Here is a 55,978-nt window from a genome sequence, read left to right as displayed (position 1 = left end):
GGTGGCGGCGATGGTGCGGTCGTCGCCCAGGATCGCCAGCGCAAACAACTGTTCCTCGAGGCTGTCGGTGGTGGCGCTGCGGCGTGCCAGCAAGGGCGTGGCGCGGGGGTCGAGCACTACGAAGTCGGCCTCGCAGCCCACCGCAAAGTTGCCGATCGTGCCTTCCAGTTGCAGCGCACGCGCCCCGCCCAGCGTGGCCAGGTAGAACATGCGCTGCGCCGGCAGGTAGGTGCCGCCCATGCGCGCCACCTTGTATAACTCGTTCATCGTCTGCAACATCGAGAAACTGGTGCCGCCGCCGACATCGGTGGCCAGCGACAGCGGCACCCGTGCCGCATCGGCGCGGGCAAAATCGAACAGGCCGCTGCCCAGGAACAGGTTGGAGGTCGGGCACAGCGTGGCCGCCGATTGCGTGGCCGCCATGCGGGCGCGATCGGCATCGTCGAGCCAGATGCAATGCGCATACAGGGCGCGCTGGCGCATCAATCCATAGCCGTCATAGACGTCGAGATAGCTACGCGCATCCGGGTACAGTTCCTTCACCCATTGCACCTCATCGGTATTTTCGGCTACGTGGGTCTGGATATAGACATCCGGATACTGCGCCGCCAGTTCGCCCGCCAGTCTCATCTGTTCCGGCGTCGAGGTGGGCGCGAAGCGCACGGTGATGGCGTAGCTCTGGCGTCCGCGGCCGTGCCAGCGTTCGATCAGGTCCTGGCTTTCGCGCACGCCGGTCTCGGCGGTGTCGCACAGGAAATCCGGCGCATTGCGGTCCATCAGGCACTTGCCAGCCACCATGCGCAGGTTGCGCGCATGGCTGTGTTCGAAGAAGGCATCCACCGATTGCGGGTGGACCGTGCAGTAGACGGCGGCGCTGGTGGTGCCGTTGCGCAGCAGTTCATCCAGGAAGAACCCAGCCACTTCGCCACCGTGCGCGCTGCTCTCGAAGCGGCGCTCGGCCGGGAAGGTGTAGTTGTTCAGCCACGGCAGCAGGCCCGGCGCGGGAGAACCGATGATGTCGGTCTGCGGATAATGCACGTGGGTGTCGATGAAGCCGGGCGCGATGATCTTGCCGCGCAGGTCCTCCACCTTTACCTCGGCAGACAGCGTGGCGACCAGTTGCGGATAGTCTCCAGCGGCACGAATGCGGCCGTCTTCCACCACCAGCAAGCCGTCGCTGTGCCACTGCGTGGCGTGCGGGTCGAAGGCGGGATCGCCGGAAAAATGCAGCAGGCTGGCGCGATAGGCTTGCAGGGAAGCAGTCATGGGGTTTCCTCGATGCGGCACGCGATGCGCTGCTGCCGCTCTGTGTTGCGGGAGTGCTCCCACAGTTGCATCAGTTGCGCCGCCACCGCGATGGCGATACTGGCGGGCTCCTTGCCGTCGATGCCGGCGATACCGATCGGGCAGGTGATGCGGTTCAATTGTGCCGGCGTGACGCCACGCTCCTGCAGGCGATGTTCGAACTGGCGGCGCTTGGTAAGTGAACCGATGAGGCCGAACCAGGCGATGTCATCGCGCCTGAGGATGCGCTCGCTCAATTGCTGGTCGAGCGAGTGGCTGTGCGTCATGACCAGATAGTAGGCGCCGCTGTCGGCCATGTCGACGGCCGCATTGGGAACGTCGGTGGCTTCGATCGTGATGTGCGGCGGCAAGTCGGCGGGAAACATGTCGTCACGCTCGTCGACCCACAGCACGCGGCAGGGCAGGGTGCTCAACAGTCGCACGATGGCCGCACCCACATGGCCGGCGCCGAACAGGACCACTTGCGGCAGCGACTGCTGGCGCGCATGCTCGGCCTCTTCCCAGGCCGCCAGTTGCGGGCCGGATTGGGCGTTGACCAGTTCGAACGAAAGCATCACCACGCCGCCGCAGCATTGTCCCAGGCTGGGGCCGAGGGCGATGCGTTCCATCCGCGTCGGCGATGGTGAGGGTGTGTCGCGCAGCATGGCGCGCGCGATCTGGGCCGCGCGCCATTCGAGATGGCCGCCGCCGATGGTGTCGAATTGCTCCTGGGCCGAATAGACCATGCGCGCGCCGCGCTCGCGCGGGGCCGAGCCCTGCGTGGCGACCACCGAGACCAGTACCGCCGTCTCGGCGCGCGCATGCAGTTGCTGCAGCGCCGCCAGCCAGGTCGTCATGATGCTTGCTCCATGGCGGCGCGCACGGCATCGACCGCATCCAGGATGGCTTCGCTGGTGGCCGGTGCGCGCAGGGGCGGGTTGATGCGATGTTCGCCCACGGCCGAGATGGCGTCGCGGATGGCGAACAATACCGAGAACGGCAGCAGCAGCGGCGGCTCGCCGGTGGCCTTGGAGCGATGGATGGTGTCGGCCACGTTGGCGTTGTCGAACAGGGTCGTGCGCAGATCGGCCGGACAATCCGAGATGGCCGGAATCTTGTAGGTCGAGGGCGCATGCGTCATCAGCTTGCCGTCCCGGTTCCACCACAATTCTTCGGTGGTCAGCCAGCCCATGCCCTGGATGAAGCCGCCTTCGACCTGGCCGATGTCGATGGCCGGGTTCAGGCTGCGACCGGCATCGTAGAGCAGGTCGGCGCGCAGCAGCTTGAATTCGCCGGTCAGTGTGTCGATGACGACCTCCGACACCGCCGCGCCATAGGCAAAGTAGAAGAACGGATGCCCGGTCATGGTCTTGCTGTCCCAATGCACCGTCGGGGTGGCGTAGAAACCATCGGACCAGAGCTGCACCCGCGCCAGGTAGGCCTGCATCACCAGTTCGGAAAAGCCGATCGACTGTTCGCCCGCCGTGACCCGGCCATCGGCAAAGCGCAGCTGTTCGGGCGCCACGCCAAGGCGGGCTGCGGCCACCTGCGCCAGTCGCGCGCGGATCTGCAGCGCTGCGTCTTCGGCGGCACGGCCGTTGAGATCGCTGCCGGTCGAGGCGGCCGTGGCCGAGGTGTTGGCGACCTTGCTGGTATCGGTGGCGCTGCAACGTACCTGTTGCAGCGGGATGCCCAGGGCATGGGCGACCACCTGCGCCACCTTGGTGTTGAGGCCCTGGCCCATTTCGGTGCCGCCGTGGTTCACCAGCACCGAGCCATCGGTATAGACGTGTACCAGCGCACCGGCCTGGTTCAGGTGCGGCACGTTGAATGAAATGCCGAACTTCACCGGCGTCAGCGCCAGGCCTTTCTTCAAGACCTCGCTAGTGGCGTTGAAGGCGGCAATCTCGACACGGCGACGCTGGTAGTCGCTGCTTTCTTCCAACTGGTCGACCAGCGCATGGATCACGTTGTCGCCGACCTTCTGCCCGTAGTGCGTCACGTTGCGCGCCTGGGGGGCGGTGGCGTCGCTGGCATCATAGAAATTGACCCGGCGCACCGCCAGCGCATCGCGTCCCAGCGTGCGGGCGATGTCGTCGATGGCGTATTCGATGGCCAGCGCGCCTTGCGGCCCGCCGAAGCCACGGAAGGCCGTGTTGGACTGGGTATTGGTCTTGCCGCACAGGGCCCGGATGTCGACATCCGACAAATAATAGGCATTGTCGAAGTGGCACACCGCGCGCGTGGCCACCGGTCCCGACAGGTCGGCCGAGAAACCGGCGCGCAGCATCATCACCACCTTGGCGGCCAGGATGCGGCCTTCGTCGTCGTAGCCGATCTCGTAGTCATAGGCGAAGCAATGACGCTTGCCGGTGACCATCATGTCGTCGTCGCGGTCGGCGCGCAGCTTGACCGGGCGTCGCAGGAGCGTGGACGCGACCGCCGCCGCACAGGCCCACAGGGCCGATTGCGATTCCTTGCCGCCGAAGCCGCCACCCATGCGACGGCATTCGACCAGCACGTCGTGCGACGCCAGTTGCAGCACCTGGGCGATATGGTGCTGCATCTCGCTGGGATGCTGGGTCGAGCAATAGACGTGCAGCGCCCGGCCCTCCTTGGGAATGGCGTACGAGATCTGGCCTTCCAGGTAGAACTGTTCCTGGCCGCCCACATCGAGCTGGCCGCGCAGCTTATGCGGCGCCTGCGCGAAGGCGGTGGCGGCGTCGCCGCGTGCCAGCTGCATCGGCGGCAATACATACGATTGCGCGGCATGGGCGGCGCGTGGGGTCAAAATGGCGGGCAGTTCTTCATAATCGACCAGCGCCAGGCGAGCGGCGCGGCGTGCATGATCATGGCTGTCGGCGACCACGATGAAGATCGGCTGGCCGACGTATTCGACCAGGCCATCGGCCAGCACCGCTTCGTCGTGCAGGATGGCCCCGCACTGGTTTTCGCCAGGGATGTCGCGCGCGGTGTATACCGCCACCACGCCCGGCGCGGCGCTGACCTTGGACAGGTCGATTGCCCTGATCCGGGCATGCGCTTTCTGCGACAGGCCGAGCGCGGCATGCAGGGTGCCGTGCAGTTCGGCGATGTCATCGGTATAAGTGGCTTCGCCGGTCACGTGCAGCATGGCCGATTCGTGCGGGTGCGGCTTGCCGACTTGCACCCATCCATCGACGGGCGCGGCGGGGGCCTGCATCAGGGACTGTTGTTTCATCGATTCTCCCATGGCGCTCAACCCCTTGTCGTGACGGCGAAGGCCCGCACGTCCTGCGGCGCCAGCGGCGCCTCGGTGCGGGTTTCCAGCCAGTAGCGGTACAGCAGGTTCTGCGCCGTGCGCAGGCGGTAGCCGGCGCTGGCGCGCATGTCCGACAGCGGCGCGAAGTCTTGCGCCAATGCCGCCATGGCTGCGCGCACCCGGGCCTGGTCCCAGGCCTGGCCAACCAGTTCGGCCTCGGCCCGGCTGGCGCGCCGGGGCGTGGCGGCCATGCCGCCGTAGGCGATGCGCGCCGCTACCACCTGGTCGTCGACGATGGTCAGGGCAAAGGCGGCGCAGACGGCCGAGATGTCCTGGTCGAAGCGCTTGGATAATTTATACGTCCTGAACCGCACATCGGCACGCGGCAGGGGAATCCGGATCGCCTGCACGAACTCGTCGGCCTGCAGCGCCGACTTCTGGTAGTCGAGGTAAAAATCTTCCAGCGGCATGACGCGCTGGCCACCGACGCCGTACAGCACGACCTGCGCGCCCAGGGCGATCAGCCAGGGCATCGAGTCGCCGATGGGCGAACCGTTGGCGACATTGCCGCCCAGCGTACCGGCATTGCGCACCGGCAGCGAGGCAAAGCGCTGCCACAGTTCGGATAACTGTTCGGGGTAGTGGCGATGAGCGGCCGCATAGGCTTGCTCGAGCGTGACGGCGGCGCCGATCTCGAGCCAGCCGTCGTGTTCGCCCACCTCGCGCAATGGCGCGACCTGACCGATATAGATGAGATCGCCCAGGTCGCGCATCTGCTTGGTCACCCACAGGCCGACATCGGTCGAACCCGCCAACAGGCGCGCTTGCGGCAGGGCATGGCGCAACTGCGCCAATTGCTCGAGCGTGCGTGGCGCATGGAAGGTCTGGTTTTCATGGGTGAAGGCCAGCGGCGTGTCGCGCCGCAGCGCAGCCAACGCCTGGCTGACCTGCGCCCGGTCGAAAGCCACCTTGGGCAACTGGCCCATCCGCTGGGCCGCGTCGATGATCGGGCGATACCCGGTGCAACGGCACAGGTTGCCCGACAGCGCGTCATCGATCTCGCGTTGGGTGGGGGCGACGCCGTCGCTTTCGTGGCGCAGGTACAAGCCCCATAGCGACATGACGAAACCGGGCGTGCAAAAGCCGCACTGCGAGCCATGGCATTCGACCATGGCCTGTTGCACCGGATGCAGGCAGCCATCTGGCTGGCGCAGGTCTTCCACCGTGAACAGCGCACGGCCGTCGAGGGTCGGCAAGAACTGGATGCAGGCGTTGACGGTCTTGAGGTCGAGCCGGCCGTCTTCCAGCAGCTCGCCCACCACTACCGTGCATGCACCGCAATCGCCCTCGGCGCAGCCTTCCTTGGTGCCGGTGCAGTGCAAGTCTTCGCGCAGGTGCTGCAGCACCGTGCGGGTGGCTGGCAGGTCCTGCACGTGGTGGGTCTTGCCACGGTAGTGGAAACGGATGGCTTGTGACATGTGGGTGCGGTTAAGTGGGATTGTTAACAAAATTTCCTGCCTTCGACCACATTCAAGAAACATGCCGGGGCCTGCAATCGACAATGTCGATTGTCTGGAGCAACTGGCGTGTCGGGATTGTCGGCGCGCCGGCCGCAACAATCCCGACCCTGGCTGTTATTCGCCCAGCCAGACCAGCTTGAACAGGAATACGGCGGCGATGATCCAGATTACACCCGATACATCGCGCGCGCGTCCGGTCAGCAACTTGAGCGCCGCATAACTGATGAACCCCAGCGCCAGTCCATTGGCGATGGAGTAGGTGAACGGCATCACCAGGGCGGTGATGACGGCCGGGATGCATTCGGTGGTGTCGTTCCAGTCGATATCCATCAACTCGCGCACCATCAGGCAGGCCACGAAGAACAATGCCGGCGCGGTGGCATAGGCCGGCACCACGCCCGCCAGGGGCGCGATGAACAGGCACAGCAGGAACAGCACGGCGATCGCCACGGCGGTCAGCCCGGTACGTCCGCCGGCTTGCACGCCCGCTGCGCTTTCGATATAGGCGGTAGTGCTGGAGGTGCCCAGCAGGGCGCCGGCGGCGATGGCGCCGCTGTCGGCCAGCAGCGCTTTGTTGAGGCGATCCATGCGGCCATCCTTCATCAGGCCGGCGCGTTGCGCCACGCCCATCAAGGTGCCGGTGGCATCGAACAGTTCCACCAGGAAGAACACCAGCACCACGTTGAGCAAGCCCATCGACAGCGCGCCCTTGAGGTCGAGCGCCAGGAAGGTGGGCGCCAGCGAAGGCGGGGCGGCGAACACGCCGCTGAAGTGGTTGCCGCCGAAGATGAAGCTCAGCACCGTCACCAGCAGGATGCCGATCAGCAGCGCGCCGCGCACCTTCAGGTGGTCGAGCGCGACGATCACCATGAAGCCGATCACGGCCATGATCGCGGCGGGCTGGTGCAGGTCGCCCAGTGTCACGAAGGTGGCCGGGTTGGCGGCGATGATGCCGGCGCTCTTGAGTGAAATGATGGCCAGGAACAGGCCGATCCCGGCCGGAATCGCCATGCGCAGCGAGCGCGGGATGCTCTTGATGATCACTTCACGGATGCGCAGCACACTCACCAGCAGGAACAGGCAGCCCGAGATGAACACCGCGCCCAGGGCGGCTTCCCAGGGGAAGCCCATGCCCTTGACCACGGCATACGAGAAGTAGGCGTTGAGTCCCATGCCCGGCGCCAGCCCGATAGGGTAGTTGGCGTACAGGCCCATGATCAGCGTGCCCACCGCTGCGGCCAGGCAGGTGGCGACGAACACGGCGTCGCGCGGCATGCCGGCATCGCCCAGGATGGCCGGGTTGACGAAGATGATGTAGGCCATCGTCAGGAAGGTGGTGAGGCCGGCCAGCAGTTCGGTGCGCACCGTGGTGCCGTTGGCGGAAAGCTTGAAGAAGCGGTCCAGGACATGGGTGGCTGGAGGCGTGTGGTTCTGGTTCATGATCGGCGGGGGCAGGGCGACGGGCGCGGGTTTTTCGGTCAGGACGTATTGTGCACCGAAAAAGGGCGATGGTTGGTGTGGCAATGGGCGGCGAGGGCGCAGCGCGTGGCTGCGCCCGTCATGCTCAGGCCTTGGGTTTGAAGCTGCGCAGGAAGTCCAGCAGGATCTGCGCCGACACCTCGGCATCGTCGGCGGTCATGGTTTCCAGCGGATTGTGGCTGATGCCGCCGTTGCCGCAGCGGGTAAACAGCATGCAGACGTCGGTCAGGCGGGCAATCGTCATGGCATCGTGACCGGCGCCGGACGCCAGTTCGAACGGGGCAATGCCGGCACGCCCGGTGGCCGCCGCCAGTTGCTGCATGAGCCACGGCGCGCAGGGCGCGGCCGGGGCCGACACGGTCTCTTCCAGCTTGACCTCGACACCGCGGCGCTCGCAGATTTCAGTGATGCGCGCCAGCACATCGGCCACGGCTGCCTGGCGGATATCGTCGCGCGCGGCGCGGATGTCGAGCGACAGCTGGCAGGCGCCGGGGATCACGTTGGTCGAGCCGCGCGGCACCTGCAACTGGCCCACCGTGCCGACCAGCGAGGCGTGCTGGTCCTGCGCGCAACGCTGTTCGACATACAGGATGATCTCGGCGGCGGCTGTGGCGGCGTCGCGACGCATGTCCATCGGCGTGGTGCCGGCATGGCTGGCCACGCCCTTGAGGTCGACCAGATAACGCGAACTGCCGGCGATGGAGGTGACGATGCCCACCGGCAGGTCGCGGTTCAGCAGCACCGGGCCCTGTTCGATATGCACCTCGACATAGCCCAGCAGGTCGGCCGGATCGCGCGCGATCTGCGGGATCGCGGCGACGTCGTGACCGGCCTGGGTGATCACCTCGCGCATGCTGATGCCGTCGCGGTCCTGCAAGTCGAGCAGGTTCATGTCGAATTGGCCGATGACGGCATTGCTACCGAGAAACGTGCTCTTGAAGCGCACCCCTTCTTCTTCCGAGAAGCCGATCACCTCGAAATGGAACGGCAGGGTCTCGCCGCGCTCCTTCAGATGCTTCACCAGCGCGATCGGGATCAGGATGCCTTCGCGGCCGTCGTACTTGCCGCCGTTGCGCACCGTGTCGTAGTGCGAGCCGGTCATCAGGGTCTTGGCCTGGGGATCGTTCGAGAGGTAGCGGCCGACCACATTGCCCACCGCATCGATCTGCACCTGCATGCCGGCCTCGCGCATCCACTGCGCCAGGCGCTGCGCGGTCTGCCGATGCGGCTCGGTCAGATAAGTACAGGTCAGCGCGCCTTCATCCTCGGACAGTGCGCCGATCTCTTCGGCCCATTGCATGACCAGCGCGCCCAACGCCGGCTGGTGGCTCAGCAGGTCGTTGATGCGCATTTCGGCGATCCGTCCGATCTGTCGCAGCGCTTCACGCAGTTCGTCTTCCGGCTGGTTCTTCAGGCGGCGAGTGAAGGTGGCGATGATCTGGCTGCGCGCCAGGCCCTGTCCGGTCGGTCCCTTGACTGCCAGGATGAACGGAAAGCCGAACCTGGCGTTGTAGTCGGCATTGAGTCGTTGCAGCGTGGCGAATTCGTCGGGCGTGCACATGTTGAGCCCGGCGCGCGCCTGTTCACCGGTCGATTCGGCGGTCAGCTCGCCGGCGATGTCGGCCTTGCCAGCCAGTTCCGGGTGCGCCCGCACCAGACCCAGTTGTTCGTCGCGGGTGGCGCTCACCACCACCTTCTGCAGCGCCAGCTTGAGCGCCGTCAGCGTGGCGAACGGGCGTTGCGCCGCGGCGCGCTGCGGGATCCATGGCGAATGCTCGTAGATGCCATGGAGCGCAGTGGCGAAAGCGGTGGCGTCGGCGGTATTGAGTTGGTCGAGGGTCATGTTCATGGCTAAGGGATTGCTGGCTGAGCGTGGCGGCGGCCGATTGTCGCGCCGGATTGTCGAGGCAGCAGCATCGGCGACGATGGCTTGCAGGCTGACTTTTCTGGCCGCTTTATATAAAGCATAGACTTTAAAACATCTGCAGCGGCTTGGCATCAGCTTATGTCATCAACGGCTGCCGAATTCTTGCGGCGCACCGATCTGGCGGCGGGAAGACCATGCGCCGGTATATCATGACGCCATCTTTTACCGACTCGGATATCAGGGGAAACAATGGGCAAGCTGAGTACGCACGTGCTGGACATCACCAAGGGAAAACCGGGCGCCGGCGTGGCCCTTTCCCTGTATGCCATCGAGCAGGGCCAGCGCCGCCTGGTGCGGCAGGCGGTCACTAACGAAGATGGCCGCTGCGACGAGCCGCTGCTGGCCGGCGACGCCCTGCACGCCGGCAAATACGAACTGGTGTTCGGGGCAGGCGATTATTTTGCCGCCCAGGGTGTGCAGGTGCCGGAACCGCGTTTTGTCGATGAGGTGGTGATCGCCTTCGGGATCGCCGACCCGGCCCAGAACTACCATGTTCCGTTAGTCGTCTCGCCCTGGGCTTACTCGACCTATCGCGGCAGTTGATTTAGCTAGGCTCACTTAGTCTTTCTTCCAGACCTGCCATCCGCTGGCAACGTGGATAGTGGCCGCCCCGGGTTCCCGGTGGGCGGCTACTTGTCGTGTCCATCCTGTTTCCATCCAGTGCTGCCTTCCGTGCGTCATTCCATCTGGCCTGGATCAAGGCAGATGCGAGTCGTCGTCATGGGGCAGAGATGCTTCTTGTCCGATGTGCGAGCAGGCAATATAATGATAATCATTCTCAAAAATTAGACTTAGTTGAGATAAAACAGAGCGCATCCCTTTGCTGCCCGCGTGGCGAAGAGGGCGCCAGTCATCGGGAACCGCCATTGACCGTGTTGCATCGTCCGCATCGCCTCCCTGCCAGTCCCGATGACACCGATTCGCGCCAAACGAAACGGCATTGGTCACGCCAGTGCCGTTTGCCCACTGGATATCATCCGGATAACAATTACTGAAAGGAATACCCTCATGAAGCGTTTGGCGATCGTCTCTGCTCTGCTGTCCACTTTCGTACTGGCCCCGGCTTCGGCGCACCAGATCTGGCTGCAGCAAGATAGCAAGGGCGCCCAATTGTATTTCGGCGAGTTCGGCGAAAACCTGCGCGAAGCATCGCCCGGCCTGCTCGACAAGTTCGTCAATCCGAGCGCCGTGCTGATCACGCCCAACGGCGATCGCACGCTCGACGTGAGCAAGAAGTCCAATGCCTTCAACCTGTCGGCCAAGGCGGCGCGCGGCGAATCGATCGTCGCTGAGGAATCGCATTACCCGGTCTTCGAGAACAAGCACGGCGGCGGCACCCCGGTGCGTACCGCGTGGACCCCGGCGGCACGACTGGTGACCTCCGACGCCGCCCAGGAACCGCGCCTGACGCTGGATCTGCTGCCGACCGGCAAGCCAGGCCAGTTCAAGGTAACTTACAAGAACCAGCCATTGCCCAAGGCCAAGGTCGGCCTGGTGGTGCAGTCCGGCTGGGCCAAGGAAGCGCATTCCGACGAGCAGGGCCTGGTGCAGTTCGACCTGCCGTGGCAAGGCGCCTACGTGGCTGAAGTGCACCATACCGACAAGGTCACCGGCGAGCGCGACGGCAAGGCCTTCGACACCGCCAGCTTCGTGACCACGCTGTCGCTGGTGCAGGCCAAGGGGATCAAGGCCGTGCCAGCAGGTCCTGCGGCCAAGCCTAACAAGTAAAGCGGGACTGTGCGGAAACAATGAAATCGACGACGCAATCCGGCCCGACGGCGTATTACCGCCTGGCCGTCCTTTCGCGCCTGGTAGCCGCTGTTGCTGGCGGCTATGCATTGGCCTCTCTGAGTACGTCGCTGTTGGCAGCCTGGCTGCCGATGGCCCGGGCCGATGCCGTGATGACGGCCACCATGTTCAGCTTCATCGTCTTCACCGTCGTGGTGATCTGGGTATTCGCCGCGCGTGATGCCTGGCGTGCCTGGGCCGCAGTGGCGCTGCCGCTGCTGGTGCTGGGTGGACTGGAGTGGTTGCGGCGGAGCGCGTCATGAGAGAAGGTTTCCGCCAATCGATGGCCTGGCTGCACACCTGGAGTGGTCTCCTGGTGTGCTGGGTGCTGCTGCTGGTGTTTTCAGCCGGCACCGCCAGCTACTTCAAGGAAGAGATCACGCTGTGGATGACCCCCGAGCTGCACGTGAGGTCGGCCGAGCCGGTCTCGCAGCAGGTCGCCCTGCAGCATGCGGTGGCGCATCTGGAGCACAATGCCGCCGATGCGCAGCGCTGGTTCATCACGCTGCCGGCGGACCGCAGCAGCGCCCTGCGGGTGGGTTGGGTGCCGCAACCGCCCAAGGATGGCAAGGGCAATCCACGGGGGCGCTTCAAGAGCGAAATACTCGACCCGGCCACCGGCCAGAAGCAGAGCGATGCCCGCGAGACCCGTGGTGGCGAATTTCTTTATCGCCTGCACTTCGACCTGCACTACATGCCGGTCACCTGGGCACGCTGGATCGTCAGTATCTGTGCCATGTTCATGCTGGTGGCGATCATCAGCGGCATCATCACCCACAAGCGCATCTTCAAGGATTTCTTTACGTTCCGCCCGGGCAAGGGCCAGCGTTCGTGGCTTGATGCGCATAACGCCACGGCTGTGCTGGCGTTGCCCTACCACCTGATGATCACCTATACCGGCCTGATCACGCTGATGTTCATGATCATGCCCTGGGGCATCCAGAGCGCCTACAAGGAGCAGGGCGAGAACGCGTTCTTCGCCGACGTCTTCCCGACCGTCGCCGGTCGTAACGGCGAGGCCGGTGGTCCCGCCAAGCTGGCGCCGCTGGTGCCGATTGCAGAACAGGCCCAGGCGCACTGGAACGGGGCCGGGCTGGCGACCATCGTGGTCAATAACCCGGGTCATGAACATGCATCGGTCGTGATCACGCGCCAGCGCACCCGCACGCTTTCCTATCTGCAACCGGCGATGGTCTTCGACGGCGTCACCGGCGCCCCGACGTCCACGGCCGGCGAAGACCCGAGCGGTACGGCAGTCACGCGCGGCGCGCTGTATGGCTTGCACATGGCGCATTTTGCAGACGCGTGGCTGCGCGTGCTGTTCTTCATCTGCGGTTTGTCGGGTTGCATCATGGTCGCCAGTGGCGCCTTGCTATGGGCCGTCAAGACGCGCCAGAAGCAGGCCAAGGCGCTGGCGCAGGGCGCCGCGCGCAGCTTCGGCCTGCGCCTGGTCGATGCGCTCAACATCGGCGCCATCGCCGGCTTGCCGATTGCATTTGCCGCCTATTTCTGGGCCAACCGGCTGCTGCCGGTGGGCCTGCCGCAGCGTCCGCAGATGGAGATCAACTGCTTCTTTGCGGCCTGGGCGATAGCGGCCGTGCTGGCTCAGCTGCGTCCCAGCATGGGCATGTGGCGCTTCCAGTTGTCGGTGGGCGCAGCGATGCTGATCGGCATTCCGGTGCTCAACGTGTTCACTACCCATTCGCATCTTGGCGTCACGCTGTTCCAGGGCCGTGGACCGTGGTCGGTGGCGGGCTTTGACATCACCGTATTGTTGCTGGGCATTGCGCTGGCGCTGGTGGTGCGGGTATTGCATCGACGCGAAAAGAAACAGGCCAAGGCATCACCGGCGAGCAAGGCGGCGCCGGCCAAATTGAAGGAGGCGGCATGAGCTTGCTGGGATTCGCGCTGGCACTGGTGCTGGCGTATGGGGCGTGGGGCGCATTGGCCATTGCGATGGACCGCCACTATGCCGATATCCATGGTCGCGGTGCCGAGCCCGAACCTGCACTGCGCCGACGCATGCGCGGGCTGGGAACGCTCGGTATCGGTCTGACCTTCGCGGTGACAGTGCGCATGCAGGGCTGGACCATCGGTCCGGTGGCCTGCCTGGGCGTGCTGGCCATTGCCGGTGTGCTTCAGGTGTTGTCGCTGACCTACGTGCCCGCGCGCATGCCGGCGTACGCGCGTTGGTCCGCCTATGCCGCAGCACCATTGGCGGTATTGTGGCTGATCGATTCGGGGGGCTGACGCTGTGGGGGGAGTACAGGGCGTTCTTGAAGCCGTGCTCTGACTATATTCGTCAGTCGCAGGATGTTCAGTCGGAGTGTGTCCGGCTGCCTGCCAATCTCAATGGCCGCGGGCCTTTTCGATGGTTTCGCGTGCGGCTTCCAGCATGGCGACCGGTTCTGCCGCGTTGGAATCGAGATAATGGTTTTCGAGGGTGATCGAGAGATTACTCATCTTCTCGGATAGATCGGCCAGCGCCACGCTCAGTTCGCACATCAGTGCGGAAATGTTTTTTGGTGGTTGCGTCATGTCTGCTTCCTTTCGAGAATTGATGCTCGTTGGGTACTAGCCGATTGGCACGTCAAGCCTTTACGTCTTGCCTGGTTCAGAACGCCTCTCATCAAGGAATGTGTTCCGAGCATACTATGACGAATTGCCGTTCGACGTTCGATGATGTCAAAAGTGCGATAAAAAACACAGCCAGGGGCGAATCAATATTGTTTTGACAATATCGCGTGTCATGGTTCCGGGCAGGACGGGCAATAGATGTCGGGCTGCAATATTGCAGTCGGATTTGCCGCAGGTCCCGGGGGCAGTAGCGACCTTCTTCCCCTCGACCAGCGACCATCCCTTCAAAGATATTTCAATTCAATCGTCGCCGACCCATCCAGCTGCAACTCTTCGCCACGTGGAAAATCCGGCCCACTGTTGAGCACCGCCTGTATGCGCAACGGCGCATTCAATACCTTCTGGGTGGACAAGGTGGCGCCGTCCTGGCTGAAGCCGAAGTAGTGGCCCGTATGCCGCAGATATCCGACATTGCTTCTCCAGCTGAGCCCCTTGTTGGACGACATGATGCTGCTGACCGGCTGGCCATCGGCGGTGGCGCTGGCGTCGAACGAGATGCGATAGCCGCCCAGCTTGTAGCCCGCCGCCATGCCCAGGCCGAAGGTCGAGCCGATGCTGGCAACTGAGTCATCGAACAGCCCGAATACACGCGACATCGCCCGATTGTCGACCACCGCCAGTGCGATGCTGGCGGGTTCGCGGCAATCGACGGTGAGCGTGATATCGCGTATCGGCAGCACGGTGGGATGCATGGGGTTGAGGCTGGCGATGGCGATGACGCCATAGTCCAGCACGCCATCACTGCTGAGGCTGGGCGTGCAGGCGGAGGGCCGCACGGTGCCCTTTACTTTCAATTCGACCGATGGCAGCGCATGTGCCGCCGCACCATGGCAGGCCAGGGCGAGCAGCAGGAAGAATCGGAGCAGGAATGCGGCAGGAATGCGGCAGGAGTGAGGGGCGAATGGGAGTGTCATCGGGACCTATGCCTTGAGTTGTCGCAATGTTGCGTAATGTCGGCATTGTCCTGATTCGGCCCCAGGCCTTGTATTGCAAAATTCTTATAAATTGCTTTTTATCGCCGTGAAAATGTCGAAGCCCGCATCGGCGGGCTTCGACATCGGGCACTTGATCGTAGCGATCAGAAGGTTTCCCAATCGCCGTCATCGGCCGTTGGCAGTCGTGACGGCGACTTCGAAGCCGGGCGCGCTGGCGCCGCCGCGGCCGGTGCTGCCACCTTGGCTGGCGACGGCGCGGAAGACGCCGCAGGCGCTGTCTGGCTGGCAGGGCGCGCCGGGGCCGGACGTTTTGCCGCAGCAGCCTTGATGCTCGGGCGGGCTGCAGTTGGCGTGGCGGCAGGTGCCGCTGTTGCTGCCGTGACGGTTGCCGTCGCCGGACGTCGCTGGTGGCTGGCGTCCAGCTGGAAGCGCGACACCAGGCCTGCCAGTGAGCCGGCCTGGTCCTGCAGCGAGCCGGCCGCCGCGGCGGCCTGCTCGACCAGTGCCGCGTTTTGCTGGGTGGTCTCGTCCATCTGCGTGATGGCGCGGTTGACTTCTTCGATGCCGGTGCTCTGCTCGCTGCTGGCGGCGCTGATCTCGCCCACGATATCGGTTACGCGACGTACGCTGGCGACCACTTCGGTCATGGTCGAGCCGGCTTGTTCGACCAGCTTGCTGCCGGCATCGACCTTGGCCACCGAGTCGTCGATCAGGGCCTTGATTTCCTTGGCGGCGCCGGCCGAGCGCTGCGCCAGCGAACGCACTTCCGAGGCCACCACCGCAAAGCCGCGTCCCTGCTCGCCGGCGCGGGCTGCTTCCACGGCGGCATTCAGGGCCAGGATATTGGTCTGGAAGGCGATGCTGTCGATCACGCTGATGATGTCGACGATCTTGCGCGACGACTCGTTGATCGAGCCCATGGTCTGCACCACTTCGCCGACCACGCTGCCGCCCTGGACCGCCACCTCGGAGGCCGATTCGGCCATCTGGTTGGCCTGGCGCGCGTTATCGGCATTCTGCTTCACGGTCGAGGTCAGTTGCTCCATGGCCGAGGCGGTTTCTTCGAGCGAACCGGCTTGCTGCTCGGTGCGCGACGACAGGTCGAGGTTGCCGCTGGCGATCTCGCCCGAGGCCGTGGCGATGGTGTCGGCCGCACTGCGGATGGCGGCAATCGTCGTCAGCAGCGAATCGCGCATGCTGCGCACCGCAAACAGCAGGCTGGTGCTGTCGCCGGGCCGGGTCTCGATGCTCGGGGTGAGGTCGCCCTGGGCAATCCGGTTGGCCACATCGGCAGCCTTCTGCGGGTCGCCGCCGATGGTGCGCATGATGCCGCGATTGATGGTCACCACCAGCGCCGACAGCGCCAGCGCCACCACCGCGAACAGGGCTCCCAGGCGCCACAGGGTATTCATGAAGCTGGCGTTGATGTCATCCATGTAGACGCCCGTGGTCAGCATCCAATCCCAGGGTTTGTAGCCGATCACGAAGGATGTCTTGGGCACCGGCTCGGACGCGCCCACCTTGGGCCACAGGTAATTGACGAAGCTGCCGGCCGGTTGCGCACCGGCGCGCGAGATCTCGACGAACAGCAGGGTGCCGGCCGGATCCTTGAAATTGGACAGGTCCTTGCCGTCCAGCTCTGGCTTGATCGGATGCATCACGATCACCTGGCCCGAGGTGGATACCGAAAAGTAACCGTCGGTGCCGTAGCGGATGCTCTTGATGGCGGCGATGGCGCGCTTTTGCGCTTCTTCGCGTGGCAGCGCACCGCTGTCGGCCTGCGCTCCGTAAGCCTTGACGATCGATAGCGCCGTCTGGCCGATGTGGGTCAGATCGGCACGACGTTCCTCGATCCGGATGTCGCGCACCATGAAGGCGGAAAAGAGCGAAACCGCCAGCAAGGCGATCAGGCTCAGCACGAGTGGCAACCAAAGTTTTTTATTGAAGGACAACTGGCCCATGGTGGAGTCTCCCTAGATATCGAATGATGCTGTCTGGCGTCTGCGCGCCTGGAAATTCCGGACTTGGGTATTCCGCTTTACTTGATCGACCAGCGTGGCTGCGAAGTTTCCGCACACCGTTTACGGCCCGGTGCAATGCTAACTTTAGCGTGCACCCTGGCCCCTTTAGCATGCGAATAGAAGTGCCTTCACCACCGATTTCATTCGATACCGGCGCCGGCTCAGTACTGCACCAGATACCACAGCCGCCCGATCCATTCGCGCATCGCATAGGTCGATAGCGTCAATGCCGAAGCGCTTGGCAGAAAATCGGTAAAGCGAGTCGGCCCCCGGCTGGTAAACAGCATCGGCGCAGCGGTCGCCTGCAGGTCGGTGGCGCCAAAGGCGCTCATCGAGCGCGGCATGTGGATGGCGTCGGTGACCAGCAGGATGCGTTCGATGCCATCGGCGCGCAGCATCGCGGCCGACAGGGTCGCGTTGTCGTTGGTAGTGTTGGCACGTGGTTCTTGCCAGCGCGCCTCGATGCCGAAGTCGCGCTTGAGCGAGCGCGCCATCAGCGCCGCCTCGCTTTCTTTCCATCCACCCGGGCTGCCGCCGGTGATGAGCACCGGCAGGCCGGTCTGGCGATGCAGGTAGGCCCCGTATTTAAGTCGTTGCAGGCCGATCAGGCTGGGCTGGTCGGTATCGCCATATTCGGTGGCGGCTACCAGACGCCCGGCGCCCAGGATCACGATGGCCTGGGCCGAGCCGACGGCGGCCAGCGGCGGATAACTGTTTTCCAGAGGCCGCACCAGCAGCAATGCCCCGGCGCGGGTGCTGAGCACCACCAGCATGGTCACGCCCAGCACGGTCAACAATTTGCCCAGTCGGGGCAGGCGTCGGCGCAGCAAGAACCCGAGCAGGCACAGCAGCAGGGAGTTGATGGGGGGCAACAGGATGACGCTGGCGATGAGCGAGACGAGAACGGAAGCGGGCATGGGCGAGGGCGGCTGCGAGATTGGAGGGGCGGAAGGAGCGGAAAGGGTGGAAAGGGCGAAGCACCAGAGGCTGCATTGTCATGCAACGCAGCATTTTGATCCACTGCTGCGATGACGAGTTGCCACCTGGTACGGAAAGCAGCAGAATCGTGGAGTTTTCTAGGGATGGCTCGAATTTCGGGGAAAAAATGATTCGTTTAGTGTTGCTGCTGCTGGGGGCGGATTTCATCCGTCGCAACTGGCATGTGCTGGCCACGGCCGGTGTGGTGTGGGGCGCCATTGGCGTGTCACTGATGATCGATGCGCTCGACGGCGTGCTTAATTTTCCTTTGCAGCTGTTCGGCTACCTGCTGCTGGTCGAAAGCCTGGTCACGCTGGTCGTGGCCAACAGCGGCATCGGCGCCCAGAAGACGCTGCGCTACGTCAAGGGCGGGCTGTTCCTGCTGATCTCGATCCTGATCATTTCGCCGCATCACGCCAGCGGCATGGTGCTGGCGATGCTGTTCGGGGCCGCATTCGCCATCGGTGGCGGCTTGCAGATCACCTCGGCGGCGCTGGTGCGCTTTCCACGCTGGCGCATGGCGGTCGCCGGCGGCGGCGTGCAGATACTGCTGGCGATCGTGTTCTTCCAGCCTTATCCCACCCATTACAAGGGGACGGTGCCGTTCTGCCTGGCGCTGGGCCTGATCTTTGGCGGCTGGAACATGATCTGGCTGGCGCTGCGCTCGCGCATGCTGCCGCAACGGGTATCGGTCGACATGCTGGACGAACACAACGAAGGCGACGACCGGCCGTTCGACGCCGGCCTGTATCGGGGCGACGAAGCCAAGCCATCGTTGCGCATGGGAGGCAAGGGCCAGGGCCCGGCAGCGGCCGCGAGCGCGCCGCTTAATGCTGCGGCCGCGGCTAGCGCCGTGCCGCCTTCGCAGCCCGAGATCATCGACGATCAGGCATTGGAGGGCGGGTTGCCGCCGCTCACCGTCCACGTCTGGACGCCGACCGGCAGCGCCAAGGGGCCGGCCCGGCGGCAGCCGGTGGTCGACCGCTATATTGCTGCGGTCGACACCAATGGCGTCATCTCGACCGGCCACGCCGCGCTCGAGATCCAGCCCGATCTCTACATAAGCCTGTATCCGGCGCAGGAAATCGACCGCTCGCCCGACCAGTTCGCGCGCCTGTTGCGCGCCACCGCCGAAAACGATGTCGGCGGACGCTACCTGACCGACTATCGCAGCGAAGCTGCCGCCTGGTGCGAATCGACCGAGAAGATCGTCTTCCGCGATTATCATCGTGCGCATCTGGATCGTTTCTGGGCCGGCTATCGCAAGCGCGAAGTCTATAACCTGACCTATCGCAATTGCTCCAGCACAGTCGCGCGCGGGCTCGAGGCGGCGCTTGAAGGCGTCATCGGCCGACGCGACCGGCACTGGTTCAATGCGGTGCGGATGATGCTCACCCCCGAGATCTGGGTCGCCAGCCAGATTCGCAAGCGCGCCTTGACCATGGCGTGGACGCCGGGCCTGGTGCTCGACTACGCCCGCGCGTTGCGGGCGGTGGTGCATCCGCGGCCCCTGTCATGGAGCGCGTCGCTGCAGCTGGCGATTCGCCAGAGCCGCCGCTTGCGCGAAGTCTGGCGCGCGCGTCGCCGTTATGCCGAGCGGGGCGCCGCGCAAGATAACTGAAGTCAGCGACAGGCGCTCGCGCCAACGGGAAAGGGATCAATGCAACCGCAAGTTCAGCCGCAAGTTCAGCCACCACAGGAAAGCTGGTTCGACGCCGCCGATGGCACCCGCCTGTTCTGCCGCGACTGGCCGGTGGCCGGCGCCAGCGCAGCCGTGCAACTGGTGCATGGACTGGGCGAACATGGCGGGCGTTATGCGGCGCTGGCGGCGCTCTTCAATGCGGCGGGCCTGTCGGTGCGCATTTGCGATCATCGCGGGCACGGCAACTCGGGCGGGCGCCAGGGCAGCCTGATTCGGCCGGATGATCTGCTGCAGGACCTCAAGCTGGTGTTCGACGACTTTGCGCGGCGCCAGCGCTGCACGCCCTTGCTGTTCGGCCACAGCCTGGGTGGCCTGGTCGCGGCGCGCTTCGCCACCGGCGCATTCAGTCCGGTGCGCGCCCTGATGCTGTCGTCACCGGCGCTGGCACTGGACCTGACGCCCGGCCAGCGCCTGCTGCTGAAGGCATCGAGCTGGCTGGCGCCGGGCTATTCGTTGCCCACCGCCTTGCCGGCAGAACGTATTTCGCACGATGCCGCACAGGTCAGCGCCTATCGTCGTGACCCACTCAACCACGGCAAGATCGCGCCGCGCATGCTCAACTTCATGCTCGATGCGATGGCCCAGGTCGAGCGCGATGCAAGTACCTTCACCCGGCCTGTGCTGCTGCAGGTGGCCGGCGACGACGCCTTCGTGGCGACGCGCGGCAGCCGGGCTTTTTACCAAGCCCTGCCGGGCGACAACGGCACCTTGCACTGGTACGACCAGGCCTACCACGAGTTATTCAATGAAGAAGCCGCCATCAGGCGGCAGGTCGAAGACGATTTGCGGCGCTGGCTGGCCCAGTTGCCTGTAGATCGACTTGAAGATAATTGACGGTAAATTACCAGTGTAAAGGCGCCGGATGACGCTTTTGAGCGTCAATCGGAGGGCCGCAACGCCCTCAAGGCTGGCCGCTGGGGGTATTGGCGAAGGCGCAACGGCTGTCGAAACCGACGAAGCCAGGCGCGCAGGCACAGCCTTCGAGCGCCAGCAGCAGCGCGATTGCGGCGACCGAGGAGGTGAGACGCTTCATGCGTGGATCTTTCGTTCGGGTGGCAAACGATCGAGTGTAATCGGTGACGGCTTATTTGCAAGCGGGTGCGCCGCACGCCAAATGGAACCAGCGCGGGAAAAAAAGATAGCAACAGAGATATCAGCCTTGCTGATAAAACAAAAAGCGGCTTGTCCGCATTGCAATGCGACAAAAACCGCTTTCCGAAATACGCCTGATGAGTCGCATCACATTGCCGACCCAGGTTCAACACGGGTACGACAGGTGCTGCCAGCCGGTTATTACTTGGCCGACATCATGTAACGCGCGACCATGGCGCCGATCAACAGGGTGTAAGGCAGGACGTCGACGAGAATGTTCATGATTTGCTCCGCAAGAAAAAGTGATCTGTTGCGTTGCAATATATGCCGTCGCGTGGCGCACAGCCAATTTTGAATCCCAATATCAGTTATCTGTTTCTTGAATAACTGAGTCGAACTGCACGCGGGAAAGTCAATTTTTTTGAAAATCCCTTTAAAAACAAATGCTTGTGCAAGTTATTCTCAATGCAAGAGTGCGAATGTGGTGCGTGGCTGCGTTACGCTCGGCGCATGGCTGTGACCTCTGAACCACATTCATTTCTACTGTTATTGGGCCAGCGAGATCTTCAGGCCGCGCGTATCGGAGCTGATGCGTACCCGGTAGGCGCCGCCGTTCTTGACCTCGACCACGACCTTGTTCTGGTCGGTGGTGGCCGTATTTGTGAGTCCTTGCGCCGGCTTGACGCTGAAGGTGTAGCTGCCGGGCTTGAGCCAGATGGTCAGGTGTTCGCCGCCGATGATCTGCGCCAGCACCACGTCGTTGATCGCCAGTTCCAGCATCTGGCTGTTGAACAGGCCGGCGTCACGCCGGAATTCGATGGCCGACAGACCTGCATCCTGCTGGGTCATGCTCTTGATATAGACGCGCGCCGGGGGGATCTCGCCGGTGGCGGTGCGGGTCACCGGCGAGGCGCATCCGGCCAGGGCAATCACGGCGGCGCAGGCGGCCAGGGTCTTGATCATGTTGTTGTTCCTTCTGTGATGGTGTCGGGTTGGGCTGGGGTGCCGCGAACCGGCAAAGATAACACGGCAAGTAAGACGGGATAGCGCGATATCAACCATCTGCTTGCTGCAGCGCCAGCAGGTGGCGTTCGATTTCGAAGACATGCGCGTCATCGGTGCCCAGCTCGCGCAGCGCCTGCGCCAGCATCAGCAAATAGTCGCTGTTGCGCCCGCTGGGCCCTTCGGCCAGGGCGATCTGGCGCGCAATGGCCTGTTCGCTGGCCGGTCCTGCAAAGGCCGCATTGTCCTCGGCGGCGATATAGATCAGGCCTTCGACCGTTGCGTCGTGATCCAGGTGAATGGTGGTGACCAGTCGCAGGTAGCCATTCTTTTCACGATGGTCGAGGTGCGCGAAGACTTCCGGCGTGACCAAGTAAGCCATGCCGGCGCAGATGGCGTCGGCTTGCGGCGTCAGCGTCACCACCCGTCCCGGGGCCTGCGGCGTGCCGCGATGATCGTGCGACCCCTGCCAGAAACGGCGCGCCCAGCCCGTGATGTAGGCGGCCCGACGCTCGAGATAGGGGAAGTCAGCCTTGAAGATGATCGAGCCATAGCCGAACAGCCAGACGCTGGCGTGGCTGTCGAACTGTTTCATGCTCTGGTTGATGGCGATGGTGTTGACGGACATGAAGCGCTGGCGAAGGGTGAACGGGAAGCTGCTGGAGGGGAATTATAAATCGCGCAACACATGCCCGCCGCCGCCCGGGCCGAACTATCCGCCAGCCGGGCGCAAGTGAAGAACAGGCGGGTAAAAGCGCAATTGCTCCCGCTTTGCGATTGGTCTGACCAGTCAGGTTGGGTGGTAATATCGCCGGAGGTTTTGCCGTCAAGAAACAATAACAAGGCTTGCCAGGAGCAGCCACAGCGAGACCCCGTCAAAAATTATCAAAAAATTCAGGGAAGAGAACATGAACATCATTCGTAACATGGGCATCGGCCGCCGCCTGGCGCTCGGCTTTGGCCTGGTATTGGCTTTATCCATCGTGATCACCTCGATCGGCTACTGGCGCTTGCAGGCCGTGTCCGAGGCCACGCATGAAATGATGCAGCAGCCGCTGACCAAGGAGCGCTTGATCTCCGACTGGTACGCCAACCTGTATGGCGGCATTCGCCGCACGCTGGCCATCGCCAAGAGCGCCGATCCGTCGCTGGCCGAGTATTTCGCGGCCGACGCGGCAGCCTCTTCCAAGAACTCGGCAGAGACCCAGTCCAAGATCGAGCCGCTGATCCATAGCGAGGCCGAAAAAGCCGCCTTCGCGCAGATTGCGGTGGAGCGCCGGGCCTACCTGGCCGGTCGTGACGAGATCAACAAGGTCAAGGCCACCGGCGACCTGGCCGAAGGCAATCGGGTACTGGACGAGGTATTCGTGCCTGCTGCCAATCGTTACCTGGCCTCGATGCAGAAACTGCTGCAACTGCAACGTGACGAGATCGACCACACGGCCGCCGAGATCGATGCCGTGGCCGCGCGCAGCAAGCTGCTGCTGCTGGTGCTCGAAGCCCTGGCGCTGGCTTTCGGCGTGTTCAGTTCGTGGTGGCTGGCCGCCAGCATCATCGGCCCCTTGCGCACCGCCGTGGATGTCTCGCGGCGCGTGGCGCAGGGCGATCTCTCGGCCGAGATCAAGCCTGCCGGGCGCGACGAGACCGGCCAGTTGCTGGATGCGCTGCGCGAGATGAACCTGAGCCTGCGCAACATCGTCAGCCAGGTGCGACACGGCACCGATACCATCGCCACTGCCACCGGCGAGATCGTCACCGGCAACCTCGACCTGTCGGCACGCACCGAGCAACAGGCGGGTTCGCTCGAAGAGACCGCCTCGGCCATGGAAGAGCTGACCTCCACCGTGCGCCAGAATGCCGATAACGCCCGCCAGGCCAACCAGCTGGCGGCATCGGCCTCGACCATCGCCAGCCATGGCGGCGAAGTAGTGGGGCAGGTGGTGCAGACCATGAGCTCGATCCACGATTCGTCGAAGAAGATCGTCGACATCATCAGCGTGATCGACGGCATTGCGTTCCAGACCAATATCCTGGCCTTGAATGCGGCGGTGGAGGCCGCGCGTGCCGGCGAACAGGGACGCGGCTTTGCGGTGGTGGCCTCCGAGGTGCGTTCGCTGGCGCAGCGCTCGGCCTCGGCCGCCAAGGAAATCAAGGGCTTGATCGATGACTCGGTCGACAAGGTGGGGGCTGGCAGCAAGCTGGTCGAACAGGCCGGCCAGACCATGCGCGAGGTGGTCGAGAGCGTGCGGCGCGTGACCGATGTGGTGGCCGAGATCAGTGCCGCCAGCAGCGAGCAGAGCACCGGCATCGAAGAGGTCAACCGCGCCATCACCCAGATGGATGAAAGCACCCAGCAGAATGCGGCGCTGGTCGAGCAGGCGGCCGCTGCCGCCCATTCGATGCAGGACCAGGCGGCCAGCCTGGCCACGCTGGTCAGCGTGTTTCGGCTGCAGGCTGGCCTGCCGCCGGTGCGCGGCCACGACGACGGGCGCACCATCGATATGGCCGCGCCTGCCGCGCGGCTGCGGTACTGAGTATCGAACGCGCCGGGATGGCGCTAGAATGCGCATCAGGTCGATGACGTCGGGCGGCGTCATCCCTTTCAGGGGAACATCATGCGTATCATCTTCATGCTGCTGACGCTGTGCGTCGGCGTGGTGCTGGTCGGTTGCGAAAAAACCGATTTCGAAAAGAAGTCCGCGGCCGATGCCGATGCGCGGCGGATCTTCAATCTCAAGCGCGACGAATCGAAATAGCGCAGCGGTCCGGTCCGCAATCGCAGGCAGACGTAAAAACAGCAGGCTGTGCCTGCTGTTTTTTTTGCGGATCGAGAAGGCCGGGGGCAGTCCGCTCAGTGATGGGCTGCCACCACCGGCGCACGCAAGGCCTCGGCGCATTCGCGCACCAGGGCCGGACCCTGGTAGATCAGCCCGGTATAGAGTTGCACCAGCGAAGCGCCGGCATCGATCTTGGCGCGTGCATCGGCGCCATTGAAGATGCCACCAACCCCGATGATCGGCACCGCATCGCCCAGTTCGGCGCGCAGCCCGGCGATGACCCGGTTCGACAGTTCCAGCACCGGACGCCCCGAGAGACCACCGGCTTCATCGGCGTGCGGCATGCCGGCCACGGCATCGCGGGTGATCGTGGTATTGGTGCCGATGACGCCGTCGATGCCATGACGCAGCAGCGCGTCGGCCACGTTCTTGACCTGTTCGGCATCCATGTCGGGTGCAATCTTCAGCGTCAGCGGTACATAGCGGCCATGGCGATCGGCCAGTCGGCGCTGCGCCGACTTCAGTTGCGACAGCAGGGCGTCGAGTTCGGAGGCGCCCTGCAACTGACGCAGGTTCTTGGTGTTGGGCGACGAGATATTGACCGTCACGTAGCTGGCATAGGGATAGACCTTTTCCAGGCAGTGCACGTAATCCTCGGCAGCGCGCTCGATGGGGGTATCGGCGTTCTTGCCGATGTTGAGGCCCAGCACGCCCTGTTTTTCCTGGTAGAAGCGCGAGGCCTGGACATTGGCCACGAAAGCGTCGACCCCGCCATTGTTGAAGCCCATGCGATTGATCACGGCGCCAGCCTCAGGCAGACGGAACATGCGGGGCAGGGGATTGCCCGGTTGCGCGCGCGGCGTGACCGTGCCGACTTCGATAAAGCCGAAGCCCAGCCCCGCCAGACCGTCGATATAGGCGCCGTCCTTGTCGAGCCCGGCGGCCATGCCCACCGGATTGGGAAACTCGATCCCCATCACCGTGCGCACGTCGCGCGCCGGCCTGGCAATGACATCGGTCAGGTGATAGCGAGCAGCGCAGCGCAGCGCCGGCAAGGTCAGGTGGTGGGCGGTTTCGGGCGCCAGGGAGAACAGCAGCGGACGCGCAAGCGCGTAGAGGAATTTGTCGGACACGATGGGGTGCTGGGCGTTGAAAAGTGCCGCTATTCTAACTGCTGAAGTGGACCTGCCGGCGCCCGGCGTTGCAGATGCAATACAGGTGATTCAGACCTGCAAGGTATTCCAGGCGCCGTGCTGGTAAGCCTCCAGCGGACGGAAGTTGGTCTTGTAGGCCATCTTCGGGCTGGCGCTGATCCAGTAGCCCAGGTAGACATAGGGCATGTCCAGCTGGCGCGCCTGTTCGATCTGCCACAGGATATTGAAGGTGCCCAGGGAAGCGCCCGGCAGGTCCGGATCGAAAAACGTGTAGACCGACGACAGTCCATCGTTGAGCACATCGATGATGCTCACCATGCGCAGCACGCCGTCGGGCTCGCGAAACTCCACCAGGCGGGTGTTGACCTTGCTCTGCAGCAGGAACTGCGCGTACTGGTCGCGGCTGTCCTGGTCCATGCCGCCACCGGCGTGGCGCGCCGATTGATAGCGCAGGTACAGCTCGTAATGCTCGTGGGCATAGGTCAGGTTGGTGACCAGCGCCACCAGCTGCTGATTGCGTTCCCAGGCGCGGCGCTGGCTGCGGTTGCTGGCAAAGTCGGCGACCCGGATCCGTACCGGCGTGCAGGCATTGCAGCCATCGCAATAGGGCCGATAGGTGAAGATGCCGCTGCGGCGAAAGCCGGTCTTGACCAGTTCGGAATAGACGTCGGCGTTGATCAGGTGAGACGGGGTGGCGACCTGCGAGCGAGCCTGCTGGTGGTCGAGGTAGCTGCAGGGATAGGGCGCGGTTGCATAGAATTGCAGGGTCGAGAACGGCAGGTCTTTGAGATGCGTCATGGGCGTCCTGTGCGTGCTTTATGTGCAGCCCGGCAACCGGCGGCCATTACGGCGTTGCCGGATGATGAACCATGGCATTAATTTACACCAATTTCAGAAAGCCTGGCGCCGCGCTCACCGGACATGCGGCGGGATGCCGGTCTCCAGCAGATCCAGCGGTTGCCACTGCGCAATCTGTGGCGCGCCGATGGCGCCGTGCAGATGATCCAGGAAGGCATCGCGCGAAATCGGACGCGCGCCCAGCGAGGCCAGGTGCGAGGTTTCCTGCTGGCAGTCGATCAGTTCGACGCCGTGATGACGCAGGAAGAACACCAGGTGCGCCAGCGCCACCTTGGACGCATCGCTGACGCGGGCGAACATCGATTCGCCATAGAACATGCGGCCGATCGATACGCCATAGGCGCCGCCGACCAGTTCTCCATTGAGCCAGACCTCGGACGAGTGGGCATAGCCGGCGCGGTGCAGGCCGCTGTAGCCGTCGACGATTTCAGGCGAAATCCAGGTGCCTTGCTCATGTCGGCGCGGTCCCGCGCAGCCCAGCATGACTTGCTCGAAAGCAGTATCGAAGGTGACTTGCCAGAGGCGGTCGCCGTGACGGCTGCGTTCGATGCGGCGCAGGGTTTTCTTGAGGCTGTCGGAGACCACGAACTGGTCGGTGCGCAGCACCATGCGAGGATCGGTGCTCCACCACAGGATCGGCTGGCCTTCCGAGAACCAGGGGAAGATTCCCTGGCGATAAGCCTCCAGCAGCCGCGGCGGCGACAGGTCGGCGCCGGCCGCCAGCAATCCCGCCGGGTCCTGCAACGCGCGCGAGACATCGGGGAAGGGGGTGTCGATATTGAGCCAGGCGATCATTCAACGTGCCATGCAAATGCCATCAGATCATGCGCCGCCGGATGTCCTCGGTGTGCAGCGTGAAGCTGCCTTCACCACGACTGATCTTGTGCAGGTCGGCAAAGAAGGCGCGCAGGGTGAACTCTACCGTCGGAAAGGCGATGTCCTGCCACGGAATCTGCTGCTCTGTATAGAGGCCCACTTCCAGGCTTTCGACGCCGGCCTTATAGTCGAGGTCGAGCAGGTCGGCCCGATAGAACAGGTGTACCTGGTGCACATGTGGCACGTTGACGATCGAGAACAGCTCGTGCAGGCGAATGCGGGCGCCGGCTTCTTCCTCGGTCTCGCGCATGGCGGCGTCGCCGGTGGTCTCATCGTTTTCCATGAAGCCGGCCGGCAGCGTCCAGTAACCAAGGCGCGGTTCGATGGCGCGCTTGCACAGCAGTACTTGCACCTGGCCGTCCTGCTCCCAGACCGGGATCGAACCGACCACCATCTTGGGGTTCTGGTAATGGATCGTGCCGCAACTGGTGCAGACGAAGCGTGGCCGGGTGTCATCCGCAGGAATCTGCTGGGCAACCGGCTGACCGCATTCGGAACAGAATTTCATAGAAGAGGATCGTCGTGACTTGGCTGGCTTTTTTATGGGAGTTGCATGTGTCTCGTTGCAGGCCGGTGGCATTCCCTGTCGACGAGGGGACCGGCGCGCGCCATCGCAAATGCGGAGTGAAGTGTATCACTGTCAAAAGATGACAGAGAGTGTTTGCATTCTATTTGGAAGTGCCCTATAATTGCTTTCTTCAGACGCGGGGTGGAGCAGTCTGGCAGCTCGTCGGGCTCATAACCCGAAGGTCGTAGGTTCAAATCCTGCCCCCGCAACCAAATTGTAAAAGCCGTTGAATGCATTGCGTTCAGCGGCTTTTTGCATTGGTCGCGTCGTTCCTGCGCGGCCATCCTTCATCACATTTCAACTGTAACAATCGAAGGTGCGGCTGAAACAGTGCCGACACGTCGCATGCGCATCATTGATCTCAACCCGAATGCATTCAGGCACTCGGCTCACTTGATCGATACGGAGGATGTCATGCGTTTTTCCCTGATGATTGCAGGTCTGTTCTTGTCCCTCAACGCACAAGCCGCATTTGCCGGCGTCATCGGCGATGTCGCCCGCGGCGTGTGGGATGGCTATGTGTTCCTGATTACCAACTGGATCTGAAGGCCGGACCGGTGCGTTGCAGGCATCACCGGGCGTGTCGCTCTTGCCCGAACTTGAGCAGGTTTCCGTCCGGATCGATGACGTATAGCTCATCCATTCCCCAATCGGTTTGCACCACTTCACCCAATGAAGGGATGCGCTGGCTCAGTTCGGCGTGGACCGCCCGGATATCGGCCACCCGCAGATAGCAGGACGTGTTTTCCGCGATATGCCGGTCCGCGCAGGTCCAGAAATGCAGTTCGGTGCCGTCGCGTTGGGCAATGCCATAACCTGCCTCGGCGAAATGATGGACCTCGAAGCCGAGCGCGGTTTGATAGAACGCCAGCGTGCGCGGCAGATCGAGGCTGGCCAGTACCGGAATGGCTTTTCCGAAGAGGGGAGGCGTCATTATTTTCCTTGGTGCGCAAAATGACGCATTGTAAGCAGAACGTCCCTTTTTTCTATCGTTATCGGCCAATTCGAAAGTGATACGATGCCAGCTTCTTCATGGAGGACAGTATGGAAACACCCGAAACGCCCGAAACGCCCCAGACATCGGCGCCAATCGATCCCTGGGTCGCCCGTGCCGACGAGCTCAAGGGCAAGATGGAAGTGCTGCTCGAAGTGCAACTGCACGAGTACGAGGTGATGAACGCCAAGCTGGAAGCCTGGAAACAGGATTCCGAGGCCGGTCACCTGACCGTGGATGACTATGAGCCATGGCAGGCGGCATTGAAGAACCTGGAGCAGGCGCACCGCGAATTCGATGCCCATCTCGCCACGCGGGTGGTCGATACGCCCAGCGAGACCAAGTAATTCCGCATCAGCCAGGCGTAGGTAGCATCAAATGAAGAGGGCCCGCCATGTGCGGGCCCTCTTCATTGGCGCGATCCGGCCGTTCAGGCCTGGCGAGCGCTGCGACGGCCGCGTCCCCAGCGTTCCACGCAATCGAGCAAGGCCTGCATGTATTCGTCCGGCGCATCCGGCTTTTGCAGGTATTCGTTGGCGCCCGCATCGATCAGGTCGTGCATGGCAGGCGGGTATTGGGCGTCGGCAAAGACCACGATCGGGATGCTGCGCGTGGAACGGCCTGCGCGCATGGCGCGGATGAAGTCGAGGCCATTGTTTTCCATCATTGCCGGATCGAGCAGGACCAGGCGCGGCAATTGCCGGTCGGCGCCGGCGCGACGCGCGTGCAGCAGGCGCTCGCGGGCGGCATCGGCATCGTCATACCATTGCAGGATGCAGTGGAAATTGCTCCGCCACAGCGCAAAGCGCGCCAGTTCGACGGCTTCGCCGTGCGATTCAATCATCAGGATGATTGGCGGTTTCATGATCGGTACCCCTGTCCTTCGATGCAATGTGGTGCGAATTCTCGTTCTCACTGGGCGGGATGGCGGCCCATGGTGTATGCGTCTGAGCCAGTTTCACAAAAAAAGGACGCCCCACATATCATGAAATTCCTGATGGGGTGGGCTCGCTGCAACGGTTGGTGGGCGGGCGGTTGCCGACCATCGTCACGAATTTGCACGGCCGTCGAGCGCAGCGCCCGGAAATAGGGTGTAATGTCGCCTGCGCTGCGCGAACGTGACCTGTACGTGAGCGCTCGAGGTTTTTTCAAAGGCAGGCGACATCAGATCGCCGCCTTGCAAGCCGCCAGGGAAATGGGGCTTGGCAAGTTCTTCCAGCCGCCGTCCGGACGGTGGCACGGGGCTTGCTGCTGAGTTGGCGGGCTATGCAGCCTTAGCATATGCCCGCAATTGAACAGGCAGACATCATCATGAACGCACAACTGAATACTGCGTCGTCCGAACCGACGACGCCCACGCTGGACATCCTCAAGACCCTCATCGGTTTCAACACCATCAGCCGCGAATCGAACCTGGGTTTGATCGAATGGGTCCGCGACTACCTGGAGCGCCATGGCGCCACCACCCGCCTGACCTATGACGCCGAGCGGCGCAAGGCCAACCTGTTTGCCACCATCGCCGGCGCCGCCACCACGCCATTCGGCACCGTGTTCTCGGGGCATACCGACGTGGTGCCGGTGAAGGGGCAGAACTGGGACAGCGACCCCTTCGAGGCCCGCGTCGCCGACGGCAAGCTGTTTGGTCGCGGCGCCTGCGACATGAAGGGATTCATCGCCGTATGCCTGGCGCGCCTGCCGGCCATCGACCAGAACCGCTTGCATACGCCGCTGCATTTCTCGTTCTCGTATGACGAAGAGGTGGGCTGCCTGGGGGTGCGCGAACTGCTGGCCGATCTGGCCCAGCACCAGATCAAGCCGACCGGCGTGATCATCGGCGAGCCGACTTCGATGCAGGCCGTTATCGCCCACAAGGGCAAGCGTTCCTATCGCTGTTCGGTGCATGGCCATGCGGCGCATTCGTCGTGTCCGCACCTGGGCATCAACAGCATCGACTATGCCGCCATGATGCAATTGAAGATTCGTGAGATCGCCCAGCGCGTGCGCCAGTCCGAAGCGCAGGACTATGATTTCGACGTGCCTTACTCGTCGATCTGCACCACCCTGTCCAATGGCGGCAATGCGCCCAACATCATTCCCGACAAGGCCGAGTTCGTGTTCGAGCATCGCTTCCTGCCCGGCGTCGATCCGCAGCAGGTGTTCAACGAGGTGAAGGCCTTCGCCGAGAGCGAGATCGAACCGCAGATGAGCATCGACGGCGCGCGTGGTCGCATCGAGTTCGAAACGCTGACCGCTTATCCCGGCATGAGTACGCCGGCCAACGATCCCTTGGTGGCATCGGCCCTGCGCATCCTCGGCAACGAGCGCGCCAAGAAGGTCGGCTTCGGCACCGAAGGCGGCCTGTTCGGCGAAGCCGGCATGCCGGCGGTGATCTGCGGGCCGGGCGACATCGCCCATGCCCACAAGCCCAACGAGTTCGTCACGCTGGAACAACTGGCGCGCTGCGAAAGCTTCTTCGACAATTTCGTGGCGCAATCCAACCTGCAATCGGCCTGATCCAATCTGACGTAAAAAAGGCGCTGGTCCGTGAGGATCCAGCGCCTTTTTCTTTGCCCGGCAGCGTCAGGCGGTCGCGCGCGCGCGTCGATCCAGCGACGCCGAGAACGCCACCGTGACCATGCCCAGCAGGGCGACTGCGGCGCCGATCAGGGGCAGGTCGGTCAGTGGCAGGCCGGCCGCAATGGCCACCCCGCCGACCCAGGCGCCGGTGGCATTGCCCAGGTTGAAAGCGCCCTGGTTGAGGGTCGAGGCCAGGTTGGGGGCGCCGCGCGCGGTGTCCAGCACGCGTACCTGCGCGGCCGGCACCACGGCAAAGGCAAATGCGCCCCACGCAAACATGGTCACCAGGGTCGGCCACTTGTAGTGGCTGGTCCACGAGAACAGGCCCAGCACGATCGCGATGCAGACGAACATGGCGCACATCACGGGCATCAGTTTCCAGTCGGCCAGCTTGCCGCCGACCAGTCCGCCCACGGTAATGCCGGCGCCGAACAGCAGCAGCACCCAGCTTTCCTGCTGGGTGGTGAAACCGGTCACATCCAGCAGGATGTAGGCGATGTAGGTGATCACGGTAAACATGCTGATCGAGGCCAGGGTCGAGGTCAGCAGCGACAGTTGTACCTGGGTCGACAGGATGGAACGGAATTCCTGGAAGATATCGCCGCCCTGCATGACGATCTTGCGTGGCAGCATGGTCCACAGCATGATCGCGGCCACCACCCCGATCACCGTGACCGCGCCGAACGTCGAGCGCCAGCCGGTGGCGTGACCGAACGCGGTACCCAGCGGCACGCCCAGGATGTTGGCCACGGTCAACCCGGTAAACATCAGCGCCACGGCCTGCGCCCGTTTGTTGGGCGCCACCAGTTCGGCCGCCACCACCGAGCCGATACCGAAGAAGGCCGCATGGCAGAACGCCGTCACCACCCGCGCTACCATCAGGAAGGTATAACCGGGGGCGACCGCACACAGGATATTGCCGAGGATGAACAGCGCCATCAGGCCCACCAGCGCCTGCTTGCGCGGCCACTTGGCGGTCACGATGGCCAGGATCGGCGCGCCGGCAGCCACGCCCAGCGCATAGCCCGATACCAGCATGCCGGCCGCCGGCGCCGACACGCCGAGATCGCGCGCGACATCGGGCAGCAGGCCCATGATGACGAATTCAGTAGTGCCGATGCCGAAGGCGGCAACGGCCAGGGCAAACAAGGGCCAGTTCATGCGGGTTCCTGGTGGGGGGCGGGGAAGCGGGGAAAAACGACAGCCGACATGTTACCGGTTAGCTGCAAACGCTGCACGGCGCGTCAGCCATCGGCCCAGCAGGTTCATCAACGCGCCATACGCGGGCAGGAAGAACAGCAGGCTGATGACGATCTTGACGCCGTAGTCGACCAGCGCGATCTCGCCCCAGTGGGTCGCCATGAACGGGTCGCTGCTGCGCCAGAAGGCGATCGAGAAGAACGCCAGGGTATCGCTGGCATTGCCCAGCACCATCGATGCGGCCGGGGCCAGCCACCAGCGGCTGCTCTGTCGCAGTCGATTGAAGACCTGCACATCCAGCACTTGCCCCAGGGCATAGGCCATGAAGCTGGCCGCCGCGATGCGGGCCACGAACAGATTGAAATGCGCCAGCGACGCCAGCCCCTGCCACTGGCCCTGGTAGAACAGGGCCGACACCAGGTAAGAGATGAACAGCGCCGGCACCATCACGGTCATGATGATGCGTCGCGCCAGCGGTGCGCCGAAAAAGCGCACGGTCAGGTCGGTGGCCAGGAAGATGAACGGGAAGCTGAAGGCGCCCCAGGTGGTGTGCAGACCGAAGACGATTACCGGCAACTGCACCAGGTAGTTGCTGGAGGTGATCACCACCAGGTGAAACAGCGAAAGCCAGACCAGCAGCACAGCGTGCCGCCGCAGAACGAGGGTTGTCATATGGACCTTTTTGACGAATGGGGTTAGGGAACCCATGGATGAATTTTCCTGCCGGCGGGACCGCCGGCAGGGGCGCTACTTTACCACAGCGCCGTCAGCGGGATGGCCGCCGGGCGCCGTTCACGGCCAGGTAGACCGCATACACCGAGGTGGTGGCGGTAATGAAAAGACGGTTGCCGCGCGGGCCGCCGAAGACCACGTTGGAGACCACTTCAGGCACCAGGATCTTGCCCAGCAACACGCCATCGGGCGCGTAGCAGTGCACGCCATCGCCAGCGCTGGTCCAGATGTTGCCGCGGTCGTCCAGGCGGAAACCATCGGCCAGGCCGGGATCGATGGTGGCGAAGACCGCACCGCCGCGCAGCTGCCGGCCATCCACCACATCGAACACCCGGATATGGTGCGGGCCGTCGGCACGGTGCGACAGGCCGGTGTCGGCGATATACAGCTGCGATTCGTCCAGCGAGAAAGCCAGGCCGTTGGGTCGTTCCAGCTCGCCGCTGACGATGCTCAACTCGCCCGTGGCGCCATCGATGCGATAGACGTTGCAGGCGCCGATCTCGGTCTCGGCCTGGTGCCCTTCGTAATCGCTGTTGATGCCGTAGTCGGGGTCGGTGAACCAGATCGAGCCATCCGATTTCACCACCACGTCGTTGGGCGAGTTGAGGCGTCGGCCCTGCCAGTGCGAGGCCAGCGTGGTGACGCTGCCGTCATGTTCGGTGCGCACCACCGCCCGGCCGCCATGCAGGCAGCCGACGATGCGACCCTCGCGGTCCAGCGTGTTGCCGTTGTTGAACTGCGCCGGCTGGCGAAACACGCCGCCGCCGGCCCCTTCCGACCAACGCATCAGGCGATTGTTGGGGATATCGCTCCAGATCAGCTCTTCGGTGGCCGGCAGCCACACCGGGCCTTCGGTCCAGCGGCAGCCGGTATGCAGGCGGTCGAGCTGGGCGGTGTCGATCACCATGCGGCGAAAGCGGTCGTCGAGATGCTGGAAGGGCGAGTCGGGCAGGGACATGCAGGCTCCTCTGTTGGAAGGGTGAATGGGGTCAGCGATACTGGCGGCGGCGTGCCGACAGCACGATGACCGCGATGATGATCACGCCGGTCAGGACCGAGCGGCCGCCGGCCGACAGGCCGATCACGTTGAGCAGGGTATTGGTGAAGTACAGGAACAGCGCCGCGCCCCAGATGCCGGCCACGCTGGCGCGACCACCGGTGACGCTGGTGCCGCCGATGACCACCACCGCCACCGACATCAGCAGGTATTCGCTGCCCATGTCGAGCGAGGCGCCGCCCGAAAAGCCTGCGATCAACAACGCACACAGGGCCGCGCAGACCGCGCACAGCACGTAGCACAGGCAGCGGATGCGCTCCACCGAAATGCCGGCCAGCCATGCCGCGCGGGCATTCTGGCCGACCGCCGACAGGTGCCGTCCGAACAGGGTGCGGGCCAGGATCCAGGCCAGCGCCAGCGTCACCACCAGCACTGCCCAGGCCAGCAGCGGCAGGCGCAGCAGCCAGCCGGTAGCGAAGTTGGCCAGCAGTTCGGGCGGCGTGATCTTGAGGCCTTGCCCGCTGTGAATCGCCAGCGACTGCAGGATGAAGGCCGACGACATGGTGGCGATGATCGGTGGAATCTGCAGCAGTCGGATCAGCGCGTAGTTGCACAGCCCGATGGCGACGCCCAGCAGCAGCGCCACGCCGATGCCGGTGGCCAGTCCGCCATCTTCGCCGCCCATGGCGCGCACCGCCACCGCGCCGGTCAGGCCGATGGCGGCCGGAATCGACAGGTCGATGTTGCCCGGTCCGGTGGTCACTACCAGCATCTGCCCCAGTCCGACCAGCGCCATCAAGGCCCCGAACGACAAGGCCGAGAGCGCGATATTGAAGGCCGCCTGCGGCCCGGCCACGGCCAGCGTGGCCAGCCAGAGCAGGGCTGCGCCAATGAATGACCAGGCCCATGGGCGCTGTTCGAGTGCATCCTTGATCGGTTTCATTTGGCGACTCCCCGGCGGCCCAGCAGCGTGCGCAGCGACAGCACCACGATCAGGATCGCGCCTTGCAGGCCGATCTGCCACTTGGGCGCGATTTCAAGAAACGACAGGAACGACGCCGCGATGCCGAGCGTGATGGCGCCCAGCGTGGCGCCGATGGGCGACACCTTGCCACCGATGAAACTGCCGCCGCCCAGGATCACTGCGGCGATCGACACCAGCGTATAGCGCTGCGCGATATTGGCGTCGGCCGAAGTGGTCAGCCCCACCAGCGCCAGCGCCGAGAGGATGCCCAGGATGCCGGCCAGGCCATACATGAGCGCCTTGGCGCGCACCACCGAGCCGCCGCTCCTGACGATGGCCTTGGGGTTGCCGCCAGCGCCGCGCAAGCGCACGCCGGGCGCCGAGCGCATCAGGAACCAATGCGCCACGGCAGCAATGACGAGGGCGTAGACGATCGGCGTCGGCACCAGCGGAATGGCCAGGTTCATCAGGTCCTGCAACCACTGCGGGGTGGCGCCGCCCGGCATCGGCAGCAGCACCAGCGCCCAGCCGCCCCAGACGAACGACAGGCCCAGCGTGACCACGATCGACGGCAGGTTGAACATTTCGACCAAGGCGCCGATGGCCGCATACAGCAGCACGCAGCCGATCATGGCCGCGATGGCCAGCAGCGGTTGCTCGGGCAGCCAGGTGACCGCAATGCACGACACCAGGCTGACGAAGGCGCCGATCGACAGATCGAGATCGTTGACGGCGATGATGCACAACTGCGCCATGCTGGCCAGGATCATCGGTACCGCCAGGTTGAGCAGCAGGCCCAGCCCGAAGTAACTCATGGTGTTGGGATTGATCCAGAAGATCGGCGCCAGCACGGCGGCCAGCGTGACCACCGGCAGCAGCAGGGTCTGGATATCGTGACGGGGCAGGGCGCTCATGCGCGGGCTCCTTCCAGGGGACGGGCGGGGGTGGACGGGGCTTGCTTGTTGTTGCCGAACGAGGCGGCGATGATGCGTTCTTCGGACAGTTCGTGGCGCGCCAGGGCCAGCGTCACCTGGCGCTGGTAGAACACATAGGTATGGTCGCAATATTCCAGTTCGTCGTTTTCGGTGGTGTACCAGACGAAGCTGCGCCCGCGCGCCGCTTCGGCACGGATCAGGCGATACATGTCGACCTTGGTGCCGAAGTCGACCCCGCGCATCGGGTCATCCATCAGGATCAGGTCGGCATCCGACGCCAGGGCACGTGCAAACAGCACCTTCTGCTGGTTGCCGCCCGACAGCGACAGGATGTTATGCGTCAGGTCGGGAGTACGAATGGCGATGCGTTCATGCCACTGGGCGCCCAGTTCGCGTTCCTGCGCACGGTCGACCACGCCATGGCGCGACAGCGCCGGCAGGGTGCGGATGCTGAGGTTATGCAGGATGCTCCAGAGCGGAAAATTGCCATCCCGCGCGCGGTCGCCCGCCACGAAGGCGACTTTCATGCGAGCGCGATGCTGCTCGAACAGCCGCACCAGCATCTCGGTCTGGCCTTGCCCGGCCAGGCCCGACAGCCCCACCACCTGGCCGCGTCCGACCTGCAAGGCGCGCACCGGCGAGTCGCTGCCCAGGCTGACTTCCAGCAACGGCGTCAGGTCTTCCGGCGTCGCGGCCTGTTCGGCCTGGCGCTGGATCTGCTTCTGGTCGGCGTGGCCCATGGCCTGCACCAGCGATTCGCGGTTGAGATTGCTGCCCAGGTCCTGCAAGACCAGCTTGCCATCACGCATGACGGCGATGTGGCTGCAGCAGTCGAAAATCTCGCCCAGCATGTGCGAGATGAACACCAGGCTCATGCCATCCTGCAGCCGGCGCCGGATATAACCGGTCAGGCGCGCGGCGGTCTGGGCGTCCAGGCTGGAGGTCGGCTCATCCAGGATCAGCAGGCGCACCGGCGCGTCCACCACCACGAAGGCGCAGGCGATCTCGACCATCTGGCGCTGGGTGATGGTCAGTTCGCCGGCGGTGCGATCGGCGGCGATGCCATGGCCGGGGAAGATGTCGTCCAGCATCTGCGTCACCAGCGCGGTGGCGCGCCGGCGCCAGCCGAAGCCCTTGAGCGCAGGATGAAACACGCACAGGTTCTCGGCCACCGACAGGTTCAGGCACAGTGACAGCTCCTGGAATACGCAGCGCACGCCGTGGCGATAGGCGCCGCGGGTCGAATAGCCTGGCAGCGGCTGGCCATCGATGGCCACCTGGCCCTGGTCGCAGGCCAATACCCCGGCCAGCACGTTCATCAGGGTCGACTTGCCGGCGCCGTTGTGGCCTACCAGGCCCCAGCACTGGCCGGGGCCGATGTCGAGGCTGACGTCCTGCAAGGCCTTGACCGGCCCGTATGATTTATCGATGTGCGACAGACTGCACAGCGGCGCGCCAGCGGCGACGCGAGAAGAAGGAGAGGCGTTCACGTGGATGATCCCGTCTGTTGAAGAGACGTCCCGGCGGCTGCGCCGGGACGCCAGGCAATGGACTTACTTGCCCTTGGCCGGGGTGGCGTCGAGCAGCTTGACGGTGTCTTGCTGCGAGAAGCCGATATCGGCCACACCGCCTTGCGGGGTCTTGGCCAGCGCTTCCGGCAATTGCTGTTCGTTCAGGTACAGCAGGGGCGCGACGATGTCGATCTCCTTGGGCACCTTCTTGCCCGCCAGCACCTGCTGCGCCACCCAGAAGGCCACCGTCACCGCGCCCGGCGGGTTGGAGGCCGAATAGGTCTTGTAGCCGCTGCCGATCTGCGTCTTCCACCATTGCAGCTCATCCTCGCGGTTGCCCAGGATGATGATCGGCAGTTCGCGATTGGCCGCCTTGAAGGCTTGCGCCACGCCGAAGCCGTCGCCGCCCTGGGTCACCACGCCATCCACCTTGGGCAGCGTGGGCAGGATGCCGGAGACGGCTTTCTGCGCCACCGTCTGCGCCCAGTCGCCATTGACCGAACCGACGATCTTCAGGCCCGGATGCTTCTTGATGCCGTCCAGGATGCCGGCGTGGATCTCGCCATCCACCGAGACCCCGGCCAGGCCGCGGATCTCGAGGATATTGCCCTTGCCGCCCAGGCGTTCGGCCAGGTAGTCGATCTGGCGCTCGCCCATCTTGCGGAAGTCGAACGTGACCCGATAGGCGCAGGGTTCGGTGACCACGCCGTCATACGACACCACCACCACGCCCGCCGCGCAAGCCTTCTTGATGGTGCCGTTGAGCGCCGTGGGGGAGGCCGCATCGACCACGATGGCCTTGTAGCCCTGCAGGATCAGGTTCTGGATCTGCTGCGCCTGCTCGGTGGGCTGGTTCTCGGAGGTGGTGAAGGCAGGCGCTGCCGCCACCAGCTTGCGCTTGACGGCGTCGTCGGCAGTCTGGGCCCAGGTCTTGAGCATCGACTGGCGCCAGGCGTTGGCAGCATAGTTGTTGGACAGCGCGATCTTGGCAGCCGAAGTGTCGCCGGTGGCGACCTGGGCCTGGGCGCTGGCGCCCAGCAGTGTGGTAGTGGCGGCCAGCAGCAGCACGGCGCCGTGGCGCCGGGTGAAATGAGTCATGTTGTCTCCATCGTTTTGATCGAAGCAGCGTGGACAGGCCAGGCTGCACGTCTTTTTTTTTCGTATCGTCTTTTTATTGTCGTCACTTGACCCCGGGTAAAACCAAAGGTCAGGTTGTATGACATTTTCATCATAGGGAGCGGCCAAAAAGAAGTCAACTGGTCAGACCAAATTGCATGACGATGAAGATGTAAAGATCGGCAAGGCCCGCCCGGCGTGCTGCAGCGCGTCATCCGCGTCTGCTTGATGCATATCAATGCGGACTCCGGTCGTGCTCGATATCCTGCAATCTCCAATCAATCCCCGGTCGCTCGGCCAGGAGCATCCCATGCAAGCAGCACCATCGTCCCTGACGTCCCATTCACCCAGCCTGGCCGGCATGAGCAAGAGCGTGCTGCGCAAGATGGACCAGCGCGGGCCGCGCTATACCTCCTATCCGACCGCCGACCGCTTCAGCGCCGACTTCGCCGTCACCGATTACCTGCATGCGGTCAACGACCGTCGCAGCATGGGCGCCTGGCGCGCCTTGTCGCTGTACCTGCACATTCCGTTCTGCGACACCATCTGCTACTACTGCGCGTGCAACAAGATCGTGACCAAGAACCGCGCCAAGGCGTCGCTCTACCTGAGCTACCTCAAGCGCGAGATCAGCATGCAGGGATCGCTCTTCGCCGGCATGAACCAGGTCGAGCAGCTGCACTTCGGCGGCGGCACGCCGACCTACCTGTCGGACCAGCAGATGGGCGACCTGATGGCGCACATCCGCCACAGCTTTGCGCTGGCGCCCGACCACGTCGGCGAATACTCGATCGAGATCGACCCGCGCACGGTGTCGGTGGAGCGTGTGCATTCGCTGCGTGCGCAGGGCTTCAACCGCTTGAGCCTGGGCGTGCAGGATTTCGACGAGCAGGTGCAGCGCGCGGTCAACCGCATCCAGCCCGAAGCCGACACCCTGGCCGTGATGGCCGCCGCCCGCGATGCCGGATTCCGCTCGATCAGCATCGACCTGATCTACGGCCTGCCGCGCCAGAACGTGATGTCGATGTCGCAGACGCTGGCCAAGGTGATCGCCGCCGGACCCGACCGCATCGCCGTCTACAACTATGCGCACATGCCGCAGTTGTTCAAGACCCAGCGCCAGATCGACGAGGCCGAGTTGCCCAGCGCCGACAGCAAGCTCGACATGCTGTCGCTGTGCATCCGCCAGTTGACCGCTGCCGGCTATGTCTACATCGGCATGGATCACTTCGCCAAGCCCAACGACGATCTCGCCATCGCGCAGCGCCAGGGGCGCCTGCATCGCAACTTCCAGGGGTATTCGACGCACTCCGAGAGCGACCTGGTGGCGTGCGGCGTGTCCGCCATCAGCGCCGTCGGCGGCAGCTACAGCCAGAACGAAAAGACCCTCGACGGCTATTACGCCCGCCTCGAGAATTCGACCCTGCCGATTGCGCGTGGCATCCAGCTCGGCATGGATGACGTGTTGCGGCGCCTGATCATCCAGCGCCTGATGTGCAACTTCGAGTTGTCGATCAGCTCGCTGGAGATCGCCTATCCGATCGTCTTCAAGGATTACTTCGCCAGCGAGATGGTGATGCTGCAGGCGCTGGAGGAAGACGGCCTGATCGGAATCGAACCCGAATGGATCACGGTCGAACCCAAGGGCCGCCTGCTGATCCGCAACATCTGCATGGTGTTCGACCGCTACCTCAAGCAGGACCGCGAGCGGGCGGCGCCGCCGCGCTATTCGCAAACGCTCTGACGGCAGGCCGACGGTGAACCTGTTCCCGGTATTCCTGGTGGGCCTGATGGGCAGCGTGCATTGCCTGGCGATGTGCGGCGGCATCGTTGGCGCACTCAGCACAGCCGGGGCAGCACGCGCGGCGCCACTGGTGCGCTACAAGGTGAGCCACGGCGCGATGCTGGTCGTCACCCCCGCGGCCATCAATCATGAAGTGACCCGGGTGCTGAGCTACAACCTGGGCCGGCTGGCCAGTTATGCCATGGCCGGCGCGCTGGCCGGCGGCATCGCCGCCGGCATGCTGCGCGGCGCCGATGTGTTGGGGTGGATGCTGCCGCTGCAACGTGCGGCCACCATCGCCGTCAACCTGATGCTGGTGGCGCTGGGCCTGCATCTGGGACAGTGGTGGAGCGGCGTGGCGCGCCTGGAGCGGCTCGGCCAGCGGGCCTGGCGCGCAGTGCGCCCACTGACGTCGCGCCTGCTGCCGGTCGATTCGGCGGGCAAGGCATTGTTGCTGGGCGGGCTATGGGGCTGGCTGCCCTGCGGCATGGTCTACAGCGCATTGCTCACCGCCATGCTGGCCGGTGACGCCACGCAGGGCGCCTTGACCATGCTGGCCTTCGGCGCCGGCACCTTGCCGATGCTGGTGGCGGCAGGCCTGTCGGGGGCAGGCCTGCGGACCCTGGCCGCGGGCCCCGGCTGGCGTCGCCTGGCTGGTTTGGTCGTGCTGGGCTTCGGTGTGCTGGGCCTGTTGCGCGCAGCCGAATTCGGCTCGCTCGGCATCGCCCGTGGCTGGCTCGATGTGCTCTGCATCACGCCGGCCCACGGAGCGCTGCCATGAGCGAGCCGGCACTCTGTTTTCACTGCGGCCAGCCGCTGGATAGCGCCCAGCCCTTGCAACTCGAGATCGGCGGCAGCCTGCGCGACATGTGCTGCGTCGGTTGCCACAGCGTGGCCGAACTGATCGTCAGCGCCGGCTGCGCCGACTTCTATCTGCGGCGTACCGCGCCGTCGGCACGCGTGGCGCTCGATCAACTGGTGCCGGCCGAGCTGGCCCTGTTCGACGCTGTCGATGTCCGCCCAGCCGCTGCTGCCAGCCAGCCCGACGCTATGCTGGTGCTGTCGGTCGATGGCTTGCGCTGCGCTGCCTGCGTCTGGCTGATCGAGCGTTACCTGCTGCGCCTGCCGGGCGTGCGGGCAGCCGAATTGAATGTGGCCACGGGCCGCCTCACGGTCAGGCGCGACCCGGCACGGTGCGCCGCATCGACCATCCTCGGCGGCCTGCGTCGCCTGGGCTACGTGGCCTATCCCTTCGATCCGTTGCGCCAGGGCGAGCAGACGCGGCGTGCTACCCGCCGGCTGTTCCGGCAACTGTTCATCGCCGGCATGTCGATGATGCAGGTGATGATGTATGCCATTCCGGTCTACCTGAGCCGTGACGGCATCGAGCCCGAGATGATGGCGCTGATGCGCTGGGCCAGCCTGCTGCTGACCATTCCTGCGGTGTGCTATTCGGCGCTGCCCTTCTTCAGCGGCGCCTGGGCCGGCTTGCGCGCGCGGGCGCCCGGCATGGACCTGCCGGTGGCCATCGGCATCGCTGCCGCCTTCGGCGCCAGTGCCGTGGCCACCTTCCGGGGCGAAGGCGAGATCTGGTTCGACAGCGTATCGATGTTCATCTTCCTGCTGCTGGCCAGCCGCTACCTCGAAAGCGCTGCGCGCCGCCGCTCGGCCAGCACGCTGGAACGCATGCACCAGGCTTTTCCGGCGTCGGCGCTACGGCTGGACGATTATCCCCGGACCCAGGCCACGACCCGGGTGGCCGCCCTGCAACTGCGGGTGGGCGACGTGATCCTGGCGCGCCCGGGCGACACCATTGCCGCCGATGGCGAGTTGCTCGACCAGGGCGCCGAACTCGATTTGTCATTGCTGACCGGCGAAAGCCGCGCGCAGCGTGTGCCAGCGGGGCAACCGGTGCCGGGCGGGGCGCTCAACCTGGGCCATCCGGTGTTGCTGCGGGTCAGCCGCACCAGCGACGACAGCACCCTGGCGGCGATCACCCGGCTGGCCGAGCAAGCCGGCGCCGGGCGACCGGCGCTGGCGCAGTGGGCCGATATCGTGGCCTCGCGCTTCGTGCTGGCCTTGCTGGTGCTGGCGGCAGCCACCTTCGTGGCCTGGCAGTTGATCGATCCCACGCGCGCCTGGTCGACGGCGATTGCGGTGCTGGTGGTGTCGTGCCCTTGCGCGCTGTCGCTGGCCACGCCCTCGGCGTTGGCGGCGGCCACCGATCGGCTCTTGCGGGAAGGCATGCTGGTGGTGCGCGGGCGGGTGCTCGAAGCCTTGCAGCGCGCCGATACGGTGATCTTCGACAAGACCGGCACGCTGACCCAGGGACGTCCGCAACTGGTGCGCATCGTGCCGGTGTCGCCCGCCAGCACGGTGCCGCAATTGCTGGCGCTGGCAGCGGCCCTCGAAAGCGGCAGCCTGCATCCACTGGCGCGCGCACTGTGCGATGAAGCCGAACGCCGGGGCATCGCCGCCGCGCCGTGCGAGGCGCTGCAATCGTTCACTGCCAGCGGCATGCAGGCCGACATCAGCGGCCGGCAGCATCGCATCGGTTCGCAGTCCTTCGTGGCCGGCCTTTGCCCGCAACCGCTGCCGCCGTCGTTGCAGTTGCCGGTCGCCGTGGGCGCCGGCAGCGTGTATCTGGGCGACGAACATGGTTGGCTGGCGCGCATCGACCTGGCCGACAGCGTGCGCCCGGACGCCGCCGCCACCGTGGCCGCATTTCGCGCGCGTGGCATGCGCACCGTGCTGCTCAGTGGCGACCGCGCCGATGTCTGCGCCGTCGTCGGCGCCAGGGTAGGGGTGGATCAGGTCATCGCCGAGTGTTCGCCCGAGCAGAAGCTGGCGCAGGTGCGCGCATTGCAGGCCGGTGGTGCGGTGGTGGCCATCGTCGGCGACGGCATCAACGACGCGGCCATGTTGCGGGCCGCCGATGTCTCGTTCGCGATGGGGCGTGGCGCGGCGCTGGCGCAGGTCAGTGCCGATGCGGTGGTGATGTCGGATCGCCTGCAGACGCTGGTGGCGGCCAGCGACATGGCCCAGCGCACCATGCGCGTGGTGCGCCAGAACCTGGCCTGGGCGGCAGCCTATAACTTCCTGGCGATCCCGGCGGCCGCCTTCGGCTGGCTCGATCCGTGGATGTCGGCGGTGGGCATGTCGCTCAGTTCCCTGCTGGTGGTGGGCAATGCCTTGCGACTAAGTCGGGTGGTCCGCTGCGGCGCCCCGGCGCCGCTCGCCGCACCGGCGTTGCAGGGAGGTCGCTGATGGAAGCGCTCTACCTGCTCATTCCGCTGAGCACGGCGCTGGTGTTCCTGGCGATCTGGATCTTCTTTCGCGCCAGCGACAGTGGTCAGTTCGATGATCTCGAAGGGCCGGCATTGCGCATCCTGCACGACGACGATAGCGCGGTGGTCGAGGTCCCATCCGTGACTGCGCCACCGTCTGCCTGATGCACGTCATGCGGCGAAAGTCGCTGGGTACCGGCGTTCGCCGGCACGACGGGCTGCTTATCACTCAAGCTCCGTCGCACTTGTCCTTCGTCGCATTTCAGGCAAATCCTGCGCGGTGGTGTGGCCAGGTGACAGCATTTCCGAGCTGCGTCTCCCCATTTTGATACACGTCAATGCCCCCTGAGAGGCTCCCCCGTAAGCTCGGTTCGGACAAGTATCCAACACAGTGGGGAGAGTTTCGTGAGCAAAGAACTTAGCTACAACTACAAGGTGGTGCGCCAGTTTTCGGTGGCGACGATCCTGTGGGGCGTAGTCGGCATGCTGGTGGGGGTGATCATCGCCGCCCAGCTGGCCTGGCCTGAATTGAACATGGGCATACCGTGGCTCAGCTTCGGCCGCCTGCGGCCGTTGCATACCAATGCGGTGATCTTCGCCTTCGGCGGCAGCGCCCTGATGGCCACCTCGTATTACGTCGTGCAGCGCACCTGCCAGGTGCGGCTGTTCGGCGACTGGCTGGCCGCCTTCACGTTCTGGGGCTGGCAGGTGGTGATCGTGGCAGCGGCCATCACGCTGCCCATGGGCCTGACGCGCGGCAAGGAATACGCCGAGCTCGAATGGCCCATCACCATCCTGATCGCCGTGGTCTGGGTGGCCTATGCGGTGGTGTTCTTCGGCACCATCGTCAAGCGCCGCGTGCAGCACATCTACGTGGCCAACTGGTTCTATGGCGCCTTCATCATCGCCGTGGCATTGCTGCATATCGTCAATGGCATGACCATGCCGGCCACGCTCACCAAGTCCTACTCGATGTACAGCGGCGCGCAGGACGCGATGATCCAGTGGTGGTACGGACACAATGCGGTGGGCTTCTTCCTGACCGCCGGCTTCCTGGGGATGATGTATTACTTCATTCCCAAGCAGGTCAATCGTCCGGTGTATTCGTATCGCTTGTCGATCGTGCACTTCTGGGCCCTGATCTTCACCTACATGTGGGCCGGCCCGCACCATCTGCACTACACCGCGCTGCCGGACTGGACGCAGTCGCTGGGCATGGTGTTCTCGCTGATCCTGCTGGCGCCGTCGTGGGGCGGCATGATCAACGGCATGATGACCCTGTCGGGCGCCTGGCATCAACTGCGCACCGACCCGATCCTGAAGTTCCTGGTGGTGTCGCTGTCGTTCTACGGCATGGCCACCTTCGAAGGCCCGATGATGGCCATCAAGACCGTCAATGCGCTGTCGCACTACACCGACTGGACCATCGGCCACGTCCACGCGGGCGCTTTGGGCTGGGTCGGATTCATCACCATGGGTTCGATGTATTACCTGATTCCGCGGCTCTCGGGCAAGACCGAGATGTGGAGCCGCGACCTGGTCGAGATCCATTTCTGGGTCGCCACCATCGGCATCGTCCTGTACATCGCCGCGATGTGGATCGCCGGTGTCATGCAGGGCCTGATGTGGCGCGCCGTCAATAGCGACGGCACCCTGACCTACACCTTCGTCGAAAGCGTCAAGGCGACTTATCCGTACTACGTGATCCGCCTCATCGGTGGCTTGATGTACCTGGCGGGCATGCTGGTCATGGCCTATAACACGGTGCGCACGATGTGGGGCACCAGGCTCGCGCATGCGCCCATTCCGGCGGTCGCGCCGGCCATGCATTGATTGGGGAAAGCAATGAAGTTTTCACATGAATGGATCGAAAAGAATCCCTGGCTGCTGATCGCGCTGGTGGTGCTGGTGGTGAGCGTGGGCGGGCTGGCCGAGATCGTGCCGCTGTTCTTCCAGAAATCGACCACCGAGCCGATCGCCGGGCTCAAGCCTTACCCGGCGCTGCGCCTGGCCGGGCGTGACGTCTACATCCGCGAAGGCTGCTTCAACTGCCACTCGCAGATGATCCGTCCGCTGCGCGCCGAGACCGAACGCTATGGGCATTACTCGGTGGCCGGCGAATCGGTGTACGACCATCCGTTCCAGTGGGGTTCCAAGCGCACCGGACCCGACCTGGCGCGGGTCGGTGGCCGCTACAGCGACGAATGGCATCGCGCCCACCTGCACAACCCACGCGACGTGGTGCCCGAGTCGAACATGCCGGCCTATCCATGGCTGGAGCAGGCCAAGCTCGATCACTACGACATCGCCGCCCGCATGCGGGCCCTGAAGCGCCTGGGTAACCCTTACACCGAAGAAGAAATCGCCGCAGCACCGGCCGCGCTGGCCGGCAAGACCGAACAGGATGCGTTGATCGCCTACCTGCAGGAGCTCGGCGTATTGATCAAGGCGGAGAGATAAGAACATGAACATCGCATCGTTGACCGACGCCCGCGCCCTCATCACGCTGGCCAGTTTCATCACCTTCATCGGCATCATCTGGTGGACCTACGTCAGCCACAAGCCAGCCGATTTCAACCAGGCCGCCATGCTGCCGTTCGCCGATGGCGATGTCGGCCAGCCGGCATCGGAACCCGCCAGGGAAGAGGTGCGTCATGGCTGATTTTACCAGTGGATTCTGGAACATCTGGATCATCGTACTCACCGTGCTGGGCATCGTCGGTTGCGCCTTGCTGCTGTGGCAGCAGTCCAGCTGGAAGGTCAGCAAGAACGACCAGGCCAAGATGGGCAACACCACCGGTCATGTCTGGGATGAAGACATCACCGAACTGAACAACCCGCTGCCGCGCTGGTGGATGTGGATGTTCTACCTGAGCATCGTGTTTTCGATCGGCTATCTGGTGCTGTATCCCGGACTGGGCAATTTTGCCGGCACCCTGGGCTGGCAGTCCAGCGGCGAGCATGACCAGGATGTGCGCGAAGCCAACGCCAGGTATGGTCCGCTGTACGACCACTACATGAAGCAGGACCTGAAACTGGTGGCCGCCGATCCCCAGGCCCAGGCCATCGGCGAACGCCTGTTCCTGACCTATTGCGCCCAGTGCCATGGTTCCGACGCGCGCGGCAACAAGGGCTTTCCGAACCTGACCGACAACGACTGGCTGCACGGTGGCGAACCCGAGACCATCAAGGAAACCATCATGAAGGGACGCCACGGCGTGATGCCGCCGATGGGTGCCGCCGTGGGCAGCGACCGCGACATCGATAACGTGGCCAACTACGTGCTGAGCCTGTCGGAATCGACGCACGATCCGATCAAGGCCGAGCTGGGCAAGTCGAAGTTCGTGGCCTGCATGGCGTGCCACAGCGCTGGCGGCCGTGGCAACCCGCTGCTGGGCGCGCCCAACCTGTCGGACAAGATCTGGCTCTACGGCGGCAGCCTCGACACCATCAAGGAAACCATCATCAAGGGCCGTGACAACACCATGCCGGCGTTCGGTGAATTCCTGGGCGAACCCAAGGTGCATGTGCTGGCCGCCTATATCTGGAGCCTGTCGAACCGGCCCAGCAACGCTGCGGCACGATAGTAGCGCCGTCGCCCCGACCAACGTCGGGACGACGGTCGTTGATACGCAGTCAATCATGGAAAACGCAGTGAAACCCTCCAAGCAAGCCGAGCCTCCACCGGCGCCAGGCCAGGACGACTACGCCGTCATCCGCATGTACCAGGCGCGCGAGCAGATCTATCCGCGCGAGATCGCCGGGCGTTACGCCAATCTGCGCTGGCTCGCCGTATGGTTGACCCAGCTGGTGTTCTACGGCCTGCCATGGATCAACTGGAACGGCCGCCAGGCCGTGCTGTTCGATCTGGCCGCGCGCAAGTTCTACCTGTTCGGCCTGGTGCTGTGGCCGCAGGATTTCATCTGGCTGGCGGCGCTGCTGATCATCTGCGCGTTCGGCCTGTTCCTGTTTACGGCGGTGGCCGGGCGCGTGTGGTGCGGTTATGCATGTCCGCAAACGGTCTACACCGAAATCTTCATGTGGATCGAGCGCCGTACCGAAGGCACGCGCAGTGCCCGCATGCGGCTCGATCGCCAGCCGTGGTCGTGGGCCAAGCTGGCCCGCAAGTCGGCCAAGCACGGCGCCTGGGGCGCGGTGGCGTTATGGACCGGCCTGTCCTTCGTCGGTTATTTTTCGCCCATGCGCGCGCTGCTGGGCGAGCTCGTCACACTGGGCTTCGGTCCATGGGAAACCTTCTGGATCCTGTTCTATGCGCTGGCCACCTATGGCAATGCCGGCTGGATGCGCGAGCAGGTCTGCAAGTACATGTGTCCTTATGCGCGCTTCCAGAGCGCCATGTTCGACCGCGACTCGCTCATCATCACCTATGACGCGCAGCGCGGCGAGCCACGCATGCCGGCGGCCAGGGCGGCGCGCGTCGAGGGCGCAGGCGATTGCATCGACTGCACCATGTGCGTCCAGGTGTGCCCGACCGGCATCGACATCCGCCAGGGGCTGCAATACATGTGCATCGGCTGCGCGGCTTGCGTCGATGCCTGCAACAGCGTGATGGACAAGATCGCCCGTCCGCGCGGCCTGATCCGATATTCGACCGAGAACGCGATGGCGCAGGGCGCATCGAATGCCGCCATCCGCGCGCGCCTGCTGCGCCCGCGCATCCTGATCTACCTGGCGATCCTGGCGGCGGTGGTGCTGGCCTTCTCGGCCTCGCTCTGGACCCGGGTGCCGCTGAAGCTGGATGTATTGCGCGACCGTGGCTCGATGGGGCGCGAGGTGGAAGAGGGCATCATCGAAAACGTCTACCGGCTGCAAGTGATCAATACCGACGAACGCGCTCATCGCTATCGGGTCAGCGTCGACGGCCTGCCCGGTCTGGCGGTGGCGCCGAGCGACCTGGTCGATGCCGGCGCCACCCAGACCATGTCGGTGCCGGTGCGGGTACGGGCGCCGCACGGCGTGGGCCAGCCGGGTTCCAACAAGATCCGCTTTCACCTGCAGGCCGAGGACGACGCCTCGGTGGCGGTGAGCGAAAAAGCCGTATTCATTGTGCCGCGCCGCTGACCGGCGCATTTCACGAGAGGTCGATATGCAAGGCAATGGCAAGACGTTATCCCATCCGGCAGCACCCTGGTACCGCCACCGCTGGCCCTGGCTGCTGATGTCCGGCCCGGCCGTGGTGGTGGTGGCGGGGCTGTTCACGGTATGGCTGGCGGTGGTGCGGGGCGACGCGCTGGTGGCGGACGATTACTACAAGCAGGGCAAGGCCATCAACCAGGATCTGCGACGCGACCGCGAAGCCTGGCGCCTTGGGGCGCAGCTCGATATCGCCTTCGATCCGGCCGCAGGCGTGTTGCGTGGCAAGTTGCAAATGGGTCATGCGCCGGATGCCGGCGAAGAAGGCAAGACGCTGTACCTGTCGCTGGTGCATCCGACCCAGCCGCCGCGGGACCGGGCGCTGGTCATCAGGACGGCCCCCGACGGCAGTTTTTCGATGCCCATGGGCGACCTGGAGCAAGCCCGCTGGCGCATGGTGGCCGAGGACGGCAGCCGCCGCTGGCGACTGCACGGCAGCTGGAACTGGCCGCAGCAACGGCGCGCGGTGTTGAGTGCAGAAAGTTATGCGCCGGCCGAGTAGGGTGCTGGCGCTGGCGCGCGGAAAAGACTAAGCTGAAGTCACCAGAGCCGGCCACAAGACCGGCGCATGATCCTGGCGCGCTCGCGCCAGGTCCGTGACCTGTAGTGGAGGAGACCGCAATGCGCAGACTTCAACGCAATATCGCCGTGGTCGGCTGGATGGCTTTCCTGATGGCCATCGCCGCCGAAGGCATTTTCTTTTCGATGACCGAACCGGTCCTGCTGGCGCAGGCGATGGGCATCGAGGCGCCCGACGTGCTGGGCATCTACACCATCGGTTTCTTTAGTTTCTGGGGAAGTTTCACGCTGTGCGGCATGCTGGCCGTTCGGCTGACGCAGGGCCTCTCGCAGGCGAGAGGATTGCGTCAACCGGCTTGACGGTGCAGCGAATTACGCCGCTGCCGGGCGGGCGCAGGCATCGACGCCGGCGGCCAGCTTCTTGAGTGCGCCCAGGTCGACCACTTCGACGTCGCGCTGCTCCACGGCGAGCAAGCCCTGCTTGCGGAACTTGGAGATCAGGCGGCTGATGCTTTCGATGGTCAGGCCCAGGTAGTTGCCCACGTCCTGGCGCGTCATGCGCAGCTGGAACCGGGTGGGCGAATAGCCGCGCGCGGCATAACGCGACGACAGGTTGACCAGGAAGGCGGCGAAGCGCTGTTCTGCACGCATGTTGCCCAGCAGCATGATGACGTTCTGCTCGCTGGTGATTTCATGACTCATCATGCGGTGAAAATGGCGCAGCAGCATCGGCATCTGGCCGAACAACTGCTCCAGGCGCGCAAACGGGATCTCGCATACTTCGCTGTCCTGCAACGCCATGGCGTCGCACTGGTGGCGCTCGGTGCTGATGGCGTCCATGCCCAGCAATTCCCCCGGCATCTGGAAGCCGGTGATCTGGCGGTCGCCGTCGAGGTTTTCCTGATAGGTCTTGAAGTGGCCCACGCGCACCGCATAGAGCGCCGTGAAGCGGTCGCCGATGCGGTACAGGAACTCATCGCGTGCCACCTTGCGGCGACCGATGATCTTGTCCAGGCGCTTCATGTCGGATTCTTCCAGGCCCATGGGCAGGCACAACTGGTGCATGCCGCAGGCGGTGCAACTGCGCAGCGCCGAGCAACTGGCGGCTTCACGGGCAGCCGTCAGCGGCGACACCTGTTGCAGCTGGGCAGGGGAGGGGACGAGGACGTGCGAAGGAGTGCTAAGTGCAGGCTGGTTCATACAATGTTCCCGGCGGACATGAAATCGTTGCGATCTTGAATGGGTTCATTCTAAGTCGCCCGGCGCGCCGCCAGAGCACGCTATGCCGGAATCAGACGGCAATACTTGTCCCAGATCAAACAAGTGGCAAACAGCCGCCCTGCGGGGATGAACTCCAGTAGTCGAAATGGGGGGGAGGTGCGGTCTTGATGGGGGAATTGGGCGGTGTCGCGGGGTTTCCGGGGACCCGCGACTGCCCTTCCATGCGGCCGTCTTGTTGTTGAAAGCTAAAGTGAAACGGGGTTGCCGGGCCTTAGCCGGCGGCCGCGTTTTCGACCACCGGCATCGGCAGCGGCTTGCTGGTCGGGCGGCCCCTGAAATCGGTCCAGCACAGGCGGTTGTAGTCATACAGCTTGCAACGGCGGGCCGTGTCGAAGTACCAGCGCCACGAGAATCGCTGGATCACGATGCGCCCGGGCAGCATGGTTTCGAGTTTCTTCTGGGCCTGCTTGAGGCGATACAGCGGCACGCTCATGTCAACGTGATGGGCCGTGTGTTCCATGATGTGGTGCAGCGCGCCACCCATCCAGCGGCCGAAGGTCAGGTGCACCGTGGTCGACACGAACGGCTGGGCTGCGGCCCAGGTCACCTTGTCCTGGTACCAGGCCACCGAGGTATGGGTATGGTGCACGTAGACCACGAATCCCATCATGGCCTTCCAGAACAGGATCGGGATCGCGAAGCCGGTAACGAACAGGGTCCAGAACGACTGGTCGGTGGCGCTGGCGGCCCAGGCCAGGCCGCCGATCCAGACCGCCGCCACGGCGGTGACCAGCACGCCATCCCAGACGAATTCGGCGCGCCGGGTGGGCATCTGCTTCTTCGACGGGAAGTACATGCGCTTCCACCACATATCGATCATGTAGTACAGGCCCGGACCCAGTCCGCTGCGATAGACCCGTTCCAGCTGGCGGCGCCAGCGTGGCAGCGCGCGGAATTCTTCGATCGTGCGCGGTTGCCAGACGAAGTCGAAGCTCTTGAGGTTGGTATAGCCGTGGTGCACCACGTTATGGCCGATGGCCCACAAGCTGTAAGGCGTCAGCGACGGCATGAACAGCAGGCGACCGAGCCAGGTATTGAGGCGGCGATTGGGCGTGAAGCTCTGGTGGCAGGCATCGTGGCCGAGGATGAACAGGCGGCCGATGACGAAGCCGGTCATCAGGCCCAGCGCGATCTTGGCCCACAGCCATGGGGTCCAGATGATGGCCGCCAGGCCGGCGCCGAACAGGGTGAAATCGAGTACCGAGAGCAACAGCGCGATGCTGGTGCTGCGGCGGCTGATCGGGATCACCCACGAACGGATGATCTTGCGATGGGGCATGGGCGCGCCGGGCGCGACCGGAGTGGAATGCCCAGGTTGGCCATGGGCAGGCGTGGTCGAGAGTGTCATGGAACCTCTTGATGCAATCAAACGGAAAACGGAGGTGGCTGCAGATGCAACACGGCGCGCCCGGTCATCATCGATGGCGGGGCGCGCTGCTGGCGCTGTTGCCCGACCGGGCAGGGCAGGCTGGCGGACGCTTAGAAACGGTAGCCGACGCCCACGCCGAACAGCCACGGGTCGATCTTGACGGTGCTGATCTTGGTGCCGCCGACTTTCACGTCGCTCTGGATCTGCACTTTCTTGATGTCGAAGTTGATCAGCCAATGGCGGTCGATCTTGATGTCGAAGCCGGCCTGCAACGCACCGCCGATGCTGTGGCTGTCGAGCGAGGCGCCATCGTTGAGCACATGCACGTCCGAAATGCGGGTGTAGTTGATGCCGGCGCCCAGGTATGGCGAGAAGCGCGATTCGGGCGTGAAGTGGTATTGCATCAGCAGCGTCGGCGGCAGGTGCTTGAAGGTGCCGATCTTCTGGCCGTCCAGACGCACGTCATGCTTCTGCGGATAGGTCAGGATCAGTTCGGCGGCCCAGTTGGGGCTGAAGAAGTAGCTGATGTCGACTTCCGGAATGGTCTTTGAACTGACTGTCAGACGATCCGATGCGCCCACGCCGCCGACCGGGTCGGACTTGTTGTCGGGGCTGATGTTGACGGCGCGCACGCGCACCAGCCAGGGGCTCTGCGCTTCTTGCGCGAAGGCGGCAGGGGCGGCGAACGACGAAGCGAATGCTGCAGCGGCAGCGGCGATGGTGACGATTTTTTTCACGGCTTTTACCTGTCGAGTGAGGATGACCGAAAGGTACGCGGCTATTCGTCGGCGGGCTTTGATGCTGATCAAGGGCGCGTCATCGGAGAAAACGCCGATGCAGTCGAAATGCAGCCAGATGACGGCTTGTTGCCGCGCATTTGCGCTCACTTGCGTCGGCTTCTGCGCCTTGGCTCAGAGCACGACGCTGTTGCTGCCGTCCACATAGACGGTGCCGGCCGCGTTGGTGGCAATCTGCATCAACGTAAAGGTGGCGCCATGGTCGCCCACCACCGGCGTGTAGTGCGGCGCTGATTTATCTGATCCGCTGGCGACCACGATACCGTCGCGCAGGATCTGTCGCACCAGCGTGCCATGGGGCCGCCACATGATGGCGCCCCAGCTGAGGCGCAGCGGCAGGCCGACGACAGGACTGGCCTCGAAGGCGGGTTTCATCACGACGTGCGGCGCCTGGTTCGCACGCGAGTTGATCAGTTGTTTCATGAACGGCTTGTGGGCGATCAGAATGTCGCGCATGCCCCATTGCGTCCGTTGTGACGGGTGCAGCAAGTCATGTGAGCGGGTGGTCCTGATCTCGGTGCCGGCAGCGTGCGCCAGGTTGATGCGCGAGGCCCATGCCGGCGTTGGCGGGTTGGCCTGCGAGCGCCGACCGCCGTTGAGCACCACCTGATAGTCCTGCTCTCCCAATCTGGTTACCGAGGTGACGATCCCGACCTTGCTGGTGGTGTCGACGTTGGCGGTGCCCGGCTCGAACACCAGCGTGTCGCCAATGGCCGGCGCCACGCTGACCCGGCAGATGTTGGTGGACGCCGCCGCCACTGCCGCCACCAGCGTCGCCCGGTAATTGTCGACGCCCCAGCGATCCATGTGGACCGGGTCGCGGGCGGCAGCGGCGGTGTCGATGGTCAACGCGGCGCGACCGCCAACGCCCGCCATCAGCCATTCATGGAACTGGCGAAACGAGCCGGTGGCCGCATCGGTATTGGCCAGGTCGACCGGCGTCTGATCGGCCACGGTGGTGCCGCGGGTATTGTTGGCCGCCTTCGTATAAGGCGTGATCGTGGTCTGGAAGATGGCCACGCCCGGCCAGGCGTTCGCCATCTTGGTGTAGGCGCGATTGAAGATGTTCTGGGCGGCGGCCAGCGCATTGCCCCCGCCCAGGGCGTTGCGTCCATGCTGATGCACGATGGCATTGAACATCGGTTCGCGCTGGATCAGTTTCATGCAATCGTCCAGTGTGTCCACCAGGTTCTTGCCGCCGAGATTGTTGAGGTTGTCGGTATAGAGGGTCACCGGTGAGCTGGCCCAGCGCGACAGGTGCATGTAGTTCCATGCGCCCGAGCCGGTGTCGCCCAGGGCTTCGCGCACGAAACCGATATCGCCGCGCGCGGTGGCCAGTGCGGCAGACACATTGGAGCCATCTTCGATCGAGTCGCCGAAGATGGCCACCACCGGCGAGGTGCCATCCCAGCCCGTGGCCGCAAACATGGCCGGTGCGAAATAACCGCCCAGCGCCGAGCCGACACCGGTGATGTTGATGGCGGAGCGGTTCAGCTCGGGGCTCTTTGCATCGCGTGCCGATTCGCCGGCGAGAAAGAATCCCTGGTCTGCCGGCCAGGCGCCCGAGGCGGATGCCATATGAAAAAATACATCTACGAAATAGGTCGAGTTGGCGGCCAGATCGGCACCGGGATCACTCCAGGTCCGTTCGCCCGGCGCCAGCACCCGGGCCGCCGCGCCGTTCCATTTGACGGTGTCGACCAGGCCATTGGCGGCATCCCGTATTTCTACCCGGTCGATCGAAATAGCGAACCCGCCATCGAGCACCGCGCTGACCGAGTTGGCGGCGTTCATCCACAGGAAGCGCCCCGCGCTGGCGGCCCAGGTGGTCGAGAATTTATAGCGGCGGCTGAAGTAGTTGGCCGCCAATGTGCCGTTGCCGCCAGATCGGCCAGTGCCGTCACCGGCCTTCCAGCCGGAATCCGTGATGCCCCATTCGGTGGCCAGCCCGAAACGATTCGACGCAATCATGTAGCGCACCGACACGTTCGAGGCCGGTAGTGTCAGGCTCGCCGAGTGAAAGTCGATATCGCCCACGGTCACGCAGAAGCGCAGCCGGCAGGCGCCGGTCGGCGTCATGTCGCTCACCTGCAGCACATAGGCTTGCGCGCGCTCGCCATCGATGTCGGTGAAGCCGCGTCCGGTATCGCGTTGCCAGCGTCCGGTGGCGGCAGACCAGCCGAGCGGCAGCCTCACGTGTATCGGCGTGCCGACCGCCAGTTCGCCCTCGGGGAAAATACTCAGCTGATTAGACTCGACACCACGCATTGGCTTTCCTTTGATCGCCGCAGGCAGGGCGATATGGGGCAAGCATACTGCATCGGCCCATGAAAAAAAAAGCGCAACCCACCGAAGTGGGCTGCGCCTTCTGTTCAGCCGGTTGCCGGCGCAGGCTTATTCCTTGAAGCGTGCCTCGCGTGCCAGCTTGGTCAGGTTTTCCGGATCTTCGAATGCCTTGTAGTAGGCATTGAGCGCCGGCGCGCCGCCGAGGTGGGCATACAGCACGCGCTGGCCCTTGAAGTGGCCCTTCTTGGCCATGTCGATCAGGCCGTCGATGGATTTTCCTTCGTACACCGGATCGGTCAGCATCGCTTCCATTTCGGCCGCGGTGCGGATGGCGGCGATGGTCTGTTCGCTCGGCAAGCCATAGGCAGGGCCGCTGTAGTCGGGGATGATCTCGATATCGGCATCCTTGAGCACCACGCGGCGGCCGCCCTTGGAAGCGATCAGCTCGCAGGTGTCGTTGGCGATCTTGGTCACGGCGCGGCGGGTCATGGCTTCGTCGTCGGCGGTGTCGATGCCGATCACGCGGCGGCGTTTTTCCTGCGCCGCAAAGCCGACCACCATACCGGCCTGGGTCGAACCGGTACAGGTCGCCACCACCACGTTGTCGAAGAAGATGCCCAACTGCTGTTCCTGCATC

Annotated in this window: 54 protein-coding genes and 1 tRNA gene (2 of these 55 cut by a window edge); 24 read left to right on the top strand and 31 right to left on the bottom strand. The window is 64.2% G+C overall.

Annotated features, from left to right (window positions below; genetic code table 11):
- The 6 genes from guaD to LBW87_RS02975 all read right to left on the bottom strand — a co-directional run.
- Nucleotides 1-1,266, bottom strand: the 5' portion of a protein-coding gene (gene guaD, locus LBW87_RS03000) for a guanine deaminase (protein ID WP_225199938.1). Its footprint begins 36 nt before the window's first position; only the first 1,266 of its 1,302 coding nucleotides appear in the window; its start codon is at nt 1,264-1,266; the stop codon falls past the left edge of the window.
- Complete coding sequence (gene xdhC / locus LBW87_RS02995) at nt 1,263-2,141, bottom strand: xanthine dehydrogenase accessory protein XdhC (protein WP_225199937.1); 879 nt, start codon at nt 2,139-2,141, stop codon at nt 1,263-1,265. The genes guaD and xdhC overlap by 4 nt, the downstream gene beginning before the upstream one ends.
- Complete coding sequence (gene xdhB / locus LBW87_RS02990) at nt 2,138-4,504, bottom strand: xanthine dehydrogenase molybdopterin binding subunit (protein WP_225199936.1); 2,367 nt, start codon at nt 4,502-4,504, stop codon at nt 2,138-2,140. The genes xdhC and xdhB overlap by 4 nt, the downstream gene beginning before the upstream one ends.
- A gap of 17 nt (nt 4,505-4,521) precedes the next feature.
- Complete coding sequence (xdhA, locus tag LBW87_RS02985) at nt 4,522-6,003, bottom strand: xanthine dehydrogenase small subunit (RefSeq protein ID WP_225199935.1); 1,482 nt, start codon at nt 6,001-6,003, stop codon at nt 4,522-4,524.
- Between the two features lie 156 nt (nt 6,004-6,159).
- On the bottom strand, nt 6,160-7,485 hold the full coding sequence (locus tag LBW87_RS02980; protein WP_225199934.1) for an NCS2 family permease: 1,326 nt from the start codon (nt 7,483-7,485) through the stop codon (nt 6,160-6,162).
- Nucleotides 7,486-7,609: 124 nt separating this feature from the next.
- The gene (locus LBW87_RS02975; protein WP_225199933.1) at nt 7,610-9,373 is read right to left on the bottom strand and encodes an allantoate amidohydrolase; all 1,764 of its coding nucleotides are present in this window, start codon (nt 9,371-9,373) and stop codon (nt 7,610-7,612) included.
- A gap of 267 nt (nt 9,374-9,640) precedes the next feature.
- Between LBW87_RS02975 and uraH the strand changes: the two genes are divergently transcribed.
- The 5 genes from uraH (at nt 9,641) to LBW87_RS02950 (ending at nt 13,489) form a co-directional block, all read left to right on the top strand.
- On the top strand, nt 9,641-9,994 hold the full coding sequence (uraH, locus tag LBW87_RS02970) for a hydroxyisourate hydrolase (protein ID WP_225199932.1): 354 nt from the start codon (nt 9,641-9,643) through the stop codon (nt 9,992-9,994).
- 465 nt (nt 9,995-10,459) lie between these two features.
- Nucleotides 10,460-11,179, top strand: coding sequence for a DUF4198 domain-containing protein (locus LBW87_RS02965; RefSeq protein WP_225199931.1), 720 nt, complete (start codon nt 10,460-10,462; stop codon nt 11,177-11,179).
- A gap of 20 nt (nt 11,180-11,199) precedes the next feature.
- Complete coding sequence (locus LBW87_RS02960; RefSeq protein ID WP_225199930.1) at nt 11,200-11,502, top strand: DUF3649 domain-containing protein; 303 nt, start codon at nt 11,200-11,202, stop codon at nt 11,500-11,502.
- Nucleotides 11,499-13,130 carry a PepSY-associated TM helix domain-containing protein gene (locus LBW87_RS02955; RefSeq protein WP_225199929.1) on the top strand — a complete coding sequence of 544 codons (1,632 nt, stop codon included), beginning with the start codon at nt 11,499-11,501 and terminating at the stop codon, nt 13,128-13,130. Before LBW87_RS02960 ends, LBW87_RS02955 begins: the two co-directional genes overlap by 4 nt.
- The gene (locus LBW87_RS02950; protein WP_225199928.1) at nt 13,127-13,489 is read left to right on the top strand and encodes a DUF3325 domain-containing protein; all 363 of its coding nucleotides are present in this window, start codon (nt 13,127-13,129) and stop codon (nt 13,487-13,489) included. The genes LBW87_RS02955 and LBW87_RS02950 overlap by 4 nt, the downstream gene beginning before the upstream one ends.
- A gap of 99 nt (nt 13,490-13,588) precedes the next feature.
- Here LBW87_RS02950 and LBW87_RS02945 read toward each other — a convergent pair whose 3' ends face one another.
- From LBW87_RS02945 to LBW87_RS02930, 4 genes are all read right to left on the bottom strand, one after another.
- Nucleotides 13,589-13,777 (bottom strand): hypothetical protein, encoded by a 189-nt coding sequence (locus tag LBW87_RS02945; protein ID WP_225199927.1) that lies wholly within the window; start codon nt 13,775-13,777, stop codon nt 13,589-13,591.
- Between the two features lie 323 nt (nt 13,778-14,100).
- Nucleotides 14,101-14,790 carry a DUF1120 domain-containing protein gene (locus LBW87_RS02940; protein WP_225199926.1) on the bottom strand — a complete coding sequence of 230 codons (690 nt, stop codon included), beginning with the start codon at nt 14,788-14,790 and terminating at the stop codon, nt 14,101-14,103.
- A gap of 164 nt (nt 14,791-14,954) precedes the next feature.
- A complete protein-coding gene (locus LBW87_RS02935) occupies nt 14,955-16,772 on the bottom strand; it encodes a methyl-accepting chemotaxis protein (protein WP_225199925.1) in 1,818 nt (605 codons plus the stop codon).
- Between the two features lie 221 nt (nt 16,773-16,993).
- Nucleotides 16,994-17,749: a YdcF family protein gene (locus tag LBW87_RS02930; RefSeq protein ID WP_225199924.1), complete on the bottom strand. Its 756-nt coding sequence runs from the start codon at nt 17,747-17,749 to the stop codon at nt 16,994-16,996.
- 188 nt (nt 17,750-17,937) lie between these two features.
- Between LBW87_RS02930 and LBW87_RS02925 the strand changes: the two genes are divergently transcribed.
- Both LBW87_RS02925 and LBW87_RS02920 read left to right on the top strand, forming a co-directional pair.
- Complete coding sequence (locus LBW87_RS02925) at nt 17,938-19,431, top strand: HdeD family acid-resistance protein (RefSeq protein WP_225199923.1); 1,494 nt, start codon at nt 17,938-17,940, stop codon at nt 19,429-19,431.
- A gap of 39 nt (nt 19,432-19,470) precedes the next feature.
- A complete protein-coding gene (locus LBW87_RS02920) occupies nt 19,471-20,346 on the top strand; it encodes an alpha/beta hydrolase (protein WP_225199922.1) in 876 nt (291 codons plus the stop codon).
- A gap of 67 nt (nt 20,347-20,413) precedes the next feature.
- On the opposite strand, the gene LBW87_RS23840 is transcribed toward LBW87_RS02920, so the two are convergent.
- The 3 genes from LBW87_RS23840 to LBW87_RS02910 form a co-directional block, all read right to left on the bottom strand.
- Nucleotides 20,414-20,545, bottom strand: coding sequence for a hypothetical protein (locus LBW87_RS23840; RefSeq protein WP_265112837.1), 132 nt, complete (start codon nt 20,543-20,545; stop codon nt 20,414-20,416).
- Nucleotides 20,546-21,150: 605 nt separating this feature from the next.
- Nucleotides 21,151-21,567, bottom strand: coding sequence for an NAD-GH domain containing protein (locus LBW87_RS02915; protein WP_225199921.1), 417 nt, complete (start codon nt 21,565-21,567; stop codon nt 21,151-21,153).
- A 91-nt stretch (nt 21,568-21,658) separates the two neighbouring features.
- Nucleotides 21,659-22,234, bottom strand: a complete 576-nt coding sequence (locus LBW87_RS02910) for a gamma-glutamylcyclotransferase (protein ID WP_225199920.1) — start codon at nt 22,232-22,234, stop codon at nt 21,659-21,661.
- Nucleotides 22,235-22,514: 280 nt separating this feature from the next.
- On the opposite strand from LBW87_RS02910, the gene LBW87_RS02905 reads away from it, so the two are divergent.
- A complete protein-coding gene (locus LBW87_RS02905) occupies nt 22,515-24,140 on the top strand; it encodes a methyl-accepting chemotaxis protein (RefSeq protein WP_225199919.1) in 1,626 nt (541 codons plus the stop codon).
- A gap of 81 nt (nt 24,141-24,221) precedes the next feature.
- Nucleotides 24,222-24,362 carry a hypothetical protein gene (locus tag LBW87_RS02900; RefSeq protein ID WP_225199918.1) on the top strand — a complete coding sequence of 47 codons (141 nt, stop codon included), beginning with the start codon at nt 24,222-24,224 and terminating at the stop codon, nt 24,360-24,362.
- Nucleotides 24,363-24,457: 95 nt separating this feature from the next.
- Here the strand turns inward: LBW87_RS02900 and LBW87_RS02895 are convergent, their stop codons facing one another.
- From LBW87_RS02895 to LBW87_RS02880, 4 genes are all read right to left on the bottom strand, one after another.
- Nucleotides 24,458-25,516: a quinone-dependent dihydroorotate dehydrogenase gene (locus tag LBW87_RS02895; RefSeq protein WP_225199917.1), complete on the bottom strand. Its 1,059-nt coding sequence runs from the start codon at nt 25,514-25,516 to the stop codon at nt 24,458-24,460.
- Nucleotides 25,517-25,606: 90 nt separating this feature from the next.
- Nucleotides 25,607-26,335 (bottom strand): arginyltransferase, encoded by a 729-nt coding sequence (locus LBW87_RS02890; RefSeq protein WP_225199916.1) that lies wholly within the window; start codon nt 26,333-26,335, stop codon nt 25,607-25,609.
- Nucleotides 26,336-26,449: 114 nt separating this feature from the next.
- Nucleotides 26,450-27,190, bottom strand: a complete 741-nt coding sequence (aat, locus tag LBW87_RS02885; RefSeq protein WP_225199915.1) for a leucyl/phenylalanyl-tRNA--protein transferase — start codon at nt 27,188-27,190, stop codon at nt 26,450-26,452.
- A gap of 22 nt (nt 27,191-27,212) precedes the next feature.
- A complete protein-coding gene (locus tag LBW87_RS02880; RefSeq protein WP_225199914.1) occupies nt 27,213-27,779 on the bottom strand; it encodes an NUDIX hydrolase in 567 nt (188 codons plus the stop codon).
- Between the two features lie 195 nt (nt 27,780-27,974).
- Here LBW87_RS02880 and LBW87_RS02875 point away from each other — a divergent pair.
- Together LBW87_RS02875 and LBW87_RS02870 are read left to right on the top strand one after the other, a co-directional pair.
- Nucleotides 27,975-28,051, top strand: a tRNA-Met gene (locus tag LBW87_RS02875).
- Between the two features lie 133 nt (nt 28,052-28,184).
- Nucleotides 28,185-28,385, top strand: a complete 201-nt coding sequence (locus LBW87_RS02870) for a hypothetical protein (protein ID WP_225199913.1) — start codon at nt 28,185-28,187, stop codon at nt 28,383-28,385.
- Between the two features lie 25 nt (nt 28,386-28,410).
- On the opposite strand, the gene LBW87_RS02865 is transcribed toward LBW87_RS02870, so the two are convergent.
- A complete protein-coding gene (locus tag LBW87_RS02865) occupies nt 28,411-28,773 on the bottom strand; it encodes a bleomycin resistance protein (RefSeq protein WP_225199912.1) in 363 nt (120 codons plus the stop codon).
- Between the two features lie 110 nt (nt 28,774-28,883).
- On the opposite strand from LBW87_RS02865, the gene LBW87_RS02860 reads away from it, so the two are divergent.
- Complete coding sequence (locus LBW87_RS02860) at nt 28,884-29,180, top strand: hypothetical protein (RefSeq protein ID WP_225199911.1); 297 nt, start codon at nt 28,884-28,886, stop codon at nt 29,178-29,180.
- Nucleotides 29,181-29,263: 83 nt separating this feature from the next.
- Here the strand turns inward: LBW87_RS02860 and LBW87_RS02855 are convergent, their stop codons facing one another.
- Nucleotides 29,264-29,698, bottom strand: coding sequence for a response regulator (locus tag LBW87_RS02855; RefSeq protein ID WP_225199910.1), 435 nt, complete (start codon nt 29,696-29,698; stop codon nt 29,264-29,266).
- 446 nt (nt 29,699-30,144) lie between these two features.
- Between LBW87_RS02855 and argE the strand changes: the two genes are divergently transcribed.
- Complete coding sequence (gene argE, locus LBW87_RS02850) at nt 30,145-31,347, top strand: acetylornithine deacetylase (protein WP_225199909.1); 1,203 nt, start codon at nt 30,145-30,147, stop codon at nt 31,345-31,347.
- Between the two features lie 66 nt (nt 31,348-31,413).
- On the opposite strand, the gene LBW87_RS02845 is transcribed toward argE, so the two are convergent.
- The 7 genes from LBW87_RS02845 to LBW87_RS02815 form a co-directional block, all read right to left on the bottom strand.
- Nucleotides 31,414-32,571 (bottom strand): MFS transporter, encoded by a 1,158-nt coding sequence (locus tag LBW87_RS02845; protein ID WP_225199908.1) that lies wholly within the window; start codon nt 32,569-32,571, stop codon nt 31,414-31,416.
- Between the two features lie 51 nt (nt 32,572-32,622).
- Nucleotides 32,623-33,282, bottom strand: coding sequence for a 7-cyano-7-deazaguanine/7-aminomethyl-7-deazaguanine transporter (locus tag LBW87_RS02840; protein WP_225199907.1), 660 nt, complete (start codon nt 33,280-33,282; stop codon nt 32,623-32,625).
- A 94-nt stretch (nt 33,283-33,376) separates the two neighbouring features.
- Nucleotides 33,377-34,300, bottom strand: coding sequence for an SMP-30/gluconolactonase/LRE family protein (locus LBW87_RS02835; RefSeq protein WP_225199906.1), 924 nt, complete (start codon nt 34,298-34,300; stop codon nt 33,377-33,379).
- 31 nt (nt 34,301-34,331) lie between these two features.
- A complete protein-coding gene (locus LBW87_RS02830; RefSeq protein ID WP_225199905.1) occupies nt 34,332-35,282 on the bottom strand; it encodes an ABC transporter permease in 951 nt (316 codons plus the stop codon).
- A complete protein-coding gene (locus LBW87_RS02825; RefSeq protein WP_225199904.1) occupies nt 35,279-36,217 on the bottom strand; it encodes an ABC transporter permease in 939 nt (312 codons plus the stop codon). Before LBW87_RS02825 ends, LBW87_RS02830 begins: the two co-directional genes overlap by 4 nt.
- On the bottom strand, nt 36,214-37,728 hold the full coding sequence (locus LBW87_RS02820; protein WP_225199903.1) for a sugar ABC transporter ATP-binding protein: 1,515 nt from the start codon (nt 37,726-37,728) through the stop codon (nt 36,214-36,216). Before LBW87_RS02820 ends, LBW87_RS02825 begins: the two co-directional genes overlap by 4 nt.
- Nucleotides 37,729-37,791: 63 nt before the next feature.
- Nucleotides 37,792-38,847: a substrate-binding domain-containing protein gene (locus LBW87_RS02815; protein ID WP_225199902.1), complete on the bottom strand. Its 1,056-nt coding sequence runs from the start codon at nt 38,845-38,847 to the stop codon at nt 37,792-37,794.
- Nucleotides 38,848-39,175: 328 nt separating this feature from the next.
- Here LBW87_RS02815 and hemN point away from each other — a divergent pair, with 328 nt between their 5' ends.
- The 11 genes from hemN to LBW87_RS02760 all read left to right on the top strand — a co-directional run bounded on the left by hemN (nt 39,176) and on the right by LBW87_RS02760 (nt 49,968).
- Entirely contained in the window at nt 39,176-40,609 is a 1,434-nt protein-coding gene (hemN, locus tag LBW87_RS02810) for an oxygen-independent coproporphyrinogen III oxidase (RefSeq protein WP_225199901.1), read from the top strand.
- Between the two features lie 13 nt (nt 40,610-40,622).
- A complete protein-coding gene (locus LBW87_RS02805) occupies nt 40,623-41,429 on the top strand; it encodes a sulfite exporter TauE/SafE family protein (RefSeq protein WP_225199900.1) in 807 nt (268 codons plus the stop codon).
- Nucleotides 41,426-43,915 carry a heavy metal translocating P-type ATPase gene (locus tag LBW87_RS02800; protein WP_225199899.1) on the top strand — a complete coding sequence of 830 codons (2,490 nt, stop codon included), beginning with the start codon at nt 41,426-41,428 and terminating at the stop codon, nt 43,913-43,915. The genes LBW87_RS02805 and LBW87_RS02800 overlap by 4 nt, the downstream gene beginning before the upstream one ends.
- Nucleotides 43,915-44,100: a cbb3-type cytochrome oxidase assembly protein CcoS gene (gene ccoS, locus LBW87_RS02795; protein ID WP_225199898.1), complete on the top strand. Its 186-nt coding sequence runs from the start codon at nt 43,915-43,917 to the stop codon at nt 44,098-44,100. Before LBW87_RS02800 ends, ccoS begins: the two co-directional genes overlap by 1 nt.
- A 240-nt stretch (nt 44,101-44,340) precedes the next feature.
- Nucleotides 44,341-45,768: a cytochrome-c oxidase, cbb3-type subunit I gene (ccoN, locus tag LBW87_RS02790; protein ID WP_225199897.1), complete on the top strand. Its 1,428-nt coding sequence runs from the start codon at nt 44,341-44,343 to the stop codon at nt 45,766-45,768.
- 12 nt (nt 45,769-45,780) lie between these two features.
- Nucleotides 45,781-46,395 (top strand): cytochrome-c oxidase, cbb3-type subunit II, encoded by a 615-nt coding sequence (gene ccoO / locus LBW87_RS02785; RefSeq protein WP_225199896.1) that lies wholly within the window; start codon nt 45,781-45,783, stop codon nt 46,393-46,395.
- 4 nt (nt 46,396-46,399) lie between these two features.
- Nucleotides 46,400-46,597: a cbb3-type cytochrome oxidase subunit 3 gene (locus LBW87_RS02780; RefSeq protein WP_225199895.1), complete on the top strand. Its 198-nt coding sequence runs from the start codon at nt 46,400-46,402 to the stop codon at nt 46,595-46,597.
- Nucleotides 46,590-47,522: a cytochrome-c oxidase, cbb3-type subunit III gene (gene ccoP / locus LBW87_RS02775; RefSeq protein WP_225199894.1), complete on the top strand. Its 933-nt coding sequence runs from the start codon at nt 46,590-46,592 to the stop codon at nt 47,520-47,522. The genes LBW87_RS02780 and ccoP overlap by 8 nt, the downstream gene beginning before the upstream one ends.
- 55 nt (nt 47,523-47,577) lie before the next feature.
- Entirely contained in the window at nt 47,578-49,017 is a 1,440-nt protein-coding gene (gene ccoG / locus LBW87_RS02770) for a cytochrome c oxidase accessory protein CcoG (RefSeq protein ID WP_225199893.1), read from the top strand.
- Between the two features lie 25 nt (nt 49,018-49,042).
- A complete protein-coding gene (locus LBW87_RS02765) occupies nt 49,043-49,591 on the top strand; it encodes a FixH family protein (protein WP_225199892.1) in 549 nt (182 codons plus the stop codon).
- A gap of 119 nt (nt 49,592-49,710) precedes the next feature.
- The gene (locus LBW87_RS02760) at nt 49,711-49,968 is read left to right on the top strand and encodes a hypothetical protein (RefSeq protein ID WP_225199891.1); all 258 of its coding nucleotides are present in this window, start codon (nt 49,711-49,713) and stop codon (nt 49,966-49,968) included.
- Between the two features lie 12 nt (nt 49,969-49,980).
- Here the strand turns inward: LBW87_RS02760 and fnr are convergent, their stop codons facing one another.
- From fnr to LBW87_RS02735, 5 genes are all read right to left on the bottom strand, one after another.
- Nucleotides 49,981-50,808: a fumarate/nitrate reduction transcriptional regulator Fnr gene (gene fnr / locus LBW87_RS02755; protein WP_225199890.1), complete on the bottom strand. Its 828-nt coding sequence runs from the start codon at nt 50,806-50,808 to the stop codon at nt 49,981-49,983.
- A gap of 292 nt (nt 50,809-51,100) precedes the next feature.
- Nucleotides 51,101-52,237, bottom strand: coding sequence for a fatty acid desaturase (locus tag LBW87_RS02750; protein ID WP_225199889.1), 1,137 nt, complete (start codon nt 52,235-52,237; stop codon nt 51,101-51,103).
- Between the two features lie 131 nt (nt 52,238-52,368).
- Nucleotides 52,369-52,995 (bottom strand): OmpW/AlkL family protein, encoded by a 627-nt coding sequence (locus tag LBW87_RS02745; protein ID WP_225199888.1) that lies wholly within the window; start codon nt 52,993-52,995, stop codon nt 52,369-52,371.
- A 174-nt stretch (nt 52,996-53,169) separates the two neighbouring features.
- The gene (locus LBW87_RS02740; RefSeq protein WP_225199887.1) at nt 53,170-55,323 is read right to left on the bottom strand and encodes a hypothetical protein; all 2,154 of its coding nucleotides are present in this window, start codon (nt 55,321-55,323) and stop codon (nt 53,170-53,172) included.
- Between the two features lie 126 nt (nt 55,324-55,449).
- Nucleotides 55,450-55,978: the 3' portion of a 1-aminocyclopropane-1-carboxylate deaminase gene (locus tag LBW87_RS02735; RefSeq protein ID WP_413927605.1), read on the bottom strand. 539 nt of this gene lie beyond the right edge of the window; only the last 529 of its 1,068 coding nucleotides appear in the window; its start codon lies off the right edge, out of view; it ends in the stop codon at nt 55,450-55,452.

Source organism: Herbaspirillum sp. alder98 (assembly GCF_020179755.1).
Classification (GTDB): Bacteria; Pseudomonadota; Gammaproteobacteria; order Burkholderiales; family Burkholderiaceae_D; genus Herbaspirillum.
Note: the sequence above shows the minus strand (reverse complement) of the source record. Positions and strands in the feature narration are given on the sequence as shown.

Excerpts from the sequence above, each read along its gene's own strand:
- LBW87_RS02740 (WP_225199887.1), bottom strand. The coding sequence starts at position 55,323 with ATGCGTGGTGTCGAGTCTAATCAGCTGAGTATTTTCCCCGAGGGCGAA.
- uraH (WP_225199932.1), top strand. The coding sequence starts at position 9,641 with ATGGGCAAGCTGAGTACGCACGTGCTGGACATCACCAAGGGAAAACCG.
- LBW87_RS02780 (WP_225199895.1), top strand. The coding sequence starts at position 46,400 with ATGAACATCGCATCGTTGACCGACGCCCGCGCCCTCATCACGCTGGCC.
- LBW87_RS02840 (WP_225199907.1), bottom strand. The coding sequence starts at position 33,282 with ATGACAACCCTCGTTCTGCGGCGGCACGCTGTGCTGCTGGTCTGGCTT.
- LBW87_RS02900 (WP_225199918.1), top strand. The coding sequence starts at position 24,222 with ATGCGTATCATCTTCATGCTGCTGACGCTGTGCGTCGGCGTGGTGCTG.
- LBW87_RS02910 (WP_225199920.1), bottom strand. The coding sequence starts at position 22,234 with ATGTCCGTCAACACCATCGCCATCAACCAGAGCATGAAACAGTTCGAC.
- ccoO (WP_225199896.1), top strand. The coding sequence starts at position 45,781 with ATGAAGTTTTCACATGAATGGATCGAAAAGAATCCCTGGCTGCTGATC.
- LBW87_RS02965 (WP_225199931.1), top strand. The coding sequence starts at position 10,460 with ATGAAGCGTTTGGCGATCGTCTCTGCTCTGCTGTCCACTTTCGTACTG.
- LBW87_RS02960 (WP_225199930.1), top strand. The coding sequence starts at position 11,200 with ATGAAATCGACGACGCAATCCGGCCCGACGGCGTATTACCGCCTGGCC.
- fnr (WP_225199890.1), bottom strand. The coding sequence starts at position 50,808 with ATGAACCAGCCTGCACTTAGCACTCCTTCGCACGTCCTCGTCCCCTCC.
- LBW87_RS02930 (WP_225199924.1), bottom strand. The coding sequence starts at position 17,749 with ATGCCCGCTTCCGTTCTCGTCTCGCTCATCGCCAGCGTCATCCTGTTG.
- LBW87_RS02765 (WP_225199892.1), top strand. The coding sequence starts at position 49,043 with ATGCAAGGCAATGGCAAGACGTTATCCCATCCGGCAGCACCCTGGTAC.
- LBW87_RS02750 (WP_225199889.1), bottom strand. The coding sequence starts at position 52,237 with ATGACACTCTCGACCACGCCTGCCCATGGCCAACCTGGGCATTCCACT.
- LBW87_RS02830 (WP_225199905.1), bottom strand. The coding sequence starts at position 35,282 with ATGAAACCGATCAAGGATGCACTCGAACAGCGCCCATGGGCCTGGTCA.
- LBW87_RS02935 (WP_225199925.1), bottom strand. The coding sequence starts at position 16,772 with ATGGGCCAGTTGTCCTTCAATAAAAAACTTTGGTTGCCACTCGTGCTG.
- LBW87_RS02760 (WP_225199891.1), top strand. The coding sequence starts at position 49,711 with ATGCGCAGACTTCAACGCAATATCGCCGTGGTCGGCTGGATGGCTTTC.
- LBW87_RS02865 (WP_225199912.1), bottom strand. The coding sequence starts at position 28,773 with ATGACGCCTCCCCTCTTCGGAAAAGCCATTCCGGTACTGGCCAGCCTC.
- LBW87_RS02815 (WP_225199902.1), bottom strand. The coding sequence starts at position 38,847 with ATGACTCATTTCACCCGGCGCCACGGCGCCGTGCTGCTGCTGGCCGCC.
- LBW87_RS02870 (WP_225199913.1), top strand. The coding sequence starts at position 28,185 with ATGCGCATCATTGATCTCAACCCGAATGCATTCAGGCACTCGGCTCAC.
- LBW87_RS02975 (WP_225199933.1), bottom strand. The coding sequence starts at position 9,373 with ATGAACATGACCCTCGACCAACTCAATACCGCCGACGCCACCGCTTTC.
- LBW87_RS02825 (WP_225199904.1), bottom strand. The coding sequence starts at position 36,217 with ATGAGCGCCCTGCCCCGTCACGATATCCAGACCCTGCTGCTGCCGGTG.
- LBW87_RS02940 (WP_225199926.1), bottom strand. The coding sequence starts at position 14,790 with ATGACACTCCCATTCGCCCCTCACTCCTGCCGCATTCCTGCCGCATTC.
- LBW87_RS02920 (WP_225199922.1), top strand. The coding sequence starts at position 19,471 with ATGCAACCGCAAGTTCAGCCGCAAGTTCAGCCACCACAGGAAAGCTGG.
- LBW87_RS02855 (WP_225199910.1), bottom strand. The coding sequence starts at position 29,698 with ATGAAACCGCCAATCATCCTGATGATTGAATCGCACGGCGAAGCCGTC.
- LBW87_RS02845 (WP_225199908.1), bottom strand. The coding sequence starts at position 32,571 with ATGAACTGGCCCTTGTTTGCCCTGGCCGTTGCCGCCTTCGGCATCGGC.
- LBW87_RS02955 (WP_225199929.1), top strand. The coding sequence starts at position 11,499 with ATGAGAGAAGGTTTCCGCCAATCGATGGCCTGGCTGCACACCTGGAGT.
- LBW87_RS02860 (WP_225199911.1), top strand. The coding sequence starts at position 28,884 with ATGGAAACACCCGAAACGCCCGAAACGCCCCAGACATCGGCGCCAATC.
- LBW87_RS02980 (WP_225199934.1), bottom strand. The coding sequence starts at position 7,485 with ATGAACCAGAACCACACGCCTCCAGCCACCCATGTCCTGGACCGCTTC.
- argE (WP_225199909.1), top strand. The coding sequence starts at position 30,145 with ATGAACGCACAACTGAATACTGCGTCGTCCGAACCGACGACGCCCACG.
- LBW87_RS02890 (WP_225199916.1), bottom strand. The coding sequence starts at position 26,335 with ATGACGCATCTCAAAGACCTGCCGTTCTCGACCCTGCAATTCTATGCA.
- aat (WP_225199915.1), bottom strand. The coding sequence starts at position 27,190 with ATGATCGCCTGGCTCAATATCGACACCCCCTTCCCCGATGTCTCGCGC.
- LBW87_RS23840 (WP_265112837.1), bottom strand. The coding sequence starts at position 20,545 with ATGAAGCGTCTCACCTCCTCGGTCGCCGCAATCGCGCTGCTGCTGGCG.
- LBW87_RS02945 (WP_225199927.1), bottom strand. The coding sequence starts at position 13,777 with ATGACGCAACCACCAAAAAACATTTCCGCACTGATGTGCGAACTGAGC.
- LBW87_RS02800 (WP_225199899.1), top strand. The coding sequence starts at position 41,426 with ATGAGCGAGCCGGCACTCTGTTTTCACTGCGGCCAGCCGCTGGATAGC.
- ccoS (WP_225199898.1), top strand. The coding sequence starts at position 43,915 with ATGGAAGCGCTCTACCTGCTCATTCCGCTGAGCACGGCGCTGGTGTTC.
- LBW87_RS02915 (WP_225199921.1), bottom strand. The coding sequence starts at position 21,567 with ATGATCAAGACCCTGGCCGCCTGCGCCGCCGTGATTGCCCTGGCCGGA.
- ccoP (WP_225199894.1), top strand. The coding sequence starts at position 46,590 with ATGGCTGATTTTACCAGTGGATTCTGGAACATCTGGATCATCGTACTC.
- LBW87_RS02835 (WP_225199906.1), bottom strand. The coding sequence starts at position 34,300 with ATGTCCCTGCCCGACTCGCCCTTCCAGCATCTCGACGACCGCTTTCGC.
- hemN (WP_225199901.1), top strand. The coding sequence starts at position 39,176 with ATGCAAGCAGCACCATCGTCCCTGACGTCCCATTCACCCAGCCTGGCC.
- xdhA (WP_225199935.1), bottom strand. The coding sequence starts at position 6,003 with ATGTCACAAGCCATCCGTTTCCACTACCGTGGCAAGACCCACCACGTG.
- LBW87_RS02880 (WP_225199914.1), bottom strand. The coding sequence starts at position 27,779 with ATGAAATTCTGTTCCGAATGCGGTCAGCCGGTTGCCCAGCAGATTCCT.
- LBW87_RS02905 (WP_225199919.1), top strand. The coding sequence starts at position 22,515 with ATGAACATCATTCGTAACATGGGCATCGGCCGCCGCCTGGCGCTCGGC.
- xdhC (WP_225199937.1), bottom strand. The coding sequence starts at position 2,141 with ATGACGACCTGGCTGGCGGCGCTGCAGCAACTGCATGCGCGCGCCGAG.
- LBW87_RS02925 (WP_225199923.1), top strand. The coding sequence starts at position 17,938 with ATGATTCGTTTAGTGTTGCTGCTGCTGGGGGCGGATTTCATCCGTCGC.
- LBW87_RS02950 (WP_225199928.1), top strand. The coding sequence starts at position 13,127 with ATGAGCTTGCTGGGATTCGCGCTGGCACTGGTGCTGGCGTATGGGGCG.
- ccoG (WP_225199893.1), top strand. The coding sequence starts at position 47,578 with ATGGAAAACGCAGTGAAACCCTCCAAGCAAGCCGAGCCTCCACCGGCG.
- xdhB (WP_225199936.1), bottom strand. The coding sequence starts at position 4,504 with ATGAAACAACAGTCCCTGATGCAGGCCCCCGCCGCGCCCGTCGATGGA.